Below are 57671 nucleotides of genomic sequence, written 5' to 3' on the forward strand. Positions count from 1 at the left end.
CAAAAATGGACGTCAAACCAGTCTTCACCTCGTGCCCAGCAACTGATCGAAGAAGATACGGTGACCCAGAACGCGCTCGCAGCCTTTCTGGGAGCGTTCATATTTGCTCTGGCCTCGCTCATTCTTGTCGAGGTCGGCGTATACGAAGACCGATCCATCGCAGCCATATTCGCATTCACTCTTGTCGTCATTGTTCTGGTCGTAGTCGCCATCCTGCGCTGGATCGATCAATTGTCGAACCTTGGGGGCGTAGCGCAGACCGCAAGCAAAGTTGAAGCCGCGGCGCGGAAAGCATTGCACCGGAGATCTGAGTTGCCCTGTCTCGGCGCGGTTGCTTGCGACCTTGACGCCATCCCAGAGTCCGCGACGGCCGTTACCTCGGACCGGTCAGGATACGTTCAGCACATCGATGTCGGTGTGCTGGAAGAATGTGCCGCTGCAAAGGATGACCGGGTCTGGGTCATGGTGCTCCCTGGAACATTCGTTTCTGAAAACCAGGCACTGGCCAGCATTTCCGGCAGGCTGGATGAGGAACGGGTAAGGGATGCTTTTCTGGTCGGAGAAGAACGCAGCTTCGATCAGGACCCGCGTTTTAGTCTCCAGGTCCTTTCGGAAATCGCCCAACGGGCGCTGTCACCGGGGATCAACGATCCGACGACCGCCATTTCCATCATGGGACGGCTGCTGCGGTTGTTGTTGCCCTTGACCGCCGAAACCTCCTCGCCCGATACAGCGAGCTGCACTCGCGTTGGCGTTCCGCCGATCGCGGCAGCGAGTTTGTTGGAAGACACTTTCGACGCCATCGCACGGGATGCCGGCGACAAGGTCGAAGTTCATCTGTTCCTGCAATCGGCTTTGTGCCGACTGGCGCACAGCCAAGACACCGAAATGGCAACGGCTGCCCGTGTGGCATCTGCTCGCGCACGGGCCTTTTCGGATCGTGACCTGGCATTGAAAGAAGACCGGGACCGCGTTCTAGCCGCGGCCCCGGATATGGCTTCGAGGACTAGCTCCAAACGTTGAACGCCTGAACCGTTCCAGCTCTATCAAAAGCGGCTTGCCGCCTTCTGGATCGCTTCTTGAATTTCGCTCCACGCCTTCTCTGAGCCGAGCCGGACATCATCCCAAGCGCTATCGCTGGATTTTTGAACCTTGTCGATTTGCTCTTTCGCCTCTTCACGCTTGCTGCGGAGCTTCTTCAACTGATCCTCGTATTCCTTCTTGGCGTCGGCCTCTGCCTTCTTCCAGCGCGCTTCGAGCTCCTCGATTTGCGCATCCCAACGGTCCAGTTGTGCTTTTGCTGCTTGAATGAATTCTTTGCGCGTTGTCATTGCTTTCTCCTTTACCTGTCAAAAAATTTTTGCACTTGCTTCTCTTAAGAAGTCGCGATGGCTTTCAGCATCCAGACTGCTTCTTCGTGTTTTGCCATCCTCGCGTTCATAAGATCTTCCGTCGCCCCATCGCCGTGACGTGATGCAAGAGCAGCAGTCTCTCTCAACCTGCGCGCCAGCGACTCGTTGTCGTGGATCAATTGTTCAATCATTCCATGCGCGTCCCTGATCGTCTCTTCTTCGGTCAAATGCGCCTGGCTGATCATGTCCGTGACGGACAAGGGGGCGATCTGACCCAGGGCTCGAATACGCTCGGCCAATGCGTCGATGGCCTCGAACAAGTCGCGATACAGCCTCTCGGTCATTTCGTGGATCGGCACGAAAAGGGGTCCGACCACGTTCCAATGATACCCTTGCGTCTTGATCATCAACAGAACGCTGTCACACAGAACCTCGGTAAGGGTTCTGCGCATTGGCTTGGCTCCGGGGGAGAGGTGGTTTCGGTTTGCGCGCTGCCCGTGAACAGGTCGCGCGGCAGAAAGGCGAGAAGGGCAAGGGACAGGATCTTGAGCGCGCAAGGCACCAGCGCGTAGGCCGCGTTGAGCGCATCGAGCGCCGCTGCGTCATCGGTGCCGGCGGGGTCGAAGCCGACGAGGCCGAGGACGGGCAGCATTACCGCCGCGGCGAGGGCAAGCGACGCCTTGGCCAGAAAGCTCCAGAGCCCGAAGGCCTGCCCCGCCGGCAGCCCGGCGCGGCCGAGCGTGCTTGCCAGAAGGCTGGTCAGGATCACGCCATCGGCCCCGACTGCAACCCCGGAGGCGGCGGCGATGACGGCAAAGGAGAGCGCCGCGCCGGAGGGCAGCGCGTAGGCCCACACAAAGCTTGCGATGGCAAGGCACATGGCCCCGGCCAGCACCGGACGGGGGCCGTAGCGCGTGGCAGCGCGCGCCCAGGCTGGGGCGCTGAGCCCGCCGGCGGCGAAGAACAGCACGAGAAACGCGCCCGCCAGATGCGAGAGGCCCAGGCGCTGATCGACAAAGAAGATAAACAGCGTCGTTGTCACCGCCACCGGCAGACCGTTGACGAACGCCAAGGTGAGCACCCAACCCGCTCCCGAGCGCAAGAGCGTGCCGAGGTTCGGTGGAGGGCTGAGCGCGACGGGGCGGTGCCAGAGCGGGCGGGAAGCCCATGCCGCGACGATGGCGAGCGCCGCCGCGGCGCAGGCGAAGGCCGGGTATCCACCTGCATCGGGAAAGGCTAGGCCGAGAAGCTGCGGCCCCATCGCCCCAAGCGCGACGCCGGCCAGAATCCCGAGCTCGCGCGCACCGGCAAGCCGCAGCTGGGCCGCTGGCGCGTCGCTGCCGGCAATGCTGACGCTCTGGCCATAGAGCAACAGCGTGCCCAGCGAATAGGCAGTGAAAGTCAGAGCCAGCGCCGCAGCAAGGGCGCCCACGCCGCCCTGCGCAGGGACCACCGCGAAGACCCAGACCACCCCGACCGCCAGCCCGCCAAGCGCCAGGGTCGCGAACCGCCCGCGATGCGCGGCGAAACGATCGGTCAGCCGCCCGAGAAGCGGGTCCTGTACGAAATCCACCACCCGGATGAGGCCCAGAAGCGCTCCGATCTGGCCGAGGGTGAGCCCGAGCTCAGCGCTCGCAAAGCGCGGCAGGTGGATGTAGAGCGGCACGCCCACCGCCGCGAGCGCGGCGGCAAGAATCGCCACCCTCACCGCAGGAATGCGGCTGGCCCCATCATTTGTGACGACCCGGGTCATCGGCTCTTCATCCGCTGCAGCCGCACGAACGCGCCGACGAGCACCGGACGGAAGCGAAGAAACAGCAGATAGAGCCCTTCGAGCAGCCGGCGGATTCCGGGCAGCCCGCCGATCCGCGCAAAGGGCCGCTAGCCGGGGCAGCGTGGCCATCAGCGCGAGAAAGGCGGCCGCGCCCGAAATCACCTGGCCCTGGGCCGTCTCGACATGAAAGCGTGCCCGCGCAGAGGTGCGGCTTACACCCTCGGGCAGGGCTGTGTCCTCTCGGGCGACATCGACGAAGGCGATCTTCTCGGCGCCGCGCTGGCGGCGGTAGAAGGCGATTTCCGCCCGGCAGAGCGGACAGGCGCCATCATGAAATACCGTCAAAGCCGGATCGCGCGGCGTTGGCGCGGTTCGATGCGGATGGGAGAGCGACTTGGCGTTCATGTGCTCTCACTCCGCAGATCGTCGAGCGAACAGGGCATGAAAGAGCGGCAGCGGAAGCTTGCTTCCGAGCGTGAAGAGCCAGGAAAAGGGCGCGGGAAAGCTCGTCGAGAAGCGCCCGTGTCGGATCGCACGCATCACGCGCTGCGCCGCCTCTTCGGGCTCCATGATCTGGGGCATGGCAAAGTCGTTTTTCGCCGTCAGCCGGGTGCGGATGAAGCCGGGGTTGACCTGCTGAACGGTTACGCCCGTGCCGCGCAGATCGGCGCGCAGATTTTCGGCCAGATGCATGAGCGCGGCCTTCGAGGCGCCATAGCCGACTGCACCCGGCAAGCCGCGAAATCCAGCAAGCGAGCCAATCAAGACGACCCGCCCTTCGCCGTGCGTGGCCATGGCCGGCACGAGATGGGAAAGCACCCTGAGCGCGCCGGTGAAATTGACCTCGGCCATGGCTTCGGCCACGCCGGGGCGCCAGCTGCGCCCGCTCATCGGTTCGTAGGCGCCCGCGGCGTAGATCACGCCGAAGGGCGCGGGCACGGCGGCGCATGCGGCCGCCACCGAACCTGCGTCGGTCACGTCCATGGGCAGGGCCGTGATGTTCGGCGCCTCGCCAGCCACCGCGGCCAGCCGCTCGGAACTGCGGGCCGACGCGGTCACAGTTGCCCCTGCCGCGGCAAGCTCGACGGCCAGTGCACGCCCGAGGCCTTCTGAGGCGCCGATCACCCACCAGTGCCGGCCGACGAAAGGATCATTCGGCAACGATCTCGGCCTCCCTTGCCGGGCGCATTGTTGCAACCAACTCGGCCACCTTGATGCCGAATTTGCGCATCACCGACTTGTTGAGGATCACTCCATCCTCGGTCAGGTAGAGCCAGTCCACCACGTCGAGAACATGTCCGCCGGCGGTATCGGGCAGGCGCAACCGATAGCGCAGCATTACCGTGGCGCCGGACTGGCGGCCGCGTGCTTCGCCCACGATGTCGGGCGCGGTCCCGATGATCTCGCCATCATTTCCGAGCCGCAAGGTCCATTCACGCATCTGCTCTGTGCCGCTTGAATAGCGGAAGGTTTCGGACAGCCGGCCGGCGGCGCCGTCCCACACGCCTTCCATATTGGCCACGAACCTCTGGCTCATCCCGCCCGTCGGCCCGAAGATCACGCCTTCGGCGAGCATGGGTCCCGAAAGATGCCTGCGGATGTCGAAGACGGGCGTCGTTTCGGCATAGTCCTCTGACCGCTGGGACTGGAATCCCATCAATCGCGGCCAGGCATAGAGCCCCGCGCCGAACAGCGCGAGGAGAAGTAGTGTGGTCATCAGACATCTCCTCATGCGCGCGGCCTCGCCGGCGCGTGTTGTCGGATCCGGATCGGCTCAGGCACGTAGCAGCTGTCCAGCTTGTGGAGCCAGCTGCGCAGGAACGGCCCGTCAAAGTCCAGCCGCGCAACAACGCGGGCGGCGAGATCGCGAGCGGCGCAAAGCCCGGTGCTCCCCACCTCAACGACGACGATGCGGAGGCATTCAGAAGTTCCGGTGTAGATGGGCATGCGGCGGGATCCTTTTCATGACTTATGATCATTTACGCGAAACGATCGCCGTTGGACCAATCCAGTGCCCACGGATTGCCGTAAGCAAACCTGGCGAGGCCTAGTCAGAATAAACTGATTTCGTATGGTGTGAGTTGGGAGTTTCAGTGCTGGTCACAGTCATCTGCTTGGTTTCACCCAAGCAAACTAAGAAAATTCGCCAACACACCGAAGCAAGTGGGCGGGAAGGGGCGGCTTTCCACTTTTGCTCCGACAATACCCAGTATTGGACTCCGGATCGGCATTCAGCGCGTTCCCGATGGGCTTTGTCAGTGAGCTTCGGACGCGAATTTTTGTTTTCAGCTCAATTCCTTGCGGTTTAGATCCGGATTGGCCCTGTCAGAGGAACACGGCTTGCCGCGAAGGCAGGCGCCACCTAACGTCCGATTATGACGAAGAGATCCCCGTTCAAGTACTTCAAGACCAGCCCCGAGATCATCCGGCTGGCCGTGATGCTGTACATTCGCTTCCCGCTCTCGCTTCGCAATGTCGAAGACCTGCTCCATGAACGCGGTATCGACGTCAGCCACGAGACGATCCGGTTCTGGTGGAACAGGTTCGGCCCGATGTTCGCTTCCGAGATCCGGAAACGTCGGATCGAAGGGATGAAATCGAGCCGTTGGCGTTGGCATCTCGACTAGATGTTCGTGAAGATCAATGGGGAGCGGCACTATCTGTGGCGGGCGGTCGATCACGAGGGCGAGGTGCTGGAAAGCTACGTCACAAAGACCCGGGACAAGAGGGCCGCATTGAAATTCCTAAGGAAAGCAATGCGCAAGCACGGATGCCCCGAGATCATTGTTACTGATCGACTCAGATCCTATGGCGCCGCTCTGAAAGAGCTGGGCGCCGCCGTTCATTCCTCCGTTTACAACCATTTCAACCAGGAGCGCCACCTCTACACCCGCGAAAACTTCAAGCTGATCCGCAACGCCGCTCTCGCCAAGTGGCGTCAGCTATGTTCCGCCTAAGTTCCCGCGGTTCCCGGGCAACTGAGACTGGTTAGAATCCGTCTGACACCACCGATTTCTGAAAGCTTGCATCGCTCGTCTAACGCCATGAATTAGAGGGATAAAGTCCTCTTGGGGATTGTGCGGCAGAGCCGCGTGGTATTGTTCGACGGAAAAAATGTCTGGAAATTTACTTTCAAATAGGTAAGGTGGTACCGAAATACGTATTTAGCATGAAGTGGCGGTGCAAATGAATGAAAATCTGACCGTTGGAACGTCCATAACGCGAGCGATCAAGGTCGACAGAGACCGGACGATAGATTTCATGGGCGAGGATTGCCGGGTCTATGCGACACCGTCTCTGGTCCGCGACATTGAGCATACCTGCCGTGATCTAATCGTGGAGCGCGTGCTCAAAGGACAGGACTCGGTCGGCACGGTTGTGTCGATCACGCACACCGCGCCAACGCTGCTTGGCATGGAGGCTTTGGTAACCGTCACCGTGGCAGAGGTGGACGGGCGCAAGGTGGTGTTCGACGTCGTTGCCAAGGATGCCGTCGACACGATCTGCAAAGGCCGCCATGAGCGCTTCATCGTTGATGTCGACAAGACCCGGGAAAAACTTCGTCAGAAAGCAGCCAGGCTGCAGGAGAGCTGAAAGGCCAACCCCATGGGTACCTCTTCGAAACCGGTCTCCAAAAGCGTGTCGTCCTATTGCTATCAATGCGTGGCGGGACCGGACCTGATGAAGGTCGATGTGATCGACGGTGTGCCGGTGCAGATCCGGCCCAACGGGTCTGCCGCGGCGGTGCATCCCGCCCACGGCAAAGTCTGCGTCAAGGCGTTTGGCCTGATCCAGAAAACCAATAACCCCAACCGCATCCAGACCCCGATGATCCGCTCCAATCCCAGGAAGGGAAGGGATCAGGATCCCGGGTTTCGTCCGGCTACCTGGGACGAGGCACTGGATCTGATCTGCGGCAAGCTGATCGATACCCGCAACAAGGGGCTCACTGATGAAAGCGGATTCCCCCGCGTGGCCGCCAGTTTTGGCGGAGGCGGCACTTCGACCGTCTACATGGGCACCTTCCCGGCGTTTCTGAAAGCCTGGGGCCCGATCGACATGAGCTTTGGCAGCGGGCAGGGGGTGAAATGCTATCACTCCGAGCACCTGTACGGGGAATTCTGGCACCGGGCCTTCACGGTGTCCCCGGATACGCCGATGGTCGAGTTGATCATCTCGTTCGGGGCAAACGTCGAAGCATCGGGCGGCGTCTGCGGCGTGCGTCGCCATGCGGACGCGCGGGATCGTGGTGTCAAGCGGATCCAGGTCGAACCGCACCTGTCCATCACCGGCGCGTGCTCGGCGGAATGGGTTCCGATCCGTCCGAAAACGGATCCGGCTTTCATGTTCGCGATGCTGCATGTTCTGCTGCATGAGGTCGAGCGCGACAGGCTGGACGTGCCTTTTCTGAAAGCGCGGTCTGCCTCGCCCTATCTTGTCGCTCCCAACGGTTTCTACATGCGCGATCCGGCGACACGAAAGCCGCTGGTCTGGGATCTGAAGTCGGGACAGGCGGTGCCGTTCGATACCGAAGGCACAGACCCGGCCCTTGACGGCGAGTTCGTCGTGTCCGGGGTCGAGGTCGGGCCGGATGACAAGACGTGGCAGCACGAGGCGGTGAGCTGCAGGACCGGTTTCGGGCGCCTTGTCGATCACATTGCACCCTACAGCCCGGAATGGGCCTCGGGTATTTGCGATGTGCCCGCCGGGATGATCCGCAAGACGGCGCTGGAATTCCTGGAACATGCGCATGTCGGAGAAACAATCGAGATCGACGGCTGCACGATGCCGTTCCGTCCGGTTGCGATCTCGCTGGGCAAGACGGTCAGCAATGGCTGGGGTGGCTACGAATGTGCCTGGGCCCGCACTTTGATGGCTGTGCTGATCGGCGGGCTCGAAGTGCCCGGCGGCACCCTGGGCACCACGGTGCGGCTGAACCGCCCGGCAGACAACCGATGGTCAAGCGTCGTTCCGGGACCCGACGGGTTCATGAACTATCCGATGAACCCGACCCGAAAGGGCGAGTTCAACGAAACCTCGGGGTCGCGCCACGCGCATACAACGCTCATTCCGCTGGCCGCAAACTCACCTTGGTCGCAGGCATTGGGCCCGACGCATCTGGCGTGGATGGCCCAGAAACAAGGGTTTGCACACCTGCCTGATCCGACGCCGCCCGATGTCTGGTTCGTCTACCGGACCAACCCGGTCATCTCCTTCTGGGATACCAAGGCCGTCGGAGAGGCAATCGCGAAATTCCCCTTCACCGTCTGTTTCGCCTACACGATGGACGAAACGAACCATATGGCCGACGTGCTGCTGCCGGAATGCACCGATCTTGAGGGGTTGCAGCTGATCCGGATCGGCGGTTCGAAATATGTCGAGCAGTTCTGGGAACACCAGGGATTTGCGCTGCGTGATCCAGCTTCGAACCCCATGGGCGAGGCCCGCGACTTCACTTGGATCGCAACGCAGCTGGCCAAGCGTGTCGGGCTGCTCGAGGAATACAACACCGCCATCAACAAGGGTGCGGCCGGTGTCCGGCTATTCGGCGCGAACTACGATTTCTCGCTGGAGCCCGAGGCTGAACACTCGGTCGAGGAGATCTGGGACAGTGCCTGCCGTGCCGCCAGCGCGGAGTTGACCGATGGCGCTGAAAGCCAAGGCCTGGAGTATTATCGCCAACACGGATTCCGCACCGTGCCGTTCCCCAAGCGACGCTGGTACCTGTACCCGGCGATGGCCGAAAAGGGGCTGAGGTTTGAACTGCCCTACCAGGAACGCCTGTTGCGGATCGGGCAGGAATTGGGCGCCAGGTTGCACGAAATGGGTATTACCTGGTGGGACCGGCAACTCAGGGAATATGAGGCGCTGCCTCATTTTCAGGATCTCCAGAGTTTGTGGGAAAAGGCGATCGAGGCGCAATATGACGTCAAAATCGGCGATTACCCGTTCTGGCTGCTATCGGCGCGATCGATGCAGTATTCCTGGGGCGGCAACGCCGGTATCCAGATGATCCACGAGGTTGCGGCGAACGTAGCGGGGCATGGTGGAGTGGTGATGAACCCGCAAGCAGCCGCGAGACTCGGCCTGTCTGAAGGTGACCGGGTCGAAGTTTGCTCTCCGGTGGGTCGCACCGACGGCGCGGTGATCCTGCGCAACGGTATCCGCCCCGATACCTTGCTCATGATCGGGCAGTTCGATCACTGGAAGACACCGTTTGCCAAGGATCTCAAGACGCCCAGCATGAACGGCCTGGTTCCGATGTCGCTGGAACTGACCGACGCAACCGGGTCAGGTGCCGATCTTGTGCGGGTGGCCGTGAGAAAGGCAACGGGCGATGCTGCGAGGGCGGGCAAATGACGACATGGGCCATTGTCGCTGACCTGAATCGCTGCGTGGGCTGCCAGACCTGCACCTCGGCCTGCAAACATGCCAACGCAACCGCGCCCGGCGTACAGTGGCGCAAGGTCTTGGATTTCGAAACCGGCGAGTTCCCCACCGTGAACCGGGCCTTCCTGCCCGTGGGGTGCATGCATTGCGACGAACCATCCTGCCTGGATGCCTGCCCCTCGACAGCCACGCGCAAGCGCGAGGACGGCATCGTCACCATCGACTATGACCTGTGTATCGGCTGCGCCTATTGCGCGGTATCCTGCCCGTATCAGGCTCGGTTCCGGGTGGACAAGCCGACTGCGGCCTACGGCGGCATGCCGATGCGCCACGAGGCCAAGCGCGAGGATCCGGCCCGGCTTGGCGTGGCGCAGAAATGTACGCTGTGCGTCGAGCGCATCGACGAAGGGCTTGCCAACGGCCTCGTGCCCGGTGTCGACATGCAGGCGACGCCCGCCTGCGTGGCGTCCTGCATCTCGGGCGCGCTGCAGATGGGAGATCTGGACGACCCAAACAGCAATGTCTCGACGCTGCTGCGCACCAAGCGCCATTTCCGCATGCACGAGGAACTGGGGAACGGCCCCAACATCTATTACCTCTATGATGGCGAGATCGACGAAGTGTCCACTCCGAATGCGGTGCCGATGGTGGCCGAGCCGGTGGGGCTGGCGGCGGTATCGCCGAAACGCCAGACGAACTGGGACTGGCGGGCCGCCGCGAATTTCATCTGCGGCGGCACGGGCACGGGCCTGCTGGCAACGACGATGGCGGCGGGGCTGTTCGCGCCGGTGCTGTGGCCGGCGGTGCTGGTGGCGCTGGCCATCGTCGCGTCCGGGCTGTTCTGCATCTGGCTTGAAATCGGGCGCCCGTGGCGGTTCTTGAACGTGTTCCTCAATGCCCGGTTCAGTTGGATGACCCGAGAGGCGATGGCGGCGGTGCCGTTCTTCGGGTTCGGGGGGCTGTCATGGCTGTTGGGTTCGCCGGTGCTCGGGGTGCTGGGCGCGTTGAGCGGCTTGGTCTTCCTTTATTGTCAGGGGCGGATTCTGCGCGCCGCAAAGGGGATCCCCGCGTGGCGCCGGCCGGCGATTGTGCCGTTGATTCTGTTCACCGGCCTGGCCGAGGGGGCGGGCGTGCTTGCGGTGCTGGCCTTCGCAACGGGATGGAGCGCCGCGATCGGCACCAGTCTGGCGGCCGTCCTGCTGGTTCTGGTGGGGCTCCGTTTCGTGATGTGGCAACGCTACCGCGCGGACCTTGACCGGACCGGCGCCCCCACCGGGACGTTCCAGGCGTTCGACGCGATGCAGGCCGGGCTGTCGGCGGTGCCGCAGGGCGTCGTGGCCGGCTTGGTCCTGCTTGCGACCTTGGTGCCCACGGGGCAGGGGCTGCTCTTGGCCCTGGCAGGGCTGGGTGCGGCGGTCACCGGCTGGCTGTTCAAGCACACGCTGATCACAAAGGCCGCATTCACCCAAGGGTACGCGATCAACAGGATGCCTGCTCGCGGTGCCGGCAAGAGCAGCCCGGGCGTTCAACCAGGATGGCGCAAGGCCTGACCCGGCAAGCCCGGGGCGCCGAAGTTCAGGGAGGAAGAACCGATGCTGGTAACCAACCAAATCGACCCGGGGTTCATGTTCGAGCCACCGGCAGAGACCATGTCGCGCGCCGAGATCGGCGCGCTGCAACTGGAACGCCTGCGCTGGTCGCTGGAGCGTGCCTATACCGACGTGCCGCATTACCGCGCGGCCTTCGACAAGGCTGGCGTCACGCCGGCGGATCTGGGCAGTCTCGCGGATCTGCGGCATTTCCCCTTCACCGAGAAAACCCACCTGCGAGACAATTACCCGTTCGAGATGTTCGCCATGCCGCTGGAGAAGATGGCGCGCATCCATGCCTCGTCTGGCACCACCGGCAAGCCCACGGTGGTGGGGTATTCCGCTGGCGATCTTGAACGGTGGGCTGGCCTGATGGCGCGGTCGATGGCGGCGGCGGGCATCCGGCCCGGGGACCTGGTGCACAACGCCTATGGCTACGGTTTGTTCACCGGCGGGCTGGGCGCGCATTGCGGCGCCGAGAGGCTTGGTTGCGTGGTCGTGCCGATCTCGGGTGGTGGGACAGAGCGGCAAGTCACACTGCTGCGGGATTTTGGCCCCGGCATCCTGTGCGCCACCCCGTCCTACGCGCTCAACATCGCCGAGGTGGCCGAGGTCATGGGGGTCGATATCGCCCGCCTGCCGTTGCGGCGCGGGCTGTTCGGCGCCGAACCGTGGTCGAATGAAATGCGGGCCGAACTGGACCGGCGCCTTGGTATCAAGGCGGTCGATATCTATGGCCTGTCCGAGATCATGGGGCCGGGTGTCGCCTGCGAATGCGATGCCGAGCGCGACGGCCTGCACGGGTGGGAAGACCACTTCCTGTTCGAGATCATCGACCCCGAAACGCAAGAACCGCTACCGATGGGGGAGTCAGGGGAACTGGTGATCACGACCCTGACCAAGGAAGCGATGCCGATGATCCGCTATCGCACCCGGGACATCACCCGCCTGAGCGACGAGCCCTGCAGCTGCGGGCGCACCCATGTGCGTATCCTGCGTGTCGACGGGCGCAACGACGACATGATGATCATCCGGGGCGTGAACGTCTATCCCTCGCAGGTAGAGGCGGTGCTGGTGGGCTTCGAAGGTCTGTCGCCGCACTACCAGATCAAGCTGTTCAAGGACGGGCCGCTGGACGCCATGAGCCTGGATGTCGAGGTCGCCCCGGAAGCCTCGACAAGCCGCGAGGCGCTGGCGGAAAAGGCGGCGGAGGTACGCCACCACATCAAGTCGACCATCGGGGTGACCTGCGCGGTGAACGTGAAGGCGCCGGGAGAAGTCCCGAGATCCGAGGGCAAGGCGGTGCGGGTGGTGGACCTGCGCTGATCGGCTGGCCGGTAAAGCGGAAAAGGAAGAAGGGGCCGCCCGGATGGGCGGCCCCGTCCTGTTGCTGAGGCGGGGGGCGGCCTCAGATCTCGAAGGCGGCCTCGAGCGCGGAGATATCTCCCTCTTCATCGGACACCGAGGCGAAATAGGGTTTGCGCCGACCACGGTAGAGAATGCCGGTATTCATGCCGTCATCGGTCATGATGCGCCGCGCCGCGCGGGCGGGATCGTCGGTCTCGGGCACGCTGGCAAGGTGAACCTGGTTTTTCCACTCCCGCTCGTCCGGCCGGAAGGTCACGCAGGGGCTGAGGATCTCGACGAATGAAAAGCCCGGGTGGTTGATCGCCTGGACGATGGTTTCCGTGCAGGCCTTGATGTCGCCGGAAAACTCGCGGGCAACGAAATTGGCCCCCGAGGCCAGCGCGATCACCAGCGGGTGGAACGGCGACAGCCCGGTGCCGCCGGGCGACAGGGCGCTGTCCCAGTCCGGCTCGGTCGTCGGTGAAGGCTGCCCCTTGGTCATCCCGTAGACGCGGTTGTCCATCACGATATAGGTCATGTCCACGTTGCGGCGGCAGGCATGCAGGAAGTGGTTGCCACCGATCGAGAACCCGTCGCCGTCACCGCTCATGGCCAGAACCGTCAAGTCGGGGCGCGCAACCTTGAGGCCCGCGGCCACCGCCAGCGACCGGCCATGAACCCCGTGGAAGCCGTAGCAGTTGGTATAGGCCGGGATCCGCGAGGAACAGCCGATGCCGGATATGACGGCGATCTGCTCGGGTGGTCGTCCGAGTTTTGCCAGTGCCTTGGTAATCGACATCAGGACGTGGAAATCTCCGCATCCGGGACACCAGATCGGGTTTATGTCTGATTTGTAGTCGCTTGCTTTGAAACAGGGCGCGTTCATTGTGCTTTCCATTCCCGGATCTGAGTGGCGATTTCGTCGGGGCCGATGATATACGGGCCCTCGCGATTGAGCGACCTGACCTCGTAGGGCAGGTCGATATGCGCACGGATGTGTCGGTAGAACTGGCCAGAGAAACTTTGTTCCACGAATAGCACCCGCTTCGCCCCGGCAAGGGCACCTTCCAAGGCCTTGAGGGGAACCGGCAGGATCTGGCGCAACGAAACAAGGCGGGCCGAGATGCCTTCGGCGGCCAGGGCGTCGATTGCCTCGCGCGCAGCGCCGGTCAGGGACCCCCAGGTCAGGATCACGGTGTCGCTGCCATCGTCACCTTCGGCCACGCCCCAGTGATCGCCGTAGTCGAAGCCCTCGATCTTGGTGCGGCGCTTCTCGAGTTGTATCCGTTGGTCGTGCCTGGCCGAGGATGGGGCACCGCGTTCGGTATGCGTCAGCCCGTCGGCGGTGTATTGGCCTCCGTTTTGTCCCGGGATGGACATCGGCGACACGCCATCGGCTGTCACGGCGTAGCGCTTGTAGGGCTCGTCCGCTTTTTCAAAGGGCTTGCGGCGGGTCAGGAAGCTCACCTCGGCCGGTTTGTCGATCAGAACGCGGGCCTGCCCGATGGACTGGTCCGAAAGCAGGATCACCGGGGACTGCAACGTCTCTGCGATATGAACCGCCCATTGCGCGGTGAATAGGCAGTCGGCGACGCCCAGCGGCGCCACGACCACGTGGTCCGCGTCGCCGTGGAACCCGTAGACCGCGATGTTCAGGTCGGATTGCTCGGACTTGGTGGCGATGCCGGTCGACGGCCCTACCCGCATCACGTCGACGACGACGATCGGGGTTTCGGACGCCGCCGCAAGGCCCAGGCTCTCCATCATCAACGACAATCCTGGCCCCGAGGTGGCGGTGATCGACGGGCGGCCGCCGAAAGAGGCGCCGATGATCATGTTGATCGAGGCCAGCTCGTCCTCGGCCTGCACCAATGCGCCGCCGACCGAGGCGAGGGCGGGCGCCAGGTATTCCAGAACTTCGGTCGCCGGCGTGATCGGGTAGGCGGCCGCAAAACGGATGCCGCCGCGAAGGGCCCCGAGGCCCACCGCCTCGTTGCCGGTGATCAGCCAACGGTCGCAGGTCTTTTCTGCGGGCGGGGCCATTGAGATCGCGTGGCCGAACCCTGCCGCCGCTTGAATTCCGGCCTCGATGCAGGCGCGCCCATTTTCTATCGCCGCCTCTCCCTTGCTGCCTAGCTTGGTGGCAACAACTTCCATCACGCGTTCCAGCGACAGACCGACCAGCTGAGTCACAAGGCCGACCGAGATCATGTTCTCGCGCCCGCCCGGCAGCGACTTTGCAAGTTCTCCGATCGGGCATTGCACGATGGTGCAGTCGGCTTCGAGTACTGCCTTCGGCGGATCACCGGCAGCAGGATCACAGATTACCAGACCGCCCGAAGCGACCGGCATGGCGTTGATGAAGCGATCGGCGTTTTTCCAGTCGATGGCGACGAGGATATCGAACTGTTTTGACATGCAACTGGCGGGCTTGGTCGACAGTCGCACCAACGCGGCCGCCTCGCCGCCGCGAATCTGCGGTCCAACCGAGCGGTTCAGCAATCCGTACCAACCGGACTTGCCGGCCGCTTCCAGCAGGATGGCCCCCGCCGTCATCGCGCCGGCCCCGCCGCTGCCTACGATGGCAAATGAGATGTTGTTCGCGTGGTCAGAGTGGGCATTCATGATCGTTTCCATCTGCGTTTCGGCGGGCTTCCCGCCATGTTTCCCGCGCCGCCCTTTTTCTTTGTTGACTAAAAAATGGTAATGCGGTACCAAATTACGGTAATAAAGATCGAGACTGCTGTCAACATGGCTCTCGAGCCGGGAATGGGAGGATCAGGATGCCGACACGCTGGATGATGGTTTCGCCGGGGGAGCCGCTGGAAAAGGTTGAGTTCGAGCTTGAAAAGCCTGGCCCGGGCGATGTTGTCGTCGAGGTGTCGGGCTGCGGCGTGTGCCACACGGATCTGGGGTATTTTTATGATGGCGTGCGCACCAATCACGCGCTGCCGCTTGCATTGGGGCACGAAATCAGCGGCACGGTGGTAGATGTCGGCGAGGGCGCGGAGGAATGGCTTGGTCAGACCGTGATCGTGCCGGCGGTCATGCCCTGCGGCGAATGCGACCTTTGCAAGCGCGGCAAGGGCACCATTTGCCGGGCTCAGAAGATGCCGGGTAACGATATTCAGGGCGGATTTGCCAGCCATATCAACGTGCCCGCGCGCGGGCTATGTTCGGTTGATACCGACAGGCTTGCAGCCGTGGGGCTGACGCTGGCGGATGTCTCGGTGGTGGCGGATGCGCTGACTACGCCATACCAGGCGGCGGTGCAGGCCGGTATCTCGGACGGTGACCTTGTCATCGTGAACGGCGTCGGCGGCGTCGGCGGATACGCGGTTCAGGTGGCCCATGCGCTTGGCGCAACCGTGGTCGCGATCGACGTGGTGCCCGAGAAGCTGGAGGCCGTGGGCGACTATGGCGCAGCCCTGACGCTGAACGCCCGCGAACACGACGCGCGGAGCCTGAAGAAGACGATCGCGGAGTTTGCCAAGGCCAACGGCCTGAGGTCGACGGAATGGATCATCATGGAGTGTTCGGGCACCGCGGCCGGGCAGGCTACGGCCTTCAGCCTGCTGAACCACGGCGCGACCATGTGCGTGGTCGGCTTCACGATGGACAAACTCGAGGTACGGCTGTCGAACCTGATGGCGTTCCATGCTCGTCTGTTGGGCAACTGGGGGTGTCCGCCCGAACTTTATCCCGGCGCTCTGGAACTGGTGATGAGCGGCAAGGTCAAGCTGACCCCGTTCGTCGAACAGCGGCCGCTGAATGACATCAACGACGTTTTCAAGGCTGTCCACGAAGGAAAGATGACCCGGCGCCAGATCCTCGTGCCCGGACTCTAAAGGAGCAACATCATGAACTACGCAAAGTTCGAATTCGTTTCACATGACCTGGTGTCCGACGCCACCCGCGAAGCGATCTCCGACAAGGTGATCTTCGAGAAGCGGCCGGCGAAACTGCCCGATGGCACGGTGGTCGACGGGCTCTACAACGCGTGGATCACGCTGAACAACCCGTCGCAGTACAACTCGTACACGACCGACATGGTCAAGGCCGTGATCCTCGGGTTTCGCGCCGCATCCAACATGCGCGACGTGAACGCGGTGGTGTTCACAGCGGTGGGCGACAAGGCCTTCTGCACCGGCGGCAACACCAAGGAATACGCCGAGTACTATGCCGGGCGGCCCGAGGAATACCGCCAGTACATGCGGCTGTTCAACGACATGGTTTCAGCCATTCTTGGCTGCGACAAGCCCGTGGTGTGCCGCGTCAACGGCATGCGCATCGGCGGCGGGCAGGAAATCGGCATGGCATGCGATTTTTCGGTGGCCTCGGACCTTGCGCGGTTCGGACAGGCCGGGCCCAAGCACGGCAGCGCGGCGATCGGCGGCTCGACCGACTTCCTGCCACTGATGATCGGCTGCGAGATGGCGATGAACTCGGGCGTCCTTTGCGAGAGTTTTTCGGCGCATGAGGCGATGAGGCTGGGCATTCTGACCGACATCGCACCGGCGCTGAAGGTGGATGGCAAGTTCGTGCCCAACCCGCTGGTCGAGACCCGCATGGTCACCGACGAATGGGGCCGGATCGTGCATGGCAAGCCCAAGACCGGCGAGGCGCTGGCCGAGGGCAAGGCGCTGATGGCGCGGGGCGAGGTGGACCTGAGCGAGCTGGACCGCAAGGTCGAGGAGCTGTGCGGCAAGCTGCTGCTGACCTTCCCCGGCTGCACCACCAAGTCGGTCGAGGAGCTGCGCAAGCCCAAGCTCAACGCCTGGAACATGAACAAGGAGAACTCGCGCGCCTGGCTGGGCCTGAACATGATGGCCGAGGCCAACATGGGCTTCCGCGCCTTCAACGAGGGTAACCGCGAGGTCGGCCGCGAAGTGGACTTCGTGCAGCTGCGTAGGGAACTGGCCGACGGCGCCAAGTTCACACCCGAATACATCGACAGCATGATGCCGGGGGTGCGCAAGTGAGCACGCAGGTTGCAGAAAAGGGCACCGTGGTTGCCGATACGCTGGCGCTGGATGGCACGCTGCTGCGGCTGAAGCTGAACCGGCCCAAGGCCAACATCGTCGATGCCGAGATGATCGGGGCATTGGACGGCGCGTTGGCCGCGCAGCAGGACAACCGCGATCTGGTAGCCGTGCTGGTCGAGGCCGAGGGGCCGCATTTCAGCTTCGGCGCCTCGGTCGAAGAGCACCTGCCCGAAAGCTGCGAGCAGATGCTGAAATCGCTGCACGGGCTGGTCAGGCGGATGCTGGAATATCCGGTGCCGGTTCTGGTCGCCGTGCGCGGGCAGTGCTTGGGCGGCGGGTTGGAGGTGGCGATGGCGGGGCATATGATCTTTGCCGCGCCGGATGCCAATCTCGGCCAGCCCGAGATGTTGCTGGGGGTGTTCGCGCCGGCCGCGTCCTGCCTGTTGCCGGGCCGCGTCGGCCAGGCGCGGGCCGAGGACCTGCTGTATTCGGGCCGCTCGGTCAGCGGCGCCGACGCGGCCGAAATGGGGCTTGTCGACGCGGTCGATCCCAGCCCCGAGGCCGCCGCCGTCACCTATGTCGAAACGCACCTCAAACCCAAGAGTGCCAGCAGCCTGCGCATGGCGGTGCGGGCGGCGCGGGCCGGCTATTGCCGACAGGTGATCGCCCGCTTGGACGAGGTCGAGGCGCTGTACCTCGATGAATTGATGTCAACCCGTGATGCGGTTGAAGGGCTGGACGCCTTTCTCGCGAAACGCACAGCAAAGTGGGAAAACAGATGACGGACAAATCGGTATCCGAAATCGTCGCGCGCTGCGAAGCTCTGTACGAGGATCTGAACTTCACGGCCGCCCGCGAATGGAAAGAGGCCGAGCCGGGCCGCAAGGTCATCGGCTACATGCCGATCTACGTGCCGCGCGAGTTGATCCACGCCGCCGGAATGCTGCCGCTTGGCATCATGGGCGGCGGTGACAACCTCGAGGTCATCCACGGCGACGCCTATTACCAGAGCTACATCTGCCGGATCCCGCGCTCGACCATCGAACTGGGCGTTTCCGGGCGCTTGGATTTCGTCGACGGCATGCTGTTCCCGTCCATCTGCGACGTGATCCGCAACCTGTCAGGCATGTGGAAGATGCTGTTCCCCGAGGTGTATGCCAAGTATTTCGACGTCCCCCAGACCTATCAGGACGAGGTCGGCGGCGTGTTCTACACCAACGAGATGCGCGAGTTTCTGCACGACCTTGAAGGCATCGCCGGGCACAAGATCACCGATGACGACATCCGCGCCTCGATCGAGGTCTACAACGAGAACCGCCGGGCCATCGGCGATCTCTACGCGCTGCGGGCGGCGCAGCCGTGGAACGCACCGGCCTCCGAGGCCTACCTGGTGATCCGCGCCGGGCTGGTTCTGCCGGTCGAAGAGCATACGCAGCTGGTCCGCGACTACATCGCCGCCGCCAGCGCCGAAGAGCGCCCGCTGAAGGACAACAGCCGCGTGATCCTGACCGGCATGTTCTGCGAACAGCCGCCGCTGAACCTGATCAAGTCACTGGAAATGTCCGGCTGCTACATCGTGGATGACGATTTCGTCCTGATCAGCCGTTGGCTGCTTGGTGATGTCCCGACCGAGGGTGACCCGGTGCACAACCTGTCGCAGGCCTTCCTGCACCGGTCGATGTCGACGGCGGCAAAATACGAACCCGACCAGGCCGAGAAGGGGCAGTTCCTGGTGCGCGCGGTACAGAAAGCCGGAGCTGAGGGAGTCATCTTTGCCTCGACCAGCTTCTGTGACCCGGCCCTGCTGGACCGGCCCATCCTTCAGAACGTGCTAAAGCAGGCCGGCATTCCCTACATTGCGTTCAAGTACGCCGAGAACTCCGGCCAGATGCAGCCCATCCGCGAACAGGCCGGAACCTTCGTGGATTCAATCAAATTGTGGAGCGCAGCATGAGATCTCCTAACGTCAAAGCCCAGCCCCAGGACGTCGTCAAAGACGCCTCGATGATCAAGCAGAAGGAGATGATGGCGAGCCACTACGAAAGGCTGACCGGCGCTCCGCAGACCGGCGCGAAGGTTGCCTCGACTTTCGTGCCCGGCAACCTCAACGAGTTGATCATGTGTTTCGACCTGGTAAACAACCTGCCCGAGGTCAACGCGATCCAGAGCGGCCTGCGCAAGCAGAGCGGCGGCTACATCATGGAGGCCGAGCGGGCAGGGCATTCGGAAGATGTCTGCACCTATGTCAAATCCGACATCGGCATGATGATGAAGGGCAACATCGGCCCCAACGGCAAGCAACTGCCGAACCCGGACGTGCTGCTGCTGTCGTACACCGGCTGCTTCACCTTCCTCAAATGGTTCGAACTGCTGCGCGAGCAGTACAAATGCCCGACGATCTTCCTGCAGACGCCCTACATGGCTGACGGCAAGATTACTAAGAACATGATCGACTATATGGTCAAGCAGTTCAAAGAGGACGTGATCCCGACGCTAGAAGAGGTCTCGGGGGTCAAGTTCGACATCGACCGGCTGCGCGAGTACCTGGCGAAATCGGCCAAGGCCGAGGATGACCTCGTGCATGTCCTGCAGAGCGCCAAGAACAAGCCGTCGCCGATCGATGCCTATTTCGGCGGCATCTACTATATCGGGCCGATCTTCGGGGCGTTCCGCGGAACTGATGACGCCATCGACTACTATCGCTTCCTGCGCGAAGAGGTCGATGCCCGCGTCGCTGCTGGCAAGGGGCCGGTGACCCCGGATGGCGACATGGGCGAGGAGAAATACCGCCTCGTGGTCGAGGGCCCGCCGAACTACACCTCGTTCCGGCAGTTCTGGAAGATGTTCTATGACGAAGGCGCCACCGTCGTCGCATCCTCCTATACCAAGGTGGGCGGCACCTATGATTTCGGGTTCCGCCACGATCCCAGCAAACCGCTGGAGTCGCTCGCCGAATACTGCCTTGGCGTCTACACGAACCGCAGTCTGCCGATGCGTATCGACATGCTGGTCAACTACATCAACGAGTACGAGGCCGACGGCCTGCTGATCAACTCGATCAAGAGCTGCAACAGCTTCTCGGCTGGTCAACTACTCATCATGCGCGAGGTGGAAAAGCGTACCGGCAAGCCGGCGGCCTTCATTGAAACCGACCTGGTCGATCCGCGGTACTTCTCGGCGGCCAACGTCAAGAACCGTCTCGAAAGCTACTTCCAGATGGTTGAACAGAAACGCAGCGGGAAAGGGGTGGCAGCATGAAGACCTTTGTAGGAATTGACCTCGGTTCCACTACCACCAAAGCGGTGCTTTTGGACGAAGAAGAGCGCGTTCTGGGGCGCGGGATTACGAACTCGCGGTCCAACTATGATACTGCCTGCAAAGTGGCCACCGAAGAGGCCAAGATCGACGCGCGCTTTACGCTGTTTCGTCGGGAGTTCGGTGGAACCGATACGCTTGACGACCAAGTCGAGGATTTCCTTGGGGCGCTGGAACGTTCCTTCCGGCTGGAGCAGTTCCTGGAGCAGCTGGGCGACTTGGAGGAAACCTGTACCCGTCTGGTCCGGGGCGAGCGTTTCGAGAAGATTGGCCGCGAGGTGAAATCGGCACTGGCCGAGGTCTTCAAACGCCTTCGCGCAGAAGCGCCAGCGATGTATGCGCCCGACGCCGAGCGCAAGTCGGACTTCTTCCGGGACATCGCCGGCTCCCGCTATCTGGCAGTGGCCGAGGAGGTCGGACGCGACGCCGGCATCCCCTATGATGTCCTGCTCAACATCTACGACAAGTCGATCATCGCCGTGGAAAACCGCCCGCCCTCGGGCAGTCTGAACGAAAAGTTCAAGAGTGCGCTGGAGCGGGTTGCCAAGGAAGGGGCCGGCTTTTCCCGCGAGCTTGGCGAAAATGCCGAACGCGCGCTGGGGATCGAATTGGAAGAAAGCTATCTGGTTGGAACCGGTTACGGCCGCGTGACCCTGCCGTTCTCCAAGGAGCACATCCGTTCAGAGATCCTGTGCCACGGGCTGGGGGCGCACATGATGTACCCGAAAACCCGCACGGTTCTCGATATCGGTGGTCAGGATACCAAGGGGATTCAGGTCGACGCCGACGGCATTGTCGAGAACTTTCAGATGAATGACCGCTGCGCGGCGGGGTGTGGGCGCTATCTCGGCTATATCGCGGACGAGATGAACATGGGCCTGCACGAGCTTGGCCCGCTGGCGATGAAATCGGGCAAGCCGGCCCGCATCAACTCGACCTGCACCGTCTTCGCGGGCGCCGAGCTGCGGGACCGCCTGGCCCTGGGAGAGAAGCGCGAGGACATCCTGGCCGGCCTGCACCGCGCCATCATCCTGCGGGCGGTTTCGATCCTGTCGCGCTCGGGTGGCGTGGCCGATCAGATGACCTTTACCGGCGGCGTGGCCAAGAACGAGGCCGCGGTGCGCGAACTGAAGAAGCTGATCGCCGAGAACTACGGAGACGTGACAATCAACATCAACCCGGACTCGATTTACACCGGCGCACTGGGCGCAGCCGAATTCGCCCGTCGCGCCGCCGAGGGCCGCATGGAAGGGCTGGACGCATGACACTGACTGCTGGAATTGACGTTGGTACGGGCGCGGTAAAGGCCGCGATTTTCCGGGTGGAGGACGGCAAGGAGGAATGGCTGTCGCGCTGCACGCTCAGAATCCGCCAGAGGGACCCGATGCAGTTGTCTCGCGAAGCCTTTGAACAGGTGCTCGAAGACGCCGGGGTTCAGGAAAGCGACCTCGATTACGTGGCCACGACCGGCGAGGGAGAGACCATTCCCTATCACACCGGCCACTTCTACTCGATGACATCGCATGCCCGCGGTGCGCGCTATCTCAACCCGAAATCCATGGCCGTCCTCGATTGCGGGGCGCTGCATGGCCGCGCCATGATCACCGATGCCGCCGGCAAGGTCACCAACTACAAGATGACCAGCCAGTGTGCGTCAGGATCCGGGCAGTTCCTCGAAAACATCGCGCGCTACCTGGGTATTGCCCAGGATGAGATTGGCAAACTGTCGATGCAGGCCGATGATCCAGAGGAAGTGTCATCCATCTGTGCGGTGCTGGCCGAGACCGACGTGATCAACATGGTGTCGCGAGGCATCACCGCACCCAACATCCTCAAGGGCATTCACCTATCGATGGCGAGCAGACTGGCACGTCTGCTGAAATCCATCGGTGTCAGGAACGACCTGATCATGATGACCGGCGGCCTGGCGCAGGACGAGGGGCTTTGCCAGGCCATGCGCGAGCAGCTTGCCAAGATGAAAGGCGTCGATGCCGAGGTCTTGAACCATCCGGATTCGATCTATGCGGGCGCCATCGGTGCAGCGCTTTGGGGCGCATTCCGGTACGAAAAGCTCGCCCAAAGCGGCCAGATACTCAAAGCATCCTGAGGACCAAGGAGGAGGACCAGACACATGGCACTAATGATCGTTGACCCTTGCACCGCGTGCGACGCCTGCGAGCCGGTTTGCCCCAACGAGGCCATCACGGCGGGCGATCCGTATTACGTCATCGACCCGATGAAATGCACCGAGTGCGTCGGCGAAGAGGATGAGCCCCAGTGCAGGCTGGTCTGCCCAGAGGACTGCATCGTGCAAAACCCGGATTGGGAGGAAACCCAAGAGGAATTGCAGGCCAAGTATGAGGCCCTGCACTGAATCGGGCACCAGTGCGCTTTGAACAATTGGCAGAGGGTCGGAAAGCAGGTGCTTTCCGGCCCTTTCGCGCTTTGCTGCTCTGGAGCCCCCGCAACTGATTGCTGGAACGAATTGACCCCGGCCGGCCGCCATGGCCACGGGGTCATTCGATTGCGCGTCGGGAATGGTCCGGTCAGAGCGGTTTGGAGAGAGAGATCCGTTGCGCGGGCCGGAAGCCTACAGAGCTGAAGTAGCCAATCAGCGGTATATCGTTCCAGTCGACCTCGGTACGTACGGTTTCCACCTGCAAGGCCTTGAGATTGGCCATCAGCTTTGCCATCAGGAAACGGCCGATGCCTTGGCCGCGGAAACCGGTGTCGACACCGATCGAGTCCATGACGGCCTCCGTGCTGGTGCGGCCGAACTCGCCGTAATCCACGCGTGCCATGATGAAGCCGGCGGGAAATCCGTCCTGTTCTGCCACCAGTGATACCCGAACGCCGCTTTGATTCAGGGCCTCATCCTGTTTCCGAGAGAAATAGTCGGTTCGCTCGGATCCGGAACTTTCCGCGTCGATCGAGATGATCTTGGCAAGATCGGATTCCCTCATGCTGCGTACTGGAACGAAGTCGTGGGACAGCGCGTTGCCGGCATCTCCGTCAGGCGAGCTGTAGTCCAGCTCCAGTGCGTTGGCGGCGGGGTCGTCCCGAAGTTCATGCGGCATTTCCCTGGTAGTGCGGGTCAGCACCATGCGAGGGGCCATCTTGAAACCGGAATGGGCAAAGAAGCTGAGCAGCGGCCACTGGTCCCAATCAACCTGGCTGTCAAACTCGGTCACGCCCTTGTGGCGCAGGACCTTTTCAACTTCTTCCAGCAGGCGATGCCCGATACCTTGTAGCCCGTGATCAGGATTGACGCCGATCGCATCCAGAGAGGCGCTGGCACCTGTTTTGCCGAACTCGCCCTTGTCCAGCTTGGCGAATGCGAAGCCTGCCAGTTCCTCACCGTCAAAAACTCCGACAAAGACATAATCTCGGGGGTTGTCGATTGCGGCTTGGAGCCGTTTCTCGAAATAGCCGCGTCGAGGCGACCCGGACGCGGCCATGTCGATGGCGATGACCGCCTCGAGATCGCTGGGGGACAGGGGTTTTGCGTTGGGTTGGGCCAATGTGTCAGGCATCTTCGGGCTCGCTGGTTTCAATGGTTGCCGGCATATGCGGCAGACAGTTCCATATCGGTTTCGGGATCCAGAAGATCCTCGAGCGCCGGAACAAGCGCCATTTCTTCCTTCTGAATATGGGCGTACATGCGTTCGATCAGTTCGCCGGCCACGTTTCGGAACTCAGTCCATGACTCGTCGGTGAATCCGTTTTCCAACGTGTCACGAGACATTTCGGCGACTTTGGTTCCCAGCGGCGTTAGCGCGCGGTGTTCCTCGCGCAGGTGTTCCCCGATACCGACATCTCCCATGTCCTCGAGGCGGGTGAAAAGCTCGGTTTCCTCGAACGCGAAATGCAGGTTGACCTCTTCTTCCAAAGCACCGATTGCCTGTGTCAGAGTGGTCCTGACCCACGCATCGCTGGTGTCGGGTGCCTTTTTCCGGTGCTTGGCGATCAGCTGATCAAGCGCTTCGATCACGGCGATCGTTTGCTGGTGGTCCTCGTGAAGAAGTTGCGCCGTGCGTCGTGAGAAGGTCATGGGTGTGTCCGTCAGCTTAAATATATAAATAAGTACCACAATACTTAAATAGACTCAACCGGGTTCTGGGGTGCTGCGACATTGCCGCGGAAAGGATCATGCGGGCTGTTACGGGCGCTTGAGTTTCAAGGCCACGTTGACTGCGAACAGGGCGAAGGACACCGCCCCGGCCGTCCCGGCGACGGCGCCAAGCTGAACCAGCCAAACCTGGTTTAGCAGGATGCCGGCGGGGCAGACCGCAAGCGCGGCAAGGTGGCATGCCGCATGCACCCTGAGGGGGGTGTCGGCGGTCAGCTCAGACAACAGCGGCGGCAAGCCGGATTTGCCGGCGGCATGCATTGAGGCCAGGAACGGCATGATGCGTTGCAGCACGCCGGTCAGGAAGGTCAGCAGCCACCCGGCGAGAATGGTGAAACCGGTCAGAGCAGGGGCGTTCGGGATGTCGGCTCCTGCGTACACTGCTCCGGCCAGCAGCAAGCTCAGAACCAGAAAGGCCCAGGACGTGCGGATCAGGACAAAGGACAGCCCCAACCGCTTTCGCATGCTGGTTTTCAGCGCGGTGCGCATCAGCCACAGATAGCAACCGGCGGCGGCAAGCGAAGCGGCAAGCGAGATCCAAACCAGCAAGCTGACGCCGAAAAAAAGCCCGCCAGAAAATCCCGCAAGAGCCAATCCGGAAAGGATCATCTGCGCCCAGCCCGGAGACTGGGGCAGGCTGCGGGACAGGATGAACATCGGGATCAGCACCAGGCTCAGGCCCAGCACCAGGAACCCCATGAACCCGAAACTGGCCAGCGTCATGTGAATGGTGGCCAGCATCGCATGATCTTCAAGGAACCCGGTTTCGAAATCCCGGATCAGCAGGACGCCAAGCAGGGCCACGAGTACAAGCGAGGCCAGGGCCAGCCAGCCATGCGCCGAGACCACGGGTATGCTGCCCGCCCGGCGCAGGTTGTCGGCGGTCACCAGAGAAAAGACCGCGAGGCCAAGACAGGCCAGAATCGCCCCGATCATCATTCCGGTCGAGTCCGCCGCCGCCATCGCGCCGGTCAGCAGCGCAACCCCCGGTAGGAACAGCCAGAAACTCAGCCGCGGCGGCCAGTCCCGGGCCAGCGGCCGTCGGGTGACCACCGGCAGCAGCTGATAGCTGGCGCCGATCGCGGTCATGGCCATCACGCCGAGCGTGGCAAGGTGGATCGCCGCAAGTGTCATGCCCGTGCCGCCGCGAAAGCCGGCCACATCCGGTGCCGCGAACAACAGCGCGATCCAGGCCAGGACGTGGAACAGGGCGGCGGACAGGAAAAAACGGAACGGGATCGAGGCCGGCAACAGCCGGTCCTTCGCGCCGCCCAGAAATCCGCCCGGCATGCTCATGTCGCGGCCCTCAGGATCAGTCTCACGCCGTCGGGTTCACACATCGCGTATTCATAGCGCCACCCAAGCTCCTCGAGTTCCGGCAGCAGGAAGATCGGGTTTCGGTCGAAATAGGCGGTGATCGGCCCGAACTGGCCCGGCCGCCCGATGTGCCACAGGATGGCGACCATCGGGTCGGGCGGGTGCAGGCCGCGGGTATCCACGTGCAGCCCGTCTGCATCCTGCCATGACGATCCGGGGACCTCGGAGCTCATGTCAACCTTTTGGCCAGGCGGACGGTCAGGGCCGAGATCGACAGCCGCCGGTAATGGGGCGCTATCGTTGTGGTGCGTTGCGGGGAAACGGCCTTTTGCACCGCCTTTTCCAGTGCCGCGAAGAACGCCTCGGGCGCGCTGTGCGGCGGCAGGTCCCCCGGCACATCGACCATAAGGGGCTTCGAGTTGGTGCCGGTGACCGCGACCGAGAACCGGGCCGCGCCCTCGGGCGTGCGTGCGCAGGCGACGGCAACGCCGGCAAGCGGAAAGTCGATCGACCCGCGCACCCGGACCTTTTCATATTCCGACGCCGCGCCCGGAGGTGGAAGATGGGCAGCGACGAGGATCTCGCCATGCTCAAGCCGGATATGGGCGGCGCCGTCCTCGTGGTAGAATTCCGCCAGCGGCAGGCGCCTTGTTCCCTTGGGCCCGGCGATCTCGATCTCGGCGCCATGCACCATCAGGGAAGGGGCCATGTCGCCGCTGAACGCGGCCCGACAGCGGTTGCCCTGCGGCGCGACATGGCAGGTATCGCCGCGGTATTTCAGGCAGAAATCGTTGGATTTGCGCCACCAGTGACTCTGGTTGTAATAGACGCACCGTGTGTCGAGACACAGGTTGCCGCCCAGTGTCGCAACCCCGCGATGCGCAGGCCCGGCGACCGAGCGTGCGGCCTTGGCGACCGCCCGATAGCCGTCGACGATGACCTGTGCCCGTTCGATCTGGGACAATGTGACCCCGGCGCCGATGCGCAGCCCCGCGTCGGTCACCTCGATCTCCCGCAACGCGGCGATACCGCTCAGGCTGACCAGTGTCCCGGTCTCCGCAAGCCCCTTGCGCAACTGGACGACAAGATCGGTTCCGCCGGCGCAGAGCAGGGCATCCGGCGTCTCGTTCAGCAGCGCCACGGCCTCTTCCACGGTGGCCGGTTCCATGAGACGGAAATTCGGCAGGACTTCGGTCATTCTGCAGCCTCCTTTCGGCGGGCCGCGCGCCGGTACTTGATGAGCGCCTCAAGCAGCCGGTCCGGCGTGACGGGCAGAAAGTTGACGTCCAGCCCGATAGCGTCGGCCACAGCATTCACGAGGGCGGGCGGAAAGCCCGACAGCGCACCTTCGCCGGCCTCCTTGGCGCCGAACGGGCCAAGCGGGTCGATGCTCTCGACGATCTGAACGTCGATGGGCGGCGATTCCGCGATGGTCGGGAAGCGGTAGTCCGTCAGGTTGGAATGCGCGGGCAATCCATTGATGTAGTGTGTTTCTTCACAAAGGCCTTGGCCCATGCCCATCCAGACAGACCCCTCGATCTGGCCTTCCACGGCCAGCGGGTTGATCGCGTAGCCGCAATCGAGCGCGGCCCAGACCTTCTCGATGTTTATCTGCCCCGTGGCCTCGTCCACGCTGACTTCGACCACCTGCGCGGCATAGGAAAAGCCCATGGTTGAACCCACCGCGCCGCCACGGTGCTTGCCGCCCTGCGCCTCGACCGGGGTCGAGAACGTTCCCTTGACGGTAATGGTGCCCTCTTTGGCAAGTGCCGCGATTGCGACGTCATGGAAGGACAGCTCGGATTGCGAACTGCCCCTGACGAAGAAGGTTTCGCCCTCGCATTCGACATCCTCGGGCGCCGTGTCCAGCAATCCGGCTGCCGCGTCGATCAGCTTGCCACGCAGCGCCTTGGCGGCCTCGATGGCGGCATTGCCGACCATGAATGTCACCCGGCTGGAATAAGAGCCGTTGTCCTTGGGCGTGATGGTGCTGTCATTGGCGACCACGCGGACGCGGCCCAGATCGATGCTCAGCACCTCGGCTGCGGCCAGCGCCACGATGGTCGACGAGCCCTGTCCGATATCCGACGCCCCGGTCAAGACCGTCACGCCACCGTCGAAGTCGAGCTTCATGGAGACCACCGCGTGCGGCTCGCCGGTCCAGTGCACCGGCTTGGCCGCGCCCGAGACATAGTGCGAACAGGCCATGCCAAGGCCACGGCCCTTGCCCAGCTTGCCCTTGCGCTCGGACCAGCCACTGGCCTGCTCGACCCTGTCCAGGCATTCGCCCAACCCGCAGGAGTTCACCATCAGCCCGTTGGCGGTGAACAGTGGTGGCTTAAGCAGGTTGGCCCGGCGCACAGCGAAGGGATCGAGCCCGAGCTCGCGGGCCATCCGGTCGAGCATCGTCTCGAAGGAATGGCGCACATCGACGGTGCCGTGCCCGCGCATCGCGCCGCAGGGCGGGTGGTTGGTGTAGACCCGGTAGCCGTCATACTTGACGTTGCCGATGTCGTAGATCCCGTGCAGCAGTGCACCCGCATACAGGATCGTGACGACCCCGTATCCGGCATAGGCCCCGCCGCTCATCACCACCTCGCATTCCACCGCGGTGATCCTGCCCGCATTGGTCATGCCGATCTTGAGCTTGACCTGGGTGTTCGGGCGGCCGCGATGGGTCAGGAAGCTTTCCTCGCGGCTCAGCTGCATCATCACCTTGCCGCCGACCTTGCGGGCCAGCAGCGCCGTGATGATCTCGAAGTTCAGGGTTTCGGTGCGCGCCCCGAAGCCGCCGCCGACGAACGGTTTCACCACCCGGATGCGCGAGCTGTCCATGTCCAGGCATCGTGCCAGCATAAGGTGAACGTAGAAGGGCACCTGCGTGACCGAGTGAAACGTCAGCCTGTCGCGCTCTGCGTCGTACTCTGCCAAGGCCGCGTGGGGCTCCATCTGGGCGTGGTTGACCTCGGCGCAGTCGAATGTCTCTTCGCGCACCAGTTCGGCCTCCTGGAAACCGGCCGCCACATCGCCGAACGTATGATGAACCTCGCGTTCCAGGTTGCCCGGTTTGCCCTCGTGCAGCTGCGGTGCGTCCGGCGCCCGCGCCTCGGCCGGGGTGTAGCAGGGCGGCAGCTTTTCGATCTCGACATCGATCAGTTCCAATGCGCGCGCCGCGGTGACGGCATCCTGGGCGGCCACCGCAGCGATCGGTTCGCCGCGATAGCGGACCTGATCGCGCGCCATCGGGTATTCGTTCATCGCGATCGGGATCACGCCATAGGTCTTGTCGCAGTCCTGGCCGGTGAGCACCGCCCGAACACCGTCAAGAGCCTCGGCGCGGGACGTGTCTATCGAAAGGATGCGCCCATGGCTGACCGGGGCGCGCAGGATCCGGCCGACCAGCGCGTCGCGTGCGTCCAGGTCAGCTGTGTACATCGCCCTCCCGGTCACCTTCTCGATACCGTCCACCAACGGGACCGGTCGCCCGACCACCTTGGTCTTGGCTGTCACCATCATCGTCTCGCCTCCGCTGCTGCGACCATTATGGACTCGATGATCTTCACATAGCCGGTGCAGCGACACAGATTGCCGCCCAACGCGGATTTGATGTCATCCTCGTCAGGATCGGGATTGTCACGCAGAAGCCCCTCGGCAGCCATGATCATGCCTGGGGTGCAGAACCCGCATTGGGTACCGAGGTTTTCGTGGAACGCGCGCTGGAGCGTCGAAAGCCGACCATTTCTGGCTTGCCCTTCAATAGTTTCGATCTCGGTCCCTGCGCAACTGGCCGTCAAGGTGAGACACGACAAACGCGGGTGCCCGTCCACCAGCACGGTGCAAGCTCCGCACTCGCCGCCGTCGCAGCCCTTTTTCGCCCCGGTCAGTGCCTGTCTTTCACGTAGAAAATCGACAAGCAGCAGGTTGTCGGGGATGGCTTCCTCGACGGTGCGACCGTTGATGTTCAGGCTGACAATTCGCTTCATGTCGGCAACCTTTTCGCATTTCGTGGGCGACAAATAAATAATTAAGTACTATTATACCGAAATAGAAATTGTAGTATAGAAATTTCTCGGCGGCGCGCCCAAAAAGGAGGAGCATCGAAAGAGCGAACATCAGGGCCATGCAGCGTGCCCGGTTGCAAACCCGTCCTGCTTCACCCTAAAATCCGCATTCTGGTACTACTGCTGAACAATTCGACATGGCGGGCAATGACACAGGAGTCTTCATTCATGACAGATGCGCCGGAAAAGCGGTTGCTGGAAGAAAGTCTGCGTATCCGCAAGGCGACATCAGAGCACCTTCAGCATGCCATCGATCTCGACGCGAGAATCACCGGACAGCCAAAGCCCGAATATTGGCAGGATATTTTCGAACGCTACGGTTCGCGGCATGTCGATGAACGTTTCTTTCTGGTTGCCGAGCCGAGGGATCCGTCCTCTGGCCCCGAGATTCTGGGGCTGATCGTCGGTGAGGTGCGAGGGTGGGAGTTCGGTTCCGAGCCCTGCGGGTGGGTTTTTGCCGTTTCCGTGGACCCGGATTATCGCCAGCAGGGGATCGGAGAAGCCCTGTTCCAGGCATTGTGCGAGAAATTCAGAGAAATCGGCATCACCACTGTGCGAACGATGGTCCGACGCCAAGACCCGCTGCACATGTCATTCTTCCGCAGCGAGGGCATGATGGCCGGCCCATACATCCAGATGGAGTTGAACCTTGAAGACGAATAGCCGTGGACCCATCTCCCCGAGAAACGAAGAGGTGCAATCGTGCAGCAATCAAGTCGCATAGCCATCTATGCGTTAATCGAGTTGGCATCCAACCCGGACCGACAGCTTTCGGCCGCTGAAATCGGCGAGAAGTACCGCATTTCTGCTCACCATCTGGCCAAGGTACTCATGACCCTTGGTCGAGCAGGGCTCGTGAAAGCCACCCGGGGCGTGGGCGGTGGCTACAGTTTCATCGGCAATGCAAAGCGCCTGAACCTGCTTGATGTCATTAGCCTTTTTGAAGACACGTCCATGGGATGCAAACTCGCCGATCCTTCCACGGCAACGGCCGAGGAATGGGCCCTGTTCGACATCTCGAAGGAAATCAAGGAAATTTCGATGTCGACCTATGCTTCCATCACGATTGCGACCATGTTGAAGCAGATCGAACGCCGCAAGAAAGCTGCGGCGGCCAAAAACAAGATTGGAGCAGCGTAGTCCTGATCCCTGAGGCCCGACAGGCCTGGATGGGGGGTTAACTCTCAGGATTGCGGATGCGCCTTCAGAGCATCGTTCACGAGATCCGAAGATGGCTTCAGCCGGCTCTTTTTCCGTATCAGTCATGGACCCGAATTGCGGAGCCGGGTCTCAGGCGTTCAGGTCTTTGCCGGCCCGCGCCAATAGCCGTGACCAGGCGTCATCCACCTCGGACTGAAGCGCGGCGCGGTCCTCATCACTGAGGCGGCGATAGCGTTTCTGTTCGGCCAAATAGGCGTCGATGGGGCGGGTCTTCTCGGCGACCGTCAGGGAGTAGTGCACTCCGTCTTCGATCTCGAGCAGGGGAAACGCGCCGGCTTCGACAGCCAACCGCGCCGTCTTGACCGCCGCGTTGTCGGCGACGCCCCATCCGGGCAGGCAAGGTATCAGAACGATGATGACCTTGGTGCCCCGAATCGACTTGGCTTTTTCCACCTTGGCTGCCAAGTCGCTCAGGTGCGAGGGGCTGGCGGTTGCGATGTAGGGGATACGGTGCGCGGCGAGGATCTCGATGAGGTTCTTCTTGTGGGTGGCCTTGCCCAAGGGTGTGCTCCCCGTTGTCGCCATGTGCGGTGTCGAGGAGCTCTTTTGCCCGCCGGTGTTCATGTAGCCTTCGTTGTCGAAGCAGACATATAGTATGTCCTCGTTGCGCTCGGCCGCCGACGACAGTGCCTGAAGTCCGATGTCATAGGTGCCGCCATCCCCGGCAAGGCACAGAACCGTAGTATCATCGCGCCCCTGCGCCTTGAGGGCGCGCTTGACCCCGCTGGCAGAGGCGGCCGCCGATTCCAGTGTTCCGTGCAGAACGGGAATCTTTGCGGAACTCATCGGATGGCCGCCAAGGATGACGGCCGTGCAGGATGGAGCGACGACGCCCACCGTATCCTCGCCTACGGCGTTCAGGATGACGCGCATCGACAGCGCCTCGGCACAACCGGCACAGGCTACATGCCCGGAACAGAACTGCCCATTGTCGCGGTACTTGGTCATTTCCATGGCCCTACTCCACCCAGACTGGTTCTGCGGTCTGCTCTGCGTTGCGGCAATCCGCCGCCAGTTTTGCGATGCTTCCAACCGGAACATTCACACCGCCAACTCCTGCCAGCATCCCATGCACCCGCGGTGGATTTTCCATGCCGAACAGCCCGGCCTTCAGTTCCTGATGCAGAACTCCCCCCGTCCCCGGAGAATAATTGCGGTCGAGCACGATTGCGCAGGAGGTTCCGGCCAGCGCGTGGCGCAGAGCCTGAACGGGAAGGGGGCGGAACAGTCTCACCTTCAACAGTCCCGCCGGGACTCCGGATTCGCGCAGAAGATCGACTACCTCGCGGACAGTGCCGGACATACTGCCCATGGTGACATACACGATTTCCGCATCCTCGCAGCGATAGAACTCGAGCGGTGCCGAGGGGCGACCGGTCAGACGTTCCCATTCGCTTCCGGCTTGTTCGCTCACGTTTTCCACGCGTTTCATCGCAGCGTCCATTTCCCGCCTGGTCAGGTTCCATGCCGCTTGGTCGATCGGAGCCCCCAGAGATCTCCCCGTGCCGTCGCCCAGCTGGATCTCGCGCGGTATACGCGGCAAGAAATCCCTGACCATTCCGGCGTCCGGGATGCTGACCGGCTCGACGGAGTGCGATACATAAAAGGCGTCGTGATTGACCATCACCGGCAGGTTGACGGCCTCGGCGATGCGAAAGGCCTGGATCACGCTGTCTAGGGATTCCTGCGGGCTCTCGCTGTAGAGTTGAACCCAGCCGGTATCGCGCTGGGAAAGGCTGTCGATCTGGTCCGGCCAGAACCCCCATGGCGCGGCGGGTGTGCGGTTCACGTTGAACAGGACGATCGGAGTGCGCGCGCCAGACGCATAGTGCAGCAGTTCGTGCATCAGCAGCAGCCCCTGTGACGAGGTCGCCGTGAACACCCGCGCCCCGGTGGCCGAGGCGGCAATGGCGGCAGCCATGGCGGAATGCTCGGATTCCGGGGTCAGCAACTCGATCTGGCAGGCGCCCCTGCTTTCGAAATCTATGAGCTTTTCCAGGATCGGCGTCTGCGGCGTGATCGGATAGACCGGCGCGACGTCGGGTTCGGCCAGGCAAACGCCCCAGGCAACGGCGTGGTTGCCGTTCAGAAGTTTCAGATCCTCTGTAAACAAAGGTGCATTCATGACGATGTGTCCTCCCGCATGTGGATCGAGCCGGTGGGACACTCGGCCACGCAGAGCCCGCAACCCTTGCAGTAGTCAGAGTTCACCACATAGCCGTTCTCCAACTTGGTGATCGCCATGTCCGGGCAGTAGAAGTAGCAGTTGTCACAATAGATGCAGGTTCCGCAGCTGAAACACCTCGCGGCCTCGGATCGCGCCTCGTTGGGTCCCAACGGCTGCTGCACTTCGTCAAAGGTTGCGAGGCGCGCCTCGATTTCAGTATTGCGTTGCCTGTTGCGGCCATGCGTGTCGTGATAGGCGATGTTGATCCGGTCATAGGCGACCTGCGCCGCGCCATTCGCTGGCGGGCGGGCATCGCCCGGAGTGAGCGCGGCGGCTATCGCGGTTGCCGCCTCCTTGCCCATGCCGACGGCCTGGGTGACGAACCGGTTCATGCTCGCCACGTCACCGCCCGCATAGAGGCCGGGTTTGCTGGTTTGCCAGTCCCGCCCGGTTGCGACCACCGGGCCTTTCGCGTCCAGCACTCCGCTCCACCGTGCGAGATCAGCATCTTGCCCGATCGCGGGGATGATCGTATCGGCCATGAGTTCGAAATCGCTGCCGTCCAGTGGCTCGACGCTGAATGCTCCGGGCGCATCGCCGGGCTCGAAATCCACGCGAACACAGTTCAGAACGACGCCCGAACCAAGGGCCTCGGCGGATTTCATCATCGCGCCATGAACGAAGTTCACACCCTCCTCGACGGCTTCCTCGACCTCGATTCGCTGCGCGGGCAATCGCCCTTCGGGTTCGAGGGCCAGAACGGTGACAGAGCGCCCGAGGCGGCGGGCCGAACGGGCGACATCCATCGCCGCGCTGCCGCCGCCGATCACGATGACCCTTGCGCCGGTACGGTCGGTCTGTTCCGAGACCGGCGCGGCAAGAAAATCGGCGCTGTCCACGACCCAAGGGTTGGCATAGTCGAGTGCGGGCAATCTCTTTGGAAGGCTGGCACCCGTTGCCAGAAACACCGCGTCATGGCTGTTTTGCAGGGTTTCCAGCGCGGCTCCGTCGACCGCAGGGACACCGAGATGCAGGTCGACCCCCATTGCGGTGATGCGGTTGATTTCGCCGTCCAGAACCGATCTGGCCAGCCGATAGGCCGGGATGCCGAACCGCATGAGCCCGCCCAACTCGTCCTTCGTCTCGTACAACGCCACCCGGAAACCGCGGCGCCGCAACTGATAGGCGGCCGACAATCCGGCGGGCCCTCCGCCGATGACGGCAACGGATGTCTCCTGGGTGGGCGGGGCGGAAAACTGCCAACCCTCGGCAAGCGCCGTGTCGCCGACGAAGCGTTCCAGGCTGCAGATGCCGACAGTCTCGTCCATATGCTGCCTGTTGCAGGCGGATTCGCAAGGGTGATGACAAATACGCCCTGCTATGGCTGGAAAGGGGTTGTTTTCGGTGAGAGTAACCCAGGCACCGTAAACATCTCCGTCCTTTACCTGCTTGATCCACTCGGCAATGTGTCCGTGGACCGGGCAGGCGCCGAGGCACGGTGAGGGTTGGTTTTGGTAGTTCGGCAGCGCGCTGCGCCATGTGCCGGTCATCCGGTTTTCGCTGGTCAGGTGGGTCCATAGCGGAGAAGGATGCTTGTTCATTGTTCAGACCTCCACGGCGACCGGCTGCAACAAACCGTAGGCTTCGCGGCATGCTGCCAAATTTTCCTGCACTTTCGTTGGTGCAGTTTCCTTGATGACGCGGCACATGGCATCGATTCCGGGTTTGCCGACTGTTGCTGAGAACGCCCCCAAAAGCGCCGAATTCACGACTTTTCCCATGTTGTTGCGCCGGGCGATGGCCTTGCCATCCACAGGAACGACCCGAAGGTTTCCGCGGCTCGGCAGCGCCTCGGGCTCCCGTGCGGAATTGACCACCACCACCGCGCCGTCCCCGGCCAGCTTGAGAAAGGCGTCGTCCAGCAGGCTATCGTCAAAGCACAAAAGGGCGGAAGCGCTCGAGATGTTGCAGCGCAGCCGGATCGGGCGGGTATCGACCCTGAGCGATGACGTCACCGGGGTGCCGCGCCGCGCGCCGCCATAGGTGGAAAAGGACTGTACATGGTAGCCTTCCGTGAACAGCGCCTGCGCCAACTGGTTGCCCGCGGTCTGCGCCCCTTGGCCGCCGCGACCGAGGATTATGATTTCGAGCATGACGCGCTCCGGTTTTTCATTTCGATTCTCAAGATTTCAGTTCCGTAGCTTGAAACGCTGGATCTTCCCCGTCGCGGTCTTGGGAAGTTCATCGACCGCAACAACCCAGCGCGGGTATTTCCACACGCCGATCGAGGTCTGTACATGGATCTTCAGCTCTTCGAGAAGGCCGTTCACCTCACCTGGTTGGTTGAGGACGACGAAGGCCTTGGGCTTCACGAGCCCTTCCTCGTCTTCGTGCGCCACGACGGCCGCCTCGATCACCGCCGGGTGCGAAATGATCGCCTGCTCAACCTCGAACGGTGACACCCAACGACCGCTGACCTTGAACATGTCATCGGTGCGACCGCAGTAGTGATAGTACCCTTCTTCGTCCCGTATGTACTTGTCGCCGGTCCGGGTCCACTCGCCCAGGAACGTGGCGCGGGACTTGGCCCGCTGGTTCCAGTAGCCGTCGCCAGCCGACCCGCCCGAAACCAGAAGCTCGCCCATTTCGCCGTCCTTGACGTCATTGCCATTTTCATCGACGAGACGCAGCTTGTAGCCCGGGAATTCCCGCCCCGAAGTGCCATAGCGGATGTCGTCTGGTCGGTTGGACAGAAAGACATGCAGCATTTCCGTCGATCCGATCCCGTCGAGGACGCCCACGCCCATGCGGCGTTCCCAGTTTCGGCCGACGTCTTCGGGCAGACCCTCGCCGGCCGAAATGCACAGGCGCAATCTGTTGGATCCGTTCTCCGGGGTGCATGCGGCGTCAGCAAGCATTGCTGCGTAGAGCGTGGGAACCCCGAAGAAGAGGGTCGGGTTGAACCGGTGCATCATCTCCAGGACGGACCGTGGTGTCGGACGGTCCGGCAGAAGCACCGCCGTGGCGCCGACCGACATCGGAACTGCCATGCTAGCGCCCAGCCCGTATGCGAAAAAAAGCTTTGCCGCGCTGAAGCACACGTCATCATGTCGGATTCCCAGAACGTTCCGACCGTAGTTGTCAGCGACATAGGCGGGGCTGGTATGCACATGGCGGACGCCCTTGGGGGCTCCGGTCGAGCCTGATGAATACAGCCAGAATGCGGTTTCATCCGGATGGGTCCGCGCCGTTTCGAACGTGTCCCCGGCCTCGGCCATCAAAGAGCTTAGATCCGGGTAACCGGTGCCATCTCCGCCTGACACGATGATGTGCTCGAGGAACGGAAGCTTCCCGAACAAGGGCTCGACCACCGCAAGCAGCGGAGCGGACACAATGAGCGCCTGCGCGCGGCTGTCTTCCAGCATGTAGAGGTACTGGTCGCCAGTCAGGAGCGTGTTCAGACAGACCGGCACGATTCCCGCCCGTACCGCGCCCCAGAAAACGCCGGGATAGTCCACTGTATCCAGCATCAGCACCGCGACCCGCGTTTCGCGGTGTATTCCGAGCCCGGTCAACATGTTGGCGATCTGGTTGGTGGCCGTTTGCAGCTGCGCATAGGTCAAGGTCCGGTGAGGATCGACAAAGGCGTACTTTTCCCCAAACCCGTTTGAAACGTTGCGGTCCACCATCACTTCGGCGGCGTTGTAGTGATTTGCCCGAGTCACGAAGGCAGCCTCCCAAACCACTTCCGTTTTCATAAAAAGTATTGTAGTACTAATATACCTAATTTAACTGCCGCGCAATCTGAGAATTGCCATGGGGGCCGTTCAATCATCGCTGGCCTTTTGGAAAACGCGGAAAAAAAGAAACGCTGAGGGAAGGTCGAAATCTTGAGAAAGCGTCTGTTGGAAGGAAAAGTGGCGCTCGTCACAGGGGGGGGACGTGGCGTGGGGCGCGACATCGCATTGATGATGGCGAACATGGGTGCGAAGGTCGTGGTCAATGACCTTGGTGCTGAAAACGACGGCGAGGGGCAGGATGAAACCCCGGCGCGCGCTGTTGCTGATGAGATTGCCGCGAATGGCGGTGAGGCGGCAGTGAATTATGGGTCGGTCGCGATATTCGATCACGCCAAGGCCATGGTCGAGTTGGCGCTGAGCAGCTTTGGTCGACTTGACGTAGTGGTCAACAACGCCGGGATTCTGCGTGACTCGATCTTTCACAAGATGACCGAACGGGACTTTGACCAGGTGATTGCGGTTCACCTGAAGGGGGCGTTCAATGTCAGCCGCTGTGCGGCTGATGTGTTTCGCGATCAGCAATCCGGATGTTTCGTGCACATGACCTCGACCTCCGGGCTGATCGGCAATATGGGGCAGGCCAACTACATGGCCGCCAAGCTGGGTATTGCCGGTCTGTCGAAATCCATCGCGCTGGATATGGCGCGCTACAATGTCCGGTCGAATTGCATCGCCCCTTTCGCGTGGAGCCGCATGACGGAGTCCATTCCCGCGGTCACGCCGGAGGAGATGGCTCGCGTCGAGAAGCTCCGCCAGATGACCCCGGACAAGATCGCAGTGGTCGCGACAGCTCTGGCGGCTGACGAGGCGCAGGACGTGACAGGTCAGATCTTCGCGGTTCGCAACAACGAGATTTTCCTGATGGGACAATCGCGCCCCCTGCGCGGAATGCAGCGCAGCGAGGGCTGGACGCCGGAAACTGTTCTGACGCACGCATTTCCGGCCATGAAGGCAAGCTTTTTCGGGCTCGACCGAACGTCGGATGTGTTCACCTGGGAACCGGTGTGATGCCGGGTGATCCTCTTGGCTGACGGGCCGGAATCGCTGCTGCCGGGACACTGGTCGAGATTTCCGCCCTGCTGCGCGTCCGCGGCGCGTTCGGGGTGGTTCGCATCAAACACCGCGGTCTAGGGAGGAATACATGACCATATTGAAATCACTCAAGTGCCTGGTGGGCGGGGCGGCGTTGGCGCTGTCGACATCGGGAGCGGCGCTGGCCGCGGAGTTCTCGTTCAACCTGCAGAGCTTCCTGCCTGCCCAGGCCACCATCCCCAGCAAGATCATCGACGTGTGGGCCGACGAGATCGAGGAGAAGTCGGGCGGGCGCATCGAGATCAATCGCTATCCGTCGATGCAGTTGGGTGGCAAGCCGCCCGAGTTGATCGACCAGGTGATCGACGGCGTTATCGACATCACATGGAACGTGGTGGGCTATACCCCGGGGCGTTTCCCGTCGACCGAGGTGTTCGAGTTGCCGTTCCTCGTGACCGATGCCCGTGCGGCCTCGTCGGCCTATTGGCAGATGATGCAGGAGCACATGGCGGATTCGGAGTTCAAGGACGTCAAGGTGCTGGGCGTGTGGGTTCACGGCCCCGGTGTCATCCACGCGAACAAGCCGGTTCTGGCGCCGGCTGATTTCAACGGCATGAAGATCCGAGGGGCTTCGCGTCAGGTCAACGCGCTTCTCAAGGAACTGGGCGCAACCCCTGTCGGAATGCCGGTGCCGGCGGTGCCGGAAGCTCTATCCAAAGGCGTGATCGACGGGACCACCATTCCCTGGGAGGTTACCAAGGCACTGAAAGTGCCGGAACTGGTCCATAACCATACCGAGTTCACCGGCCCGATGATGTACACCGTCACCTTCGTCCTGGCGATGAACCACGACAAGTACAACAGCCTGCCGGAAGACCTGAAGGCCGTTGTCGACGAAGCCTCGGGGCTGAAGTTCTCGGTCTTTGCCGGTGGCACGCAGCAAGCCTATGACGAACCGTCGCGGCAACTGGCTGTCGAGATGGGCAACAACATCGTGACCCTCGACGAGAAGCAGTCGGCGGAATGGGCGGCGGCGGCCGCGCCCGTCTATGACGCCTGGATCGCCGAGATGAATGAAAGGGGTATCGACGGACAGGCCCTGATCGACGAGGCCAAGGCGCTGATGGCGGCCTACAAGTAACTCGGATCGCTGCGCCGGTGCCCGGCGCAGCGTTTTTTCCCAAGGAGATGGGAGAGGGGCATTTCAATGCGCCGTTTGACGGATCGACTTGCTCGCACGTTGGCCGTTTCCGGAGGGGTTGTACTGACCGTGCTAATCTTTGTTACCTGTAAAACTTCAGGCTTGATCTGACGGACATCTCAGCGAACAGCGCTGAGGGTGGGTTGTTGGCTGTGTCTTGGATCGGGAGCCTGGGTTGCCACTTCATCGAAGATCAGCAGACAACGAACCACAACTTGTGTCAGCGCCCGAATTTCAGAGGGTAGCTCTCCCCTCGCCGAGCACACTGCGGCGCCGTCACACGAACCGCTGTACTCGACGGCAGGCTGGCAGACTCTCACCAAAAAACACCGCCTGCCACTCGGGTCCTTTCCGCCCCTCCTAGTCGTCAATAAGCGGGTTAGGGTGTGCGAATTCCTCCAGCGCTTGCTGGTCAAAGATGGTTACGCGCCCGCCTTTGCTGGAAACTCCGTGATCTCTCAGGTTTTTGAAGGCACGGCTGAGGCTTTCGGGTGTCATGCCAAGAAACGACGCAAGTCTGCGTTTTCTGATGCTTAGATCGAACTCGTTTGCCCCACCGGCCCGCTTTTGTTGTCGGAGGATGTAATTGGCAAGCCGTTCCAGAGACGCTCTCAGTTTGAGATTTTTCGTCGTTTTTACCAACAACCGATAATTCTCCGCCAACTCGGTTACTACCGCGCGCGCGAATTGGGGGTCTTGTTCGAAAACCGTCCTCACGTCTTGGCTAGGGACCAGAACGATGCGACTCTTCTCAAGTGTCTCGGCGGACATCAGATAGGGTGCATCCTTGATCGATGCGGCAATGATGAACGTCGAGACAGGTCTGACCGTGGTCATGCTAGTCTCGCGTTCGTTCCAGGTCGCATATAACGAGACCGACCCAGACAGGACGATATGCAAAAAGTCGCTGGGTTCTCCCTCGCTGACTATTTCCACAAGAGGGGGGAATGTCTGGACATAGGACCCGCGCATTAGAATTTCGAAGTTTTCGTCGCTCATGTCGCGAAACAACGGAAGTTTTCGAATCTCTGAATGCTCTGATTCGGGCATGGGCGAAGCTCACCTTTTTGTTGGACGCAAAGTCAAGCACTGGCCTGACATTTGTCAAGCCCATGTCGGCCGGTCATCAATTCAGACCTTGATCAAATCACGTTCGCTGTTTGACATTTGCGATATTCCTTTGATTTTCAAGTATTTTTTATCGCTGCATGACTTAGGTCAAGTGCGTTTCCACCCGGTCAATACAGATCTGGCGTGCTTACTGCCGTTCGTGCCGGGAGAAGGGTATGCACACACTCGACGGAGTTTCACGCGGGGATCAGTATAGAGCCCTAGGGCTCAGCACCTTCGCATTCACTGTTTGTTTTGCCGTTTGGACGATCTTTTCGATCATCGGAGTGCGGATAAAGCAGGAACTCGGGCTGAGTGACACTCAGTTCGGGCTTCTCGTAGCAACGCCGGTTCTGACCGGTTCCATCAGCCGTATCTTCTTGGGGGTCTGGACGGAACAGTTTGGCGGGCGGATCATGTTCCCGCTCCAGATGTTGGTGACTTCGGTAGCCGTCTGGCTATTGACCAGTGTTCAGACATACGAGGTCTTCCTTCTGGCAGCGCTGGGCCTGGGTCTTGCGGGTGGATCCTTCATCATCGGGGTGGCATACACCTCGCGTTGGTTCAAGAAGGAACATCAAGGCACCGCCCTGGGCATCTTTGGGGCCGGCAACGTCGGGGCGGCCGTCACCAACTTTGCAGCACCATTTCTTGTTGTTGCGGTGGGATGGGAGGGCACCGCGCGCGTCTATGCCGTCGTCCTGGCGGCGACAGCCGTGCTGTTCTTCCTGCTGGCAAAAGATGATCCGGTCCAACAGGAACGCAAGCGCAGCGGCGCGCGGCCGGTGTCGGCCGGCACACAGCTCGAACCATTGAAGAACATCCAGGTCTGGCGTTTCGCCACCTACTATTTTTTCGTGTTCGGCGCTTTCGTCGCGCTAGCCAGCTTCTTGCCGCGCTACTATGTCGGCGCATACGGCCTCGAGCTGACCACGGCCGGTGTCTTTGCAGGGCTCTATTCGCTGCCGGGTTCAGTCTTCCGTGCGCTTGGCGGCTGGATGTCGGACAAGTGGGGCGCACGGTTTGTCATGTATCTGACGTTCATCGTGTCGCTGATCGTGCTCTTCATCATGAGCTATCCGCACACAAGTTACAGCGTGGCCGGCATATCGGGGACGATCGAGTTCAGCTTCGGTCTGTCGGTCGGGTTCTTTGTTTTCCTGACGGTAATCCTCGGTTTCGTGATGAGCCTGGGCAAGGCGGCCGTCTACAAGCATATCCCGGTTTACTATCCCGACCACGTCGGTTCCGTTGGTGGTCTGGTCGGCATGATCGGAGGGCTTGGCGGTTTCTTTCTGCCGATCCTGTTTGGTGTGCTTCTGGACTATACCGGAGTTTGGACCGCGCCGTTCATGGCGTTGTTCGTGATCGTCGCCATCTCGACCGTCTGGATGCACGTTGCCATACGTCGGACTGAACTGGGCCGTCACCCGCAACTGGCTGGGGAGCGCTACCTGTCGGACGTTCCGGACCAGCCTTTCTCCAAATCTGGACACTAGGGCCAACGGCGGGGTCGGCAAACGGCCCTGTCCCCATACGCTAAATACAAGGAAACCAAGACGATGTCTGATGCAACATCTGACCAATCCGGGCGCACGCTGATCGACTGGCGTCCTGAGGACGACAACTTCTGGAAACAGAAAGGCAAGTCGATCGCCACCCGCAACCTTTGGATCTCGATCCCGGCGCTTTTGCTGGCATTCTCGGTCTGGATGGTCTGGTCGGTGGTTGTCGCGAAATTGCCTGCAATCGGCTTTGAATACACGACCTCGCAGCTTTTCTGGCTTGCGGCTCTGCCTGGCCTTTCAGGTGCAACCCTGCGCATCTTCTACAGCTTCATGGTTCCGATTTTCGGCGGGCGCAAGTGGACGGCCATTTCCACGGCTTCGCTTCTGTTGCCGGCGCTGGGTATCGGCTTTGCCGTGCAGAATCCCGAGACCCCTTATGTCGTCTTTCTCGTTCTCGCGCTGATGTGCGGTTTCGGAGGTGGCAACTTTGCCTCGTCCATGGCCAACATCGCCTTTTTCTATCCGAAGAAATCCAAGGGCAACGCGCTGGCGCTGAATGCCGGTCTTGGCAATCTGGGTGTTTCGGTCATGCAGTTCGTCGTGCCGATCGTCATTACCACCGGCGTTTTCGGCACGATCGGCGGCGAGCCGCAGGTCCTGTCGGACGGCAGCAAACTGTGGGTGCAGAACGCAGGCTTCATCTGGGTGCCCTTCATTGCCATCTGCTCGGTGGCCGCTTGGTTCGGAATGAATGACATTGCCAATGCGAAAGCGTCGTTCAAGGAACAGTCGATCATCTTTTCGCGTTTCCACAACTGGATCATGTGCATCCTGTACACAGGCACATTCGGCAGCTTCATCGGCTACGCGGCGGGTTTCCCGCTGCTGATGAAGACGCAGTTTCCCGACGTGAACGTGCTGCAATATGCCTTCCTGGGTCCGCTTGTCGGCGCGCTCAGCCGTGCGGGCACCGGCTGGATCTCGGACAAGTTCGGCGGCGGCCGCGTGACCTTCTGGACCTTTACCGGCATGATTGTCGCGGTCTGGGGTGTGTTGCAGTTCCTGCCGTCCGACGCCGATCCGAACGGCAACTTCTGGGGCTTCTTCGCCTGCTTCATGGCGCTGTTCTTCCTGACCGGTGTGGGCAACGCCTCGACCTTCCAGATGATCCCCTCGATCATGCGCCAGGAGATTCCGCGCCTGATGCCGGAGCTCGACGCGGCCGCAACCCTGAAACAGGCCGAACGCGAAAGTGCCGCGATCATCGCCTTTACCAGCGCGATCGCCGCCTATGGTGCCTTCTTCATCCCCAAAGGTTACGGCACCTCGATTACGATGACCGGCGCCCCGAACGGCGCGCTTTGGGCCTTCCTCATCTTCTACGTGATCTGTGTCGCGATCACCTGGCTGTTCTACAGCCGCAAGAACGCGCCGGTGCCCTGCTGAGCATCGATCGCCATCGGGGGCGCGCCTGAGCGCCCTCGCCAAGCCAATAGGAGAACATGATGAGCCATCTGCTCGACAGACTGAACTTCCTGGAATCCAAGGAACTGGAGAAGTTCTCGAATGGTCACGGTCAGGTCACGAAAGAGAACCGTGACTGGGAGGACACCTACCGCAACCGTTGGCGCCACGACAAGATCGTCCGCTCGACCCACGGTGTGAACTGCACCGGGTCCTGCTCGTGGAAGATCTACGTGAAGTCGGGGATCGTCACCTGGGAAACCCAGCAGACGGACTATCCGCGCACGCGGCCCGGTCTGCCAAACCACGAGCCGCGCGGCTGCCAGCGTGGCGCATCGTACAGCTGGTATCTGTATTCGGCCAACCGGGTGAAGAACCCGCTTGTCCGTGGACGGCTCATGAAAGTCTGGCGGAAGATGCGCGAAACCATGTCGCCCATCGAAGCCTGGACCAAGATCCAGAACGACCCGATCCTGCGTGCCTCCTACGTCGAAAAACGCGGCATGGGGGGCTTTGTTCGCGCAACCTGGGACGAGGCAACCGAGATCACCGCAGCCGCCAATGCCTATACCGCCAAGACCTACGGTCCTGACCGCATTTTCGGCTTCTCGCCGATCCCGGCCATGTCGATGATCTCTTACGCTGCCGGCTCTCGCTACCTGAGCCTTCTGGGTGGCGTCTGCATGTCCTTTTACGATTGGTACTGCGACCTTCCGCCGTCCTCGCCGCAGGTTTGGGGCGAACAGACCGACGTGCCGGAATCCGCTGACTGGTACAATGCCGGCTACCTTCTGCTCTGGGGTTCGAACGTGCCGCAGACCCGGACGCCCGACGCGCATTTCTATACCGAAGCGCGTTACCGCGGCACCAAGTCTGCCGTGATCTGCCCGGACTATTCGGAAGCCGCCAAGTTCGGCGACGTCTGGCTGAACGTCAAGCAGGGTACCGACTCGGCACTCGCCATGGCCTTTGGCCACGTCATTCTGCGCGAGTTCCACCTCGACCGCCAAGTCGAATATTTCGAAGAATACTGCCGCAAGTATTCCGACTTCCCGATGCTGGTGAAGCTCGAGGAGAAAGATGGCCGCGTGATCCCCGGCCGCTTCCTGCGCGCCGACGACCTCGACGGCAAGCTGGGCGAGGACAACAACCCCGAGTGGAAGACCGTCGCCATCGACGAGATCTCCAAGGGCCTGGTCGCGCCGAATGGCTCGATCGGCTATCGCTGGGGCGAACAGGGCGAATGGAACCTAGAAGAGAAGGCTGCCGGCGCTGAAACCAAGCTGAAGTTGACGCTGATCCTCGAAGAGGACCATGATGACGTCGTCGGCGTCGATTTCCCCTACTTCGGCGGCGAGGCCCATGAAGCCTTCGCGACCGGCGAGGATCACCCCGACGTGATGACCCGCAACATCCCCGTCAAGACGGTCAAGACCGCCGATGGCGAGGTGAAGGTCGCCACCGTTTTCGACCTGTTCTGCGCCAACTACGGTCTCGACCGCGGTCTCGGTGGCGACTGGGTGACGTCGGACTACAACTCGAGCATGCCGGGCACGCCGGCTTGGGCCGAGAAGATCACCGGTGTCTCCCGCGACAAGATCATTCACGTGGCGCGTGAATTCGCGCAGAACGCCGAGAAGACCAACGGCAAGTCCATGGTCATCATCGGTGCTGCGATGAACCACTGGTACCACATGGACATGAACTATCGTGGCGTCATCAACATGCTGGTAATGTGCGGCTGCGTCGGCCAGTCCGGCGGTGGATGGGCGCACTACGTGGGGCAGGAGAAACTGCGCCCGCAGACCGGCTGGCAGCCGCTGGCCTTCGCGCTTGACTGGGGCCGTCCCCCGCGTCACATGAACTCGACCAGTGCCTGGTACGCACATACCGACCAGTGGCGCTACGAGACCGTGTCGGCCGGGGAAATCCTGTCGCCCACGGCACCTGAAGGCGACTGGGACATCTCGATCATCGACTACAACATCCGCGCCGAGCGCATGGGCTGGCTGCCGTCTGCGCCGCAGCTCAAGACCAATCCGCTCGAGGTGGCCAAGGCAGCCAAGGCGGCTGGCAAGGACATCCCTGACTATGTCGCCGAGCAGTTGAAGTCCGGCGCGCTTGAGATGTCCTGCGAGGATCCGGATGATCCGGCAAACTGGCCGCGCAACCTGTTCGTGTGGCGTTCCAACCTGCTGGGTTCGTCCGGCAAAGGGCACGAGTATTTCCTCAAGCACTTGCTGGGCACCGACCACGGCGTCATGGGCAAGGACCTGGGCGAAGAAGGTCGTCAGCTGCCCAAGGAAGCCAGGTGGCACAAGGACGCTCCGAAGGGCAAACTGGACCTGCTGGTGACGATCGACTTCCGCATGAGCACCACTGCAGTCTATGCCGATATCGTGCTGCCGACGGCGTCCTGGTACGAGAAGAACGACCTCAACACTTCGGACATGCACCCGTTCATCCACCCGCTGCAGGCGGCCGTGGATCCGGCCTATGAGTCGAAGTCTGACTGGGAAATCTTCAAGGCCATCGCCAAGAAATTCCAGGAAGTCGCGCCGGAAATCCTCGGGAAAGAGACCGATATCGTCGCGCTCCCGATCCTGCACGACACGCCGGCCGAGATCGCACAGGACCAGGTTAAGGACTGGAAAAAGGGCGAGTGCGACCTGATCCCGGGCAAGACCGCTCCGGCCTATGTCCCGGTAGAGCGCGACTATACCGCGATCTACGACCGCTTCGTGGCGCTTGGTCCGCTCATGGACAAGCTGGGCAACGGCGGCAAGGGCATCTCGTGGAACACCGAACACGAGGTGCAGGCGCTGCGTGACCTGAACGGCGAGTGGCAGGACGGCCCGGCCAAAGGCTGCCCGAAGATCGTCACCGACATCGACGCGACCGAGGTGGTGCTGATGCTCGCCCCGGAAACGAATGGCGAGGTTGCGGTCAAGGCCTGGGACGCGCTGAGCAAGGGCACGGGCCTGGACCATACCCACCTGGCGATCCCGAAAGAGGACGAGAAGATCCGGTTCCGCGATATCGCCGCGCAGCCGCGCAAGATCATCTCGTCACCGACCTGGTCGGGTCTGGAAAGCGAGAAGGTCTGCTACAACGCCGGCTACACCAACGTCCATGAACTGATCCCGTGGCGCACGCTGACAGGTCGTCAGCAGCTCTATCAGGATCACCTGTGGATGCGGGCGTTCGGTGAAGGCCTGATGTCCTACCGTCCACCGGTCGACCTCAAGACCATAACCGCAGAGGTCAACCGTGATGCTCGCGAGGGCACGCCGCACGTGGTCCTCAACTTCATCACGCCCCACCAGAAGTGGGGAATCCACTCAACCTATACCGACAACCTACTGATGTTGACGCTGAACCGCGGCGGACCCTGTGTCTGGATCAGCGAGAACGACGCGAAGAAGGCCGGTATCGTCGATAACGACTGGATCGAGCTGTACAACGCCAACGGCGCGCTCACCGCGCGTGCGGTGGTTTCGCAGCGGGTGAAGGACGGCATGACGCTGATGTATCACGCGCAGGAGAAGATCGTGAACACGCCCGGCTCGGAACTGACCGGCAAGCGGGGCGGTATCCACAACTCGGTGACCCGCGCGGTCCTGAAACCAACCCACATGATCGGCGGCTACGCCCAGCAGTCCTACGGCTTCAACTACTACGGAACCGTGGGATCGAACCGGGACGAGTTCGTCATCGTCAGAAAGATGCGGAACGTTGACTGGCTTGACCAGCCCGCTACCCAGAAGGAGGCCGCGGAATGAGAGTGCGCGCACAAATCGGCATGGTGCTGAACCTCGATAAATGTATCGGGTGCCACACCTGCTCGGTGACCTGTAAGAACGTCTGGACCAGCCGCGACGGCGTCGAATACGCGTGGTTCAACAACGTCGAAACCAAGCCGGGCACCGGCTATCCGACCGACTGGGAAAACCAGGACCGCTGGAACGGTGGCTGGGAACGCACCAAGTCGGGCAAGCTGCAGCCCAAGCAGGGTGCGAAATGGCGGATCCTGGCGAACATTTTCGGGAACCCGGATCTGCCCGAGATCGACGACTACTACGAGCCGTTCGATTTCGACTATGACCACCTGAAATCGGCGCCCGAGATGACGGCGTTCCCGACGGCGCGTCCGCGCTCGAAAATCTCGGGCGAACGGATGGAAAAGATCGTGAAGGGCCCGAACTGGGAAGAAATCCTGGGCGGCGAATTCTCGAAACGTAGCCAGGACTACAACTTCGAAGGTGTGCAGAAGCAGATCTACGGGGAATACGAAAACACCTTCATGATGTATCTCCCCCGTCTGTGCGAACACTGCCTCAACCCGGCCTGTGCCGCGTCGTGCCCGTCGGGCGCGATCTACAAGCGCGAAGAGGACGGCATTGTCCTCATCGACCAGGAGAAGTGCCGCGGCTGGCGGATGTGCGTCTCGGGCTGCCCCTACAAGAAGGTCTACTACAACTGGTCGACCGGCAAATCCGAGAAGTGCACGCTCTGCTATCCCCGGATCGAGAGCGGCAATCCGACCGTCTGCTCGGAAACCTGCGTGGGCCGCATCCGCTATCTGGGTGTGATGCTCTATGACGCCGACAAGATCGAGGAAGCCGCGAACGCGGCCGACAAGATGGACCTATATGATGCCCAGCTTGGCGTGTTCCTCGACCCTAACGACCCGGTGGTCATCGAGGCCGCGCGCGTGGACGGCATCCCCGAGGATTGGATCAAGGCGGCTCGGCAAAGCCCGATCTGGAAGATGGCGATGGAGTGGAAGGTGGCTTTCCCGCTGCACCCCGAATACCGGACGTTGCCGATGGTGTGGTACATTCCGCCTCTCAGCCCGATCCAGAACGCGGCCGAGGCCGGCGCAATCGGCATGGACGGCGCAATGCCGGACGTGACGAACCTGCGCATTCCGGTGCGGTATCTCGCCAACATGCTGACAGCAGGCGACGAAAAGCCGGTGGAACGCGCGCTCGAGCGGATGCTTGCGATGCGCGCCTACATGCGGGCCAAGACCGTGGATGGCGTGATCGACGAGGCTATTGCGGACCGCGTGGGTCTTAGCGGCCGGGTGATCGAGGACATGTACAAGATCATGGCCCTGGCTGACTATGAGGACCGTTTCGTCATCCCGACGACGCACCGTGAACATGTCGAGGAAGCCTACGACCTTCGCGGAGGCTGCGGCTTCACCGACGGCAACCGCTGCTCGACCGGTATTTCCAAGGGGTCGCTCTTTGGCGGCTCCAAGAAGCCGTTGAAAATGCCCGAGGAGGTGCGCTGATGGACCGGACACTCAAAGCCTTGTCGCTGATACTGAGCTATCCTTCACGCGAGCTGCAGGCCGCCATGCCCGACATCGGCGGCGTTCTGGCCGCGGACAGCCGTTTGACGGCTGCCGCGCGCCGTGAACTGCGACCGCTGGTCGAGGAACTGTCGGGGGGCGACCTCTATGACCTGGAAGAGCGCTATGTGGCGCTCTTCGACCGGTCGCGGACTCTGTCGCTGAACCTGTTCGAGCACGTCCACGGCGAAAGTCGCGACAGAGGCACCGCGATGGTGTCGCTACTGGAAACCTATCGTGATGGCGGGTTCGAACTCAGCACCACGGAACTGCCGGACCACCTGCCGGTGCTGCTGGAATTCCTGGCGACCCGGCCTGCCGAAGAGGCGCGCGAAATCCTGGCCGATGCCGCGCATATCCTCGAAGCGCTGAGTGCCCGCCTCGAGCGGCGCGAAAGCGCCTATGGTGCGGTCTTTGCGGCGCTTCTGCAACTGGCCGGTGTCGAGGCCGACAAGGAGGCCGTTGCCGAGCTGCTCGAGCAGCCCGACGACGATCCGAACGACCTCGAAGCGCTGGATGCGGTCTGGGAAGAAAGCGAGATTCGTTTCTCTCCGGATCCGAATGCCGGCTGCCCGCAGGTGCGCGACATGCTTTCGCGCATGGACGAACCAATCAATCCCGCCCCCGGCGTGGCCGCCGAGTAAAGGAACAAGAAATGCACAACTTCGTATTCGGTATCTACCCGTACATCGCCCTGTCGGTGCTGATCCTCGGCTCGATCGTGCGCTATGAACGCGACCCGTTCACCTGGAAATCGTCGTCCAGCCAGTTGTTGCGGCGCAAGCAGCTGATCATCGGTTCGGTGCTGTTCCATTTTGGCGTCCTGGTGATCTTCCTGGGTCACTTCTTTGGCATGCTGACGCCGATCTGGGTCTTCGACGCGTTAGGAATCAGCCACGGCGCCAAGCAGGTTCTGGCCATCGTGGCCGGCGGCATCGCCGGCATCATGGCGCTGATCGGCGGCGGCATGCTGTTCCACCGTCGCTGGACCGATCCGCGTATCCGCAACAACTCCAGCTTTGCGGATATCGGTATTCTGGCGCTGCTGCTCGTGCAACTGGTGCTCGGCCTGCTGACGATCACCGTGTCGCTGCAGCATCTCGATGGTCACGAAATGACCACCTTCATGAACTGGGCGCTGGGCATCTTCACTTTCGACAGCAAAGCAGCCAGCTACATCGAGCACGCCTCGCCGATCTTCAAACTCCACATCTTCCTGGGGCTGACGATCTTCCTGCTGTTCCCGTTCACGCGACTGGTGCACATGCTCTCGGTCCCGCTGCGCTACTTCATGCGTCCTGGCTACCAGATTGTCCGTTCGCGCCGCAGCGAGCCTTTGCCCGCTCGACAGTCCAAGTAAACAAGGTCGGTGGCTCCTGCCGGGGCCGCCGTTTTTTCGGTGGAGTAAACTGAATGCCCGCAGCACTTTTTCCTGATCTTGTCGTCAACGGCGAAACCGTGCCCCACACCGCGGTCGCGGCCGAAGCCCAGAACCACAGCGGTCCAAAGGGCAAACCGGGCATCGCCTGGCGCAAGGCGGCAAATGCCGTGGCCATTCGCACGCTGTTGTTGCAGGAAGCCCGAAAGTGCGGCTTGACGCCCGAGCCGGCCGAAGTGGGGCCGGGGCGTTTCGAAACTGACGAGGAGGCCTTGATCCGGGGGCTTCTCGAACAGGAAATCGACGTGACGGCGCCGACCGAAGAAGAAGTCCGCGCGGAATGGGCCCGCGGCCCTGAGCGTTTCCGGGCTCCGCCTCTTTGGGAAGTATCGCATATTCTGTGCGCCTTTGACCCCGGTGATGAAACGGCCAAGGAGGCAGCCCGGGCCCGGGCCGAGGAACTCTGCCGACGAGCGCACGCCACCCCAGAGGACTTTCCCCGCCTGGCCAGTGAACACAGTGATTGCGGGTCAAAATCCGCGGGCGGTGCTCTGGGGCAGCTCGGTCCGGGGAGCACCGTGCCAGAATTCGAAGCGCATCTTCGTGAACTTGCAGAAGGCGAGATCTCGAATGAACCCTTGCTGACACGATATGGCTGGCATGTTGTTCGCATGGATGCGGCCGCGCCGGGTGATGTTCTGCCATTCGACACCGTCCGCGACAAGATCGCCGAAGCCATGGAGAAGGCCCGCTGGGCCTCAGAAGCAGGCAAGTACGTGAACCGTCTCGTTGAAGCCGCCGAGATTTCGGGGGCAGATCTGGGACCTGTCTAATCTGAGAGCCTGCCGTGACGACTCATGGCCGTTCCGCTGATTTCGAACCAGCCCCGAGATTATCCGACTTGCGGTGAAGCTGTATGTCCGTTTCCCGCTCTCGTTGCGCAGCGTCGAGGATCCTCTGCATGAACGCGGGATCGACGTCAGCCACGAGGCGGTGAGGTTCTGGTGGCACCGGTTCGGACCGATGTGTGCCGGTGAGATCCGAAAACGTCGGATCGCCCGCATGTGTTCCAGCAAGTGGCGCTGGCATCTTGACGAGATGTTCGTGAAAATCAACGGCGAACGCCATTACCTATGGCGTGCGGTTGATCACCAAGGTGAGGTTTGCAGAAATTCGCAACCGTCCATACCTCGGTCTACAACCTTTTCAACTCGGAGCGCTGCCTCTCCTCCAGACCAAATTTCAAGCTGAACCGCGCCGCTGCTCTCGCCGAGTGGCGCGGTCTCTGCGCGGAATAAGGGGCAAGCATCCTGTCCTTGTAGAGACTGGTTAGAATCTGTCTGACAGCGCCAGTTCAGCATCCGAGACGTGCTTCCTGACCTTGAAGAAGCTGTCTGGCGTGACAGAGATGGAATCTATGCCAAATTCGACGAGAGTTCGGGCAAAATCGGGGTAGTTTGAAGGGGCCTGCCCACATAACCCGACCTTCGTGTCAAAAGCATGGGCTTTTTCGATTACGGTTCGGATCATCCACTGAACCGCATCATGTCGTTCATCAAACAGCATCGCCAGCTTCTCGCTGTCACGATCGATACCCAAAGTCAGTTGGGTCAGGTCGTTCGAACCTATGGAAAACCCGTCAAATCGTTTTGCGAACTCCTCGGCGAGTATGACGTTCGAGGGAACTTCGCACATGACATAGATCTCGAGTCCGTTCTTTCCCCGAACGAGACCTTCTTCGGCCATCACTTCGAGAACTCGGTCGGCTTCCTCGGGTGTTCGGCAGAAAGGCACCATGACCAGAACATTGTTAAAGCCGATTTCCTCTCGCAGGCGACGTATCGCTCTGCATTCCAGGCGAAAACCGTCGCGGTAGGCGGGGTCATAGTAGCGCGAGGCCCCACGCCAACCAATCATCGGGTTTGCCTCGGCGGGTTCGAATTGCCGACCTCCCAGAAGATCGGCATATTCATTGGTCTTGAAGTCGCTCAGGCGCAGAATCATTGGGTTGGGATAGGCCACTGCGGCAATCCTCGATATGCCCAAGGCAAGCCGGTCGACAAAATATTCGGCCTTGTCGTCATATCCGCGGGTGAGGGCTTCGATCTCCTGCCTGTCGTTCTGATCCTCTAGGTTGGCGAAGTTCAGCAGCGCCATGGGGTGGACCCGGATGCTGTTGGAAATGACGAATTCCATGCGCGCAAGACCCACGCCATCTGCTGGCAAACGCCACCATCTTGTGGCAGTGGCCGGGTTTGCAAGGTTGAGCATGACCTTCGTCGTTGTCCGGGGCACCTGGCCGAGGTCCAACTCTTCGACGGAGAACTCCGCGTAACCGTCATACACGTGCCCCGTGTCTCCTTCGGCACAACTGACGGTAACCTCTTGCTGATCGTAAAGAACATGGGTTGCATCACCACAGCCGACAATTGCCGGCACGCCCAGTTCACGGCTGACAATCGCGGCGTGGCTGGTTCTGCCGCCACGGTCCGTCACGATGGCGGACGCGCGCTTCATCACCGGCGTCCAGTCCGGGTCTGTTGTCGAGGTCACCAGAACCGATCCATCGACGAACTTGTCGATGTCCTCGGCGCTTTCGATGAGGCAGACGCGACCCGTTGCAATCTGTTCCCCGACAGACAGACCTGTTGAAACGACCGGTCCATGTCGGCCTATCCGGAAGGTCTTGAGCGAATTGCCAGTAATACGAGACTGAACCGTTTCCGGCCTGGCCTGAACGATAAACAGCTGCCCCGTAATTCCATCCTTGGCCCATTCCATATCCATGGGCTGGCCGTAGTGATCTTCGATGATCGTTGCCTGCCTGGCCAGGGAAAGCACCTCATCATCACTGAGGACGAATTTCGCGCGCTCTGCCTTGGATGTCGGGACGTTTCGGGTTGGCCCGCCATCCCCCCGGCTGGCGTAGATCAACTTGACCTCCTTCGCTCCCAGCTTTTTCTCGATGATCGGACGAAGGCCTTTCTGAGAAAGGAAGGGCTTGTAAACCTGGAATTCATCTGGCGTGACGGTGCCCTGAACGACATTTTCACCCAAACCCCAAGCCGCATTGATCAAAACCACCTTGTCAAAGCCGGACTCGGTGTCGATTGAAAACATCACGCCCGAGCCACCCAAGTCTGAGCGGACCATTTGCTGAACCCCGATCGACAGGGCGACCCCGAGCTGATCGAACCCCTTCATGCTGCGGTAGGAAATGGCGCGGTCCGTGAACAAGGACGCATAACATTTCCGGCAGGCGACAAGCAGAGCGTCCTCGCCCGAGACGTTCAAAAAAGTTTCCTGCTGGCCGGCAAAGCTGGCGTCCGGCAGGTCCTCTGCCGTGGCGCTGGAACGGACGGCAACCGAAAGCTCGGTCTGGCCGACACGTTTTGAAAGTTCCCTATACGCTTGCCGGATCTCGTTTTCGGTGGAAGCTGGCCAATCACCTGCGATGATCGCGGTCCGGATTTTTTCGCCTGCTTTGCGAAGGCTTATCTTGCCGGCTTGTTGATCGGCCAGAACGGTCGCGATCACCTCTGTCAGGTTGTTTTCATCCATGAATTTGCGGAAGGCATCTGCCGTGGTCGCGAACCCGGGTGGTACATAAATGCCTTTCGCGCCCAGTGCCTGCACCATTTCTCCAAGCGAGGCGTTCTTGCCGCCCACAAGCGGTATGTCTTCCTTGCGCAAGTCGTCGAACGGGATCACCTGAGGATCGGTCGGCATTTCTCTTCCTCCCGCGTTTGGAGCCGCTGGCCAAGGCTAGACCGAGCGTGAATTCTAGCCTTGATCTCGGTCAACGAGAAATCCGGCGCCAGATGTCATCATCCTCGACAGTATAGAGGGAGAATGTCATGGACATGGCACTTGCCGCCTTGGCAGAGGAGGTTGAAGCTGCGTTCGTTCTGGAGCCGGACCTTGCCGCGCGCGTCCTTGCTGCGATCAACGGAGTGGCCGGCGACCTGACGATCCAGCGCGAAGACCTGGGCTCGACCGACAAAGTGCTTTCGGTGATTTATGCTGTGAAACCGGGTTGGAGCGTCACGATCCGCGGGAACGCGGCCATGCCAAATGGTCACTGGAGCTGTACGCTCCGAAAGACTTCAGCCAGTGACGACGACGAATATATCGGTATCGGCCGCGGACCGACTTTGCCGCATTCTCTGCTGGCTGCGTTGCTCAAGGCGCTGAGTGTTTCCGCTTGAAGCGCTCTGGATCCAATTTGACCCAAGCATAGGTTGCCCCGGAGGGGCTTAGAAACGTTCCATCCGGCATTGCGGCAGCAAGGCGTGGGTTTCCGTGAAGCCGCAGAACGAGGTTCCTTCTGTTCCGACCGTCGCCGCCGCGGCTGCAACGCCCCATTTCAGGGCCTCTTCCGGTGGGTCGCCGCGCGACAGTGAAAAAGCAAAAGCACCGACCAAGGCGTCGCCCGCGCCGATTTTGCTGCGCACGGCGACCTTTGGGGCGTGGCAGAAAAATTTCTGATCTCCAGCGACCATGACGGAGCCCTCCTCGCCGTGACCGGTTATCACGATCCGTGCGACGCCGCGCCTGACGAGCCGTTCCGTGAACGCAAGGTTGTCGGATATTGACCGCATCGGGCGGGAAAACACCTTTTCGATTTCGCTGCGGTCCAGCCGCAGAACATCGAGCGGAGCAACCGGAGCTTCGATCAGGCGCTTCAGCGGAGCCTTTGACGTGTCGACGATCAGGCGTCCGTTGCATCGCGAAACGGCAGCCTGCACCTCTTGCGGAAAGTCGTCGGCAAGACCATTGGCGACGCCCCCGCTCAATACGACAAGCCCATCCCTTTGCACCGTGTCGGATATCCGGTTCAGCACCATCCGTCCTTCGTCTTCGCTCAGCAGTTCTCCCGGCAGGCTGAAGCGGAATTGTTCCTGTGTCGTCTCATCGGTCACCGCCAGGCTATAGGTCGTCTCTCCGCGAACCCGGCATTCCATGACCGGGACGTTTTCCGCCGCCAGCAAAGCCAACAGGCGATCACCCATTGCGCCACCAACCACGACGAAAGCCCGAACGCTTCCACCCAGTTTCACAATCGTTCGGGCAACGTTTACGCCCCCACCTCCGGGATCGACCTTCGGCTTGTTGCAATACAGTTTCGGTCCCGCAGTTACATGTTCCGTCGTCGTTGCATAGTCGATCGCGGGTTTGAGGGTGATCGTCAGAATCTCGGGCAGAATACGATGTCTCCTTGTTCACGCGTAGAGCCTATCTGGCTGTGCAAGAACCCGTGCCGAAGGCTGCCGCAAATCGTATGTTCCGGTGGCAAGTACAATATGAATGCCCGACCGAACTCAAGCCTCCACGCTCAGGCCGAGGTATCCGGTCGAAAAGGCAGCAAGTTCAAGCGCATGTTTCGCTGACGATGCCGGGGAGGTCGCCGAAATGGCCAAAGGAACGGGCATGTGGCAGTTTCTCGACCGGCATCTTGCGATAACCACCCTCAAACAGCAGGAACGGAACGCCCGCCCGCTCTGCCGTCTCGGCGTCCACTTCGCTGTCGCCGACATAAATACATTGACCTTCAGGCAATGCTGCAAAAGCCGCGTGCAACGGGGCCGGGTCGGGCTTGTGGACCGACAGGCTGTCGCCGCCCCAGGTCGTGGAAAAGAAACGGTCAAGCCCTAGGTGGGCCAGAACCGCGCGGGTCGGTCGGATGGGTTTGTTGGTGCACACGCCCATTGCGTGGCCCTCGAACGCCAGGGCTTCGAGCGCCTCGACCACGCCAAGGTAAGGGCGGGTCAGGTGCACCGCATCGTCGTAGCTTTCGATGAAATCGGCCAGCAGACGAGGATGTTCGCTGTCCGGAATATTCCGGGCCCGCCGCATTTTCTCGACAAAGACCGAGGCACCCTGGCCGATGAAGTTGCGCGCGTCTTCCAGCGTGATCGGCTCGGCGCCTTCTTCCGCGAGCAATCCGTTGGCGATGCCGTGGATGTCGGGGGCGCTGTCGATCAGCGTGCCGTCGAGATCGAAGATTATACGGGCCATTCAGAAACTATCCTTTCACTTGAACGGGCATCATGCGGCCCGGGCCATCTTTCGGCGCAAGGCTTGCATGTCCGCGACCTCGGAAAAGCAGCGCACCACCAAATCGGCCTCCGAGAAATCCTGCCCCTCGGTGTAAGGGCCGGGAGAAACGATGCAGGCCATGCCGGCGGCCTTTGCCGAAATGAGACCGTTGCGGCTGTCCTCGAAAGCAAGGCACGCCGTGGGCGGGAGGCCCAGCATTTCGGCCGCGAGCAGGAAGACGTCCGGCGCTGGCTTCTTCGCCTTGACCATGTCGCCGGCGGCAATGGCATCAAAGATCTGGGGTGCGGGCCCTTGGCCGGTTGCGCGGGTCAGTGCCTCGACATTGGGAAGGTTGGTCGTGGTGGCGACGGCGACCTGCAGGCCCTCGGCGCGCGCGTTCGCGATCAGATCGGCGATGCCCGGTCGCAAACTTAGCGTGCCTTCAGCGACGAGTTCGGCATAGCGCCAGGTCTTGCGCGCGTGAAGCGCGGGGATGTCGTCTTCGGTCGGGGCTGTCTCTGGCGCGTAGTCGCGCATGAAGGCGCGTATCCTCTCCTTGCCGCCTGTGGTTCCAAGAAGTTCCCGGTAAAGCGAACGGTCCCAGTGCCAGTCGAGCCCCGCTTCGGTGAAGGTCTCGTTGAAGGCGCGGCGGTGAAGTTCTTCGGTTTCGGCGAGTGTGCCGTCCACGTCGAAAACGAACGCTCGGAAGGGAAGGGGGGCGCCAGTCATGCCAGCGCTCGCAAGTCGAACATCTCCACTCGGGTCCGGGTCGCGATTGGGTTTGCAAACGTCACGGGTTGGCGTCCTCTGCGGCTGCGCGGATCGCCCGGATGTTTTCGCCATAGGGTGCGGGGTTTTCGACCGAGCCGCCACGGAAGACTGCCGAGCCGGCGACCAGAACATCGGCCCCTGCGGCCACAACCTTGGGCGCGGTGGTCGGGTCAACCCCGCCGTCCACCTCGATATGGATGGGCCGGTCGCCGATCATGGCCCGCAGGGCCCGGATTTTCGGGGTCATGTCGATGAACTTCTGCCCGCCGAAGCCGGGGTTCACGGTCATCACGCAGACCAGATCGCAGAGGTCGAGAACGTGGGCCACGGCTTCGGACGGCGTGCCGGGGTTGAGCGCC

51 protein-coding genes and 2 pseudogenes (1 of these 53 running past the window's edge) are annotated in these 57671 nt (G+C 61.6%); 27 read left to right on the forward strand and 26 right to left on the reverse strand.

Translation table 11 applies throughout. The features are described 5' to 3' along the window. Positions 1–1023: DUF2254 domain-containing protein (locus AVO45_RS00005; protein ID WP_068343076.1), on the forward strand; the 1023-nt coding region annotated here is incomplete at its 5' end. Between the two features lie 23 nt (positions 1024–1046). On the opposite strand, the gene AVO45_RS00010 is transcribed toward AVO45_RS00005, so the two are convergent. Genes AVO45_RS00010 through AVO45_RS00035 form a run of 6 tightly spaced genes read right to left on the reverse strand, consistent with a single transcriptional unit; the run spans position 1047 to position 5073 of the window. Next, positions 1047–1331, reverse strand: a complete 285-nt coding sequence (locus AVO45_RS00010) for a sll1863 family stress response protein (protein WP_068343079.1) — start codon at positions 1329–1331, stop codon at positions 1047–1049. Between the two features lie 44 nt (positions 1332–1375). Beyond that, the gene (locus AVO45_RS00015) at positions 1376–1804 is read right to left on the reverse strand and encodes a Dps family protein (RefSeq protein ID WP_082688602.1); all 429 of its coding nucleotides are present in this window, start codon (positions 1802–1804) and stop codon (positions 1376–1378) included. Continuing rightward, positions 1759–3531 carry an MFS transporter gene (locus AVO45_RS00020; protein WP_082688603.1) on the reverse strand — a complete coding sequence of 591 codons (1773 nt, stop codon included), beginning with the start codon at positions 3529–3531 and terminating at the stop codon, positions 1759–1761. The genes AVO45_RS00015 and AVO45_RS00020 overlap by 46 nt, the downstream gene beginning before the upstream one ends. 6 nt (positions 3532–3537) lie before the next feature. Further along, complete coding sequence (locus AVO45_RS00025) at positions 3538–4287, reverse strand: SDR family NAD(P)-dependent oxidoreductase (protein WP_068343082.1); 750 nt, start codon at positions 4285–4287, stop codon at positions 3538–3540. Beyond that, complete coding sequence (locus AVO45_RS00030) at positions 4277–4843, reverse strand: DUF3833 domain-containing protein (RefSeq protein WP_240482025.1); 567 nt, start codon at positions 4841–4843, stop codon at positions 4277–4279. The genes AVO45_RS00025 and AVO45_RS00030 overlap by 11 nt, the downstream gene beginning before the upstream one ends. 11 nt (positions 4844–4854) lie before the next feature. Further along, positions 4855–5073: a hypothetical protein gene (locus AVO45_RS00035; protein ID WP_068343086.1), complete on the reverse strand. Its 219-nt coding sequence runs from the start codon at positions 5071–5073 to the stop codon at positions 4855–4857. A gap of 428 nt (positions 5074–5501) precedes the next feature. On the opposite strand from AVO45_RS00035, the pseudogene AVO45_RS00040 reads away from it, so the two are divergent. The 5 genes and pseudogenes from AVO45_RS00040 (at position 5502) to AVO45_RS00060 (ending at position 12431) form a co-directional block, all read left to right on the forward strand. Continuing rightward, positions 5502–6083, forward strand: a pseudogene (locus AVO45_RS00040) (IS6 family transposase). A 229-nt stretch (positions 6084–6312) separates the two neighbouring features. Next, positions 6313–6720 (forward strand): thioesterase family protein, encoded by a 408-nt coding sequence (locus tag AVO45_RS00045; RefSeq protein WP_068343089.1) that lies wholly within the window; start codon positions 6313–6315, stop codon positions 6718–6720. Between the two features lie 12 nt (positions 6721–6732). Continuing rightward, positions 6733–9486 (forward strand): molybdopterin-dependent oxidoreductase, encoded by a 2754-nt coding sequence (locus AVO45_RS00050; protein WP_068343092.1) that lies wholly within the window; start codon positions 6733–6735, stop codon positions 9484–9486. Continuing rightward, entirely contained in the window at positions 9483–11066 is a 1584-nt protein-coding gene (locus tag AVO45_RS19935) for a 4Fe-4S dicluster domain-containing protein (RefSeq protein ID WP_205627831.1), read from the forward strand. Before AVO45_RS00050 ends, AVO45_RS19935 begins: the two co-directional genes overlap by 4 nt. Positions 11067–11108: 42 nt before the next feature. Next, positions 11109–12431: a phenylacetate--CoA ligase family protein gene (locus AVO45_RS00060; RefSeq protein ID WP_068343094.1), complete on the forward strand. Its 1323-nt coding sequence runs from the start codon at positions 11109–11111 to the stop codon at positions 12429–12431. An 82-nt stretch (positions 12432–12513) separates the two neighbouring features. On the opposite strand, the gene AVO45_RS00065 is transcribed toward AVO45_RS00060, so the two are convergent. Beyond that, on the reverse strand, positions 12514–13251 hold the full coding sequence (locus tag AVO45_RS00065; protein WP_205627832.1) for a thiamine pyrophosphate-dependent enzyme: 738 nt from the start codon (positions 13249–13251) through the stop codon (positions 12514–12516). Between the two features lie 83 nt (positions 13252–13334). Next, complete coding sequence (locus tag AVO45_RS00070) at positions 13335–15077, reverse strand: 2-oxoacid:acceptor oxidoreductase subunit alpha (protein WP_068344641.1); 1743 nt, start codon at positions 15075–15077, stop codon at positions 13335–13337. Between the two features lie 158 nt (positions 15078–15235). Between AVO45_RS00070 and had the strand changes: the two genes are divergently transcribed. From had to AVO45_RS00110, 8 genes are read left to right on the forward strand one after another with little or no spacing between them, the layout of a single operon-like run. Further along, a complete protein-coding gene (gene had, locus AVO45_RS00075; RefSeq protein WP_068343099.1) occupies positions 15236–16300 on the forward strand; it encodes a 6-hydroxycyclohex-1-ene-1-carbonyl-CoA dehydrogenase in 1065 nt (354 codons plus the stop codon). Between the two features lie 12 nt (positions 16301–16312). Beyond that, a complete protein-coding gene (gene oah / locus AVO45_RS00080; RefSeq protein WP_082688604.1) occupies positions 16313–17434 on the forward strand; it encodes a 6-oxocyclohex-1-ene-1-carbonyl-CoA hydratase in 1122 nt (373 codons plus the stop codon). After that, positions 17431–18219 (forward strand): cyclohexa-1,5-dienecarbonyl-CoA hydratase, encoded by a 789-nt coding sequence (locus AVO45_RS00085; protein WP_205627833.1) that lies wholly within the window; start codon positions 17431–17433, stop codon positions 18217–18219. The genes oah and AVO45_RS00085 overlap by 4 nt, the downstream gene beginning before the upstream one ends. Further along, positions 18216–19391 carry a benzoyl-CoA reductase subunit C gene (gene bcrC, locus AVO45_RS00090; protein WP_068343100.1) on the forward strand — a complete coding sequence of 392 codons (1176 nt, stop codon included), beginning with the start codon at positions 18216–18218 and terminating at the stop codon, positions 19389–19391. Before AVO45_RS00085 ends, bcrC begins: the two co-directional genes overlap by 4 nt. After that, entirely contained in the window at positions 19388–20695 is a 1308-nt protein-coding gene (bcrB, locus tag AVO45_RS00095) for a benzoyl-CoA reductase subunit B (RefSeq protein WP_068343101.1), read from the forward strand. Before bcrC ends, bcrB begins: the two co-directional genes overlap by 4 nt. Beyond that, positions 20692–22017: a benzoyl-CoA reductase subunit A gene (gene bcrA / locus AVO45_RS00100; protein WP_068343102.1), complete on the forward strand. Its 1326-nt coding sequence runs from the start codon at positions 20692–20694 to the stop codon at positions 22015–22017. Before bcrB ends, bcrA begins: the two co-directional genes overlap by 4 nt. After that, positions 22014–22859 (forward strand): benzoyl-CoA reductase subunit D, encoded by an 846-nt coding sequence (gene bcrD, locus AVO45_RS00105; protein ID WP_068343103.1) that lies wholly within the window; start codon positions 22014–22016, stop codon positions 22857–22859. Before bcrA ends, bcrD begins: the two co-directional genes overlap by 4 nt. 24 nt (positions 22860–22883) lie before the next feature. Further along, positions 22884–23126, forward strand: a complete 243-nt coding sequence (locus AVO45_RS00110; protein ID WP_068343106.1) for a YfhL family 4Fe-4S dicluster ferredoxin — start codon at positions 22884–22886, stop codon at positions 23124–23126. A gap of 172 nt (positions 23127–23298) precedes the next feature. Here AVO45_RS00110 and AVO45_RS19260 read toward each other — a convergent pair whose 3' ends face one another. The 7 genes from AVO45_RS19260 to AVO45_RS00145 all read right to left on the reverse strand — a co-directional run bounded on the left by AVO45_RS19260 (position 23299) and on the right by AVO45_RS00145 (position 30181). Then, on the reverse strand, positions 23299–24210 hold the full coding sequence (locus AVO45_RS19260) for a GNAT family N-acetyltransferase (protein ID WP_169795986.1): 912 nt from the start codon (positions 24208–24210) through the stop codon (positions 23299–23301). A 92-nt stretch (positions 24211–24302) separates the two neighbouring features. Then, positions 24303–24803, reverse strand: coding sequence for a hemerythrin domain-containing protein (locus AVO45_RS00120; protein WP_068343111.1), 501 nt, complete (start codon positions 24801–24803; stop codon positions 24303–24305). Positions 24804–24911: 108 nt separating this feature from the next. Continuing rightward, positions 24912–26177: a hypothetical protein gene (locus AVO45_RS00125; RefSeq protein WP_068343114.1), complete on the reverse strand. Its 1266-nt coding sequence runs from the start codon at positions 26175–26177 to the stop codon at positions 24912–24914. Further along, on the reverse strand, positions 26174–26431 hold the full coding sequence (locus AVO45_RS00130; RefSeq protein WP_068343117.1) for a DUF2249 domain-containing protein: 258 nt from the start codon (positions 26429–26431) through the stop codon (positions 26174–26176). The genes AVO45_RS00125 and AVO45_RS00130 overlap by 4 nt, the downstream gene beginning before the upstream one ends. After that, a complete protein-coding gene (hcrB, locus tag AVO45_RS00135; protein ID WP_068343120.1) occupies positions 26428–27396 on the reverse strand; it encodes a 4-hydroxybenzoyl-CoA reductase subunit beta in 969 nt (322 codons plus the stop codon). Before hcrB ends, AVO45_RS00130 begins: the two co-directional genes overlap by 4 nt. Then, the gene (gene hcrA, locus AVO45_RS00140) at positions 27393–29714 is read right to left on the reverse strand and encodes a 4-hydroxybenzoyl-CoA reductase subunit alpha (RefSeq protein WP_068343122.1); all 2322 of its coding nucleotides are present in this window, start codon (positions 29712–29714) and stop codon (positions 27393–27395) included. The genes hcrB and hcrA overlap by 4 nt, the downstream gene beginning before the upstream one ends. Next, positions 29711–30181 (reverse strand): (2Fe-2S)-binding protein, encoded by a 471-nt coding sequence (locus tag AVO45_RS00145; protein ID WP_068343125.1) that lies wholly within the window; start codon positions 30179–30181, stop codon positions 29711–29713. Before AVO45_RS00145 ends, hcrA begins: the two co-directional genes overlap by 4 nt. A 246-nt stretch (positions 30182–30427) precedes the next feature. Here AVO45_RS00145 and AVO45_RS00150 point away from each other — a divergent pair, with 246 nt between their 5' ends. Both AVO45_RS00150 and AVO45_RS00155 read left to right on the forward strand, forming a co-directional pair. Further along, entirely contained in the window at positions 30428–30922 is a 495-nt protein-coding gene (locus tag AVO45_RS00150) for a GNAT family N-acetyltransferase (RefSeq protein ID WP_082688650.1), read from the forward strand. Between the two features lie 39 nt (positions 30923–30961). Next, the gene (locus tag AVO45_RS00155) at positions 30962–31399 is read left to right on the forward strand and encodes an Rrf2 family transcriptional regulator (protein ID WP_240482026.1); all 438 of its coding nucleotides are present in this window, start codon (positions 30962–30964) and stop codon (positions 31397–31399) included. 150 nt (positions 31400–31549) lie between these two features. Here AVO45_RS00155 and AVO45_RS00160 read toward each other — a convergent pair whose 3' ends face one another. The 5 genes from AVO45_RS00160 to AVO45_RS00180 are packed head-to-tail and all read right to left on the reverse strand — an operon-like array spanning position 31550 to position 37372. Continuing rightward, positions 31550–32434: a thiamine pyrophosphate-dependent enzyme gene (locus tag AVO45_RS00160; protein ID WP_068343138.1), complete on the reverse strand. Its 885-nt coding sequence runs from the start codon at positions 32432–32434 to the stop codon at positions 31550–31552. 4 nt (positions 32435–32438) lie between these two features. Then, positions 32439–33605 carry a hypothetical protein gene (porA, locus tag AVO45_RS00165; protein ID WP_068343141.1) on the reverse strand — a complete coding sequence of 389 codons (1167 nt, stop codon included), beginning with the start codon at positions 33603–33605 and terminating at the stop codon, positions 32439–32441. Next, a complete protein-coding gene (locus AVO45_RS00170) occupies positions 33602–35248 on the reverse strand; it encodes an NAD(P)-binding protein (protein WP_082688606.1) in 1647 nt (548 codons plus the stop codon). The genes porA and AVO45_RS00170 overlap by 4 nt, the downstream gene beginning before the upstream one ends. A 3-nt stretch (positions 35249–35251) precedes the next feature. Then, positions 35252–35800: a 2-oxoacid:acceptor oxidoreductase family protein gene (locus AVO45_RS00175; protein WP_068343147.1), complete on the reverse strand. Its 549-nt coding sequence runs from the start codon at positions 35798–35800 to the stop codon at positions 35252–35254. A gap of 36 nt (positions 35801–35836) precedes the next feature. Continuing rightward, positions 35837–37372, reverse strand: a complete 1536-nt coding sequence (locus AVO45_RS00180; RefSeq protein ID WP_276202382.1) for a benzoate-CoA ligase family protein — start codon at positions 37370–37372, stop codon at positions 35837–35839. 192 nt (positions 37373–37564) lie between these two features. Between AVO45_RS00180 and AVO45_RS00185 the strand changes: the two genes are divergently transcribed. Together AVO45_RS00185 and AVO45_RS00190 are read left to right on the forward strand one after the other, a co-directional pair. Then, complete coding sequence (locus tag AVO45_RS00185; RefSeq protein ID WP_240482027.1) at positions 37565–38455, forward strand: SDR family NAD(P)-dependent oxidoreductase; 891 nt, start codon at positions 37565–37567, stop codon at positions 38453–38455. 133 nt (positions 38456–38588) lie between these two features. After that, entirely contained in the window at positions 38589–39620 is a 1032-nt protein-coding gene (locus AVO45_RS00190; RefSeq protein WP_068343153.1) for a TRAP transporter substrate-binding protein, read from the forward strand. Positions 39621–40040: 420 nt separating this feature from the next. On the opposite strand, the gene AVO45_RS00195 is transcribed toward AVO45_RS00190, so the two are convergent. Continuing rightward, on the reverse strand, positions 40041–40730 hold the full coding sequence (locus AVO45_RS00195; RefSeq protein ID WP_068343156.1) for a helix-turn-helix domain-containing protein: 690 nt from the start codon (positions 40728–40730) through the stop codon (positions 40041–40043). 236 nt (positions 40731–40966) lie between these two features. Between AVO45_RS00195 and AVO45_RS00200 the strand changes: the two genes are divergently transcribed. The 8 genes and pseudogenes from AVO45_RS00200 to AVO45_RS19265 form a co-directional block, all read left to right on the forward strand. Next, entirely contained in the window at positions 40967–42289 is a 1323-nt protein-coding gene (locus AVO45_RS00200) for an MFS transporter (protein ID WP_068343158.1), read from the forward strand. A gap of 63 nt (positions 42290–42352) precedes the next feature. Continuing rightward, the gene (locus tag AVO45_RS00205) at positions 42353–43744 is read left to right on the forward strand and encodes a NarK family nitrate/nitrite MFS transporter (protein ID WP_068343159.1); all 1392 of its coding nucleotides are present in this window, start codon (positions 42353–42355) and stop codon (positions 43742–43744) included. Positions 43745–43803: 59 nt separating this feature from the next. Continuing rightward, complete coding sequence (locus AVO45_RS00210) at positions 43804–47544, forward strand: nitrate reductase subunit alpha (protein ID WP_068343160.1); 3741 nt, start codon at positions 43804–43806, stop codon at positions 47542–47544. Further along, the gene (narH, locus tag AVO45_RS00215) at positions 47541–49064 is read left to right on the forward strand and encodes a nitrate reductase subunit beta (RefSeq protein ID WP_068343166.1); all 1524 of its coding nucleotides are present in this window, start codon (positions 47541–47543) and stop codon (positions 49062–49064) included. The genes AVO45_RS00210 and narH overlap by 4 nt, the downstream gene beginning before the upstream one ends. Then, positions 49064–49768, forward strand: a complete 705-nt coding sequence (gene narJ / locus AVO45_RS00220; protein WP_068343168.1) for a nitrate reductase molybdenum cofactor assembly chaperone — start codon at positions 49064–49066, stop codon at positions 49766–49768. The genes narH and narJ overlap by 1 nt, the downstream gene beginning before the upstream one ends. An 11-nt stretch (positions 49769–49779) precedes the next feature. Continuing rightward, positions 49780–50484, forward strand: coding sequence for a respiratory nitrate reductase subunit gamma (narI, locus tag AVO45_RS00225; RefSeq protein ID WP_068343170.1), 705 nt, complete (start codon positions 49780–49782; stop codon positions 50482–50484). A 53-nt stretch (positions 50485–50537) separates the two neighbouring features. Then, complete coding sequence (locus AVO45_RS00230; protein ID WP_068343172.1) at positions 50538–51335, forward strand: peptidylprolyl isomerase; 798 nt, start codon at positions 50538–50540, stop codon at positions 51333–51335. A 58-nt stretch (positions 51336–51393) separates the two neighbouring features. Then, positions 51394–51666: pseudogene (locus tag AVO45_RS19265) on the forward strand (DDE-type integrase/transposase/recombinase); the annotation flags it as partial. Positions 51667–51831: 165 nt separating this feature from the next. Here AVO45_RS19265 and ppsA read toward each other — a convergent pair. Beyond that, complete coding sequence (gene ppsA, locus AVO45_RS00235; RefSeq protein WP_068343176.1) at positions 51832–54231, reverse strand: phosphoenolpyruvate synthase; 2400 nt, start codon at positions 54229–54231, stop codon at positions 51832–51834. Between the two features lie 128 nt (positions 54232–54359). Between ppsA and AVO45_RS00240 the strand changes: the two genes are divergently transcribed. Beyond that, positions 54360–54710 (forward strand): hypothetical protein, encoded by a 351-nt coding sequence (locus tag AVO45_RS00240; RefSeq protein ID WP_068343178.1) that lies wholly within the window; start codon positions 54360–54362, stop codon positions 54708–54710. Between the two features lie 48 nt (positions 54711–54758). Here AVO45_RS00240 and AVO45_RS00245 read toward each other — a convergent pair whose 3' ends face one another. The 4 genes from AVO45_RS00245 to rpe form a co-directional block, all read right to left on the reverse strand. Then, on the reverse strand, positions 54759–55709 hold the full coding sequence (locus tag AVO45_RS00245; RefSeq protein ID WP_082688607.1) for a hexose kinase: 951 nt from the start codon (positions 55707–55709) through the stop codon (positions 54759–54761). Positions 55710–55872: 163 nt separating this feature from the next. Continuing rightward, positions 55873–56520, reverse strand: coding sequence for an HAD-IA family hydrolase (locus tag AVO45_RS00250; RefSeq protein WP_068343180.1), 648 nt, complete (start codon positions 56518–56520; stop codon positions 55873–55875). Between the two features lie 30 nt (positions 56521–56550). Next, entirely contained in the window at positions 56551–57270 is a 720-nt protein-coding gene (locus AVO45_RS00255) for an HAD family hydrolase (RefSeq protein ID WP_068343181.1), read from the reverse strand. Positions 57271–57331: 61 nt separating this feature from the next. After that, a protein-coding gene (gene rpe / locus AVO45_RS00260) for a ribulose-phosphate 3-epimerase (protein ID WP_068343182.1) crosses the window boundary here: on the reverse strand, positions 57332–57671 show its 3' portion. 350 nt of this gene lie beyond the right edge of the window; the window shows 340 of its 690 coding nt (coding positions 351–690); the start codon falls outside the window, past its right edge — the gene reads right to left on this strand; its stop codon occupies positions 57332–57334.

The sequence above is a fragment of the Ruegeria marisrubri genome (genome assembly GCF_001507595.1).
Classification (GTDB): domain Bacteria; phylum Pseudomonadota; class Alphaproteobacteria; order Rhodobacterales; family Rhodobacteraceae; genus Ruegeria; species Ruegeria marisrubri.

Coding starts and splice junctions, on each gene's coding strand:
- AVO45_RS00050 (WP_068343092.1), top strand. CDS start 6,733: ATGGGTACCTCTTCGAAACCGGTCTCCAAAAGCGTGTCGTCCTATTGC.
- AVO45_RS19935 (WP_205627831.1), top strand. CDS start 9,483: ATGACGACATGGGCCATTGTCGCTGACCTGAATCGCTGCGTGGGCTGC.
- AVO45_RS19260 (WP_169795986.1), bottom strand. CDS start 24,210: ATGGCCGCGTCCGGGTCGCCTCGACGCGGCTATTTCGAGAAACGGCTC.
- AVO45_RS00170 (WP_082688606.1), bottom strand. CDS start 35,248: ATGAACAAGCATCCTTCTCCGCTATGGACCCACCTGACCAGCGAAAAC.
- AVO45_RS00120 (WP_068343111.1), bottom strand. CDS start 24,803: ATGACCTTCTCACGACGCACGGCGCAACTTCTTCACGAGGACCACCAG.
- AVO45_RS00200 (WP_068343158.1), top strand. CDS start 40,967: ATGCACACACTCGACGGAGTTTCACGCGGGGATCAGTATAGAGCCCTA.
- bcrC (WP_068343100.1), top strand. CDS start 18,216: ATGACGGACAAATCGGTATCCGAAATCGTCGCGCGCTGCGAAGCTCTG.
- porA (WP_068343141.1), bottom strand. CDS start 33,605: ATGAATGCACCTTTGTTTACAGAGGATCTGAAACTTCTGAACGGCAAC.
- AVO45_RS00255 (WP_068343181.1), bottom strand. CDS start 57,270: ATGACTGGCGCCCCCCTTCCCTTCCGAGCGTTCGTTTTCGACGTGGAC.
- narH (WP_068343166.1), top strand. CDS start 47,541: ATGAGAGTGCGCGCACAAATCGGCATGGTGCTGAACCTCGATAAATGT.
- AVO45_RS00065 (WP_205627832.1), bottom strand. CDS start 13,251: ATGTCGATTACCAAGGCACTGGCAAAACTCGGACGACCACCCGAGCAG.
- AVO45_RS00210 (WP_068343160.1), top strand. CDS start 43,804: ATGAGCCATCTGCTCGACAGACTGAACTTCCTGGAATCCAAGGAACTG.
- AVO45_RS00035 (WP_068343086.1), bottom strand. CDS start 5,073: ATGCCCATCTACACCGGAACTTCTGAATGCCTCCGCATCGTCGTCGTT.
- AVO45_RS00205 (WP_068343159.1), top strand. CDS start 42,353: ATGTCTGATGCAACATCTGACCAATCCGGGCGCACGCTGATCGACTGG.
- AVO45_RS00045 (WP_068343089.1), top strand. CDS start 6,313: ATGAATGAAAATCTGACCGTTGGAACGTCCATAACGCGAGCGATCAAG.
- AVO45_RS00125 (WP_068343114.1), bottom strand. CDS start 26,177: ATGAGCATGCCGGGCGGATTTCTGGGCGGCGCGAAGGACCGGCTGTTG.
- AVO45_RS00150 (WP_082688650.1), top strand. CDS start 30,428: ATGACAGATGCGCCGGAAAAGCGGTTGCTGGAAGAAAGTCTGCGTATC.
- had (WP_068343099.1), top strand. CDS start 15,236: ATGCCGACACGCTGGATGATGGTTTCGCCGGGGGAGCCGCTGGAAAAG.
- AVO45_RS00110 (WP_068343106.1), top strand. CDS start 22,884: ATGGCACTAATGATCGTTGACCCTTGCACCGCGTGCGACGCCTGCGAG.
- AVO45_RS00175 (WP_068343147.1), bottom strand. CDS start 35,800: ATGCTCGAAATCATAATCCTCGGTCGCGGCGGCCAAGGGGCGCAGACC.
- AVO45_RS00250 (WP_068343180.1), bottom strand. CDS start 56,520: ATGGCCCGTATAATCTTCGATCTCGACGGCACGCTGATCGACAGCGCC.
- AVO45_RS00230 (WP_068343172.1), top strand. CDS start 50,538: ATGCCCGCAGCACTTTTTCCTGATCTTGTCGTCAACGGCGAAACCGTG.
- AVO45_RS00130 (WP_068343117.1), bottom strand. CDS start 26,431: ATGAGCTCCGAGGTCCCCGGATCGTCATGGCAGGATGCAGACGGGCTG.
- AVO45_RS00010 (WP_068343079.1), bottom strand. CDS start 1,331: ATGACAACGCGCAAAGAATTCATTCAAGCAGCAAAAGCACAACTGGAC.
- hcrA (WP_068343122.1), bottom strand. CDS start 29,714: ATGATGGTGACAGCCAAGACCAAGGTGGTCGGGCGACCGGTCCCGTTG.
- narI (WP_068343170.1), top strand. CDS start 49,780: ATGCACAACTTCGTATTCGGTATCTACCCGTACATCGCCCTGTCGGTG.
- AVO45_RS00015 (WP_082688602.1), bottom strand. CDS start 1,804: ATGCGCAGAACCCTTACCGAGGTTCTGTGTGACAGCGTTCTGTTGATG.
- AVO45_RS00145 (WP_068343125.1), bottom strand. CDS start 30,181: ATGAAGCGAATTGTCAGCCTGAACATCAACGGTCGCACCGTCGAGGAA.
- bcrD (WP_068343103.1), top strand. CDS start 22,014: ATGACACTGACTGCTGGAATTGACGTTGGTACGGGCGCGGTAAAGGCC.
- AVO45_RS00070 (WP_068344641.1), bottom strand. CDS start 15,077: ATGAATGCCCACTCTGACCACGCGAACAACATCTCATTTGCCATCGTA.
- oah (WP_082688604.1), top strand. CDS start 16,313: ATGAACTACGCAAAGTTCGAATTCGTTTCACATGACCTGGTGTCCGAC.
- AVO45_RS00190 (WP_068343153.1), top strand. CDS start 38,589: ATGACCATATTGAAATCACTCAAGTGCCTGGTGGGCGGGGCGGCGTTG.
- AVO45_RS00020 (WP_082688603.1), bottom strand. CDS start 3,531: ATGAACGCCAAGTCGCTCTCCCATCCGCATCGAACCGCGCCAACGCCG.
- narJ (WP_068343168.1), top strand. CDS start 49,064: ATGGACCGGACACTCAAAGCCTTGTCGCTGATACTGAGCTATCCTTCA.
- hcrB (WP_068343120.1), bottom strand. CDS start 27,396: ATGACCGAAGTCCTGCCGAATTTCCGTCTCATGGAACCGGCCACCGTG.
- AVO45_RS00195 (WP_068343156.1), bottom strand. CDS start 40,730: ATGCCCGAATCAGAGCATTCAGAGATTCGAAAACTTCCGTTGTTTCGC.
- ppsA (WP_068343176.1), bottom strand. CDS start 54,231: ATGCCGACCGATCCTCAGGTGATCCCGTTCGACGACTTGCGCAAGGAA.
- AVO45_RS00240 (WP_068343178.1), top strand. CDS start 54,360: ATGGACATGGCACTTGCCGCCTTGGCAGAGGAGGTTGAAGCTGCGTTC.
- AVO45_RS00030 (WP_240482025.1), bottom strand. CDS start 4,843: ATGACCACACTACTTCTCCTCGCGCTGTTCGGCGCGGGGCTCTATGCC.
- AVO45_RS00160 (WP_068343138.1), bottom strand. CDS start 32,434: ATGGAAATGACCAAGTACCGCGACAATGGGCAGTTCTGTTCCGGGCAT.
- bcrB (WP_068343101.1), top strand. CDS start 19,388: ATGAGATCTCCTAACGTCAAAGCCCAGCCCCAGGACGTCGTCAAAGAC.
- AVO45_RS00060 (WP_068343094.1), top strand. CDS start 11,109: ATGCTGGTAACCAACCAAATCGACCCGGGGTTCATGTTCGAGCCACCG.
- bcrA (WP_068343102.1), top strand. CDS start 20,692: ATGAAGACCTTTGTAGGAATTGACCTCGGTTCCACTACCACCAAAGCG.